The 57,324-nt window shown below is 72.4% G+C and carries 46 protein-coding genes and 1 pseudogene (1 of these 47 only partly in view); 16 read left to right on the plus strand and 31 right to left on the minus strand.

Annotated features, from left to right (window positions below):
• Positions 1–140: 140 nt before the first annotated feature.
• Positions 141–1,250 carry a winged helix DNA-binding domain-containing protein gene (locus ACWC5O_RS22545; RefSeq protein WP_450587926.1) on the minus strand — a complete coding sequence of 370 codons (1,110 nt, stop codon included), beginning with the start codon at positions 1,248–1,250 and terminating at the stop codon, positions 141–143.
• A gap of 156 nt (positions 1,251–1,406) precedes the next feature.
• Between ACWC5O_RS22545 and ACWC5O_RS22550 the strand changes: the two genes are divergently transcribed.
• The 4 genes from ACWC5O_RS22550 to ACWC5O_RS22565 all read left to right on the plus strand — a co-directional run bounded on the left by ACWC5O_RS22550 (position 1,407) and on the right by ACWC5O_RS22565 (position 4,981).
• On the plus strand, positions 1,407–2,549 hold the full coding sequence (locus ACWC5O_RS22550; RefSeq protein ID WP_450587924.1) for a magnesium and cobalt transport protein CorA: 1,143 nt from the start codon (positions 1,407–1,409) through the stop codon (positions 2,547–2,549).
• A 94-nt stretch (positions 2,550–2,643) separates the two neighbouring features.
• Positions 2,644–3,417 (plus strand): SDR family NAD(P)-dependent oxidoreductase, encoded by a 774-nt coding sequence (locus tag ACWC5O_RS22555; protein WP_450587923.1) that lies wholly within the window; start codon positions 2,644–2,646, stop codon positions 3,415–3,417.
• An 8-nt stretch (positions 3,418–3,425) separates the two neighbouring features.
• A complete protein-coding gene (locus tag ACWC5O_RS22560; RefSeq protein WP_450587921.1) occupies positions 3,426–4,400 on the plus strand; it encodes an RNA polymerase sigma-70 factor in 975 nt (324 codons plus the stop codon).
• Complete coding sequence (locus ACWC5O_RS22565) at positions 4,397–4,981, plus strand: NADPH-dependent FMN reductase (RefSeq protein WP_450587919.1); 585 nt, start codon at positions 4,397–4,399, stop codon at positions 4,979–4,981. The genes ACWC5O_RS22560 and ACWC5O_RS22565 overlap by 4 nt, the downstream gene beginning before the upstream one ends.
• A gap of 21 nt (positions 4,982–5,002) precedes the next feature.
• Here ACWC5O_RS22565 and ACWC5O_RS22570 read toward each other — a convergent pair whose 3' ends face one another.
• Positions 5,003–5,920 carry a TIGR03854 family LLM class F420-dependent oxidoreductase gene (locus tag ACWC5O_RS22570; RefSeq protein ID WP_450587917.1) on the minus strand — a complete coding sequence of 306 codons (918 nt, stop codon included), beginning with the start codon at positions 5,918–5,920 and terminating at the stop codon, positions 5,003–5,005.
• Positions 5,921–6,088: 168 nt separating this feature from the next.
• Between ACWC5O_RS22570 and ACWC5O_RS22575 the strand changes: the two genes are divergently transcribed.
• Positions 6,089–6,958, plus strand: a complete 870-nt coding sequence (locus ACWC5O_RS22575) for a LysR family transcriptional regulator (RefSeq protein ID WP_450587915.1) — start codon at positions 6,089–6,091, stop codon at positions 6,956–6,958.
• A gap of 28 nt (positions 6,959–6,986) precedes the next feature.
• On the opposite strand, the gene ACWC5O_RS22580 is transcribed toward ACWC5O_RS22575, so the two are convergent.
• From ACWC5O_RS22580 to ACWC5O_RS22620, 9 genes are all read right to left on the minus strand, one after another.
• Positions 6,987–8,294, minus strand: a complete 1,308-nt coding sequence (locus tag ACWC5O_RS22580) for an extracellular solute-binding protein (protein ID WP_450587913.1) — start codon at positions 8,292–8,294, stop codon at positions 6,987–6,989.
• Positions 8,291–9,325, minus strand: coding sequence for a hypothetical protein (locus ACWC5O_RS22585; RefSeq protein WP_450587912.1), 1,035 nt, complete (start codon positions 9,323–9,325; stop codon positions 8,291–8,293). The genes ACWC5O_RS22580 and ACWC5O_RS22585 overlap by 4 nt, the downstream gene beginning before the upstream one ends.
• Positions 9,322–10,854, minus strand: coding sequence for a VWA domain-containing protein (locus tag ACWC5O_RS22590; protein ID WP_450587910.1), 1,533 nt, complete (start codon positions 10,852–10,854; stop codon positions 9,322–9,324). Before ACWC5O_RS22590 ends, ACWC5O_RS22585 begins: the two co-directional genes overlap by 4 nt.
• A 39-nt stretch (positions 10,855–10,893) precedes the next feature.
• Positions 10,894–13,167, minus strand: a complete 2,274-nt coding sequence (locus ACWC5O_RS22595; RefSeq protein WP_450587909.1) for a tetratricopeptide repeat protein — start codon at positions 13,165–13,167, stop codon at positions 10,894–10,896.
• Entirely contained in the window at positions 13,164–14,804 is a 1,641-nt protein-coding gene (locus ACWC5O_RS22600) for a trypsin-like serine peptidase (protein WP_450587907.1), read from the minus strand. Before ACWC5O_RS22600 ends, ACWC5O_RS22595 begins: the two co-directional genes overlap by 4 nt.
• Before the next feature lie 162 nt (positions 14,805–14,966).
• Complete coding sequence (locus ACWC5O_RS22605; RefSeq protein WP_450587905.1) at positions 14,967–15,425, minus strand: TIGR03668 family PPOX class F420-dependent oxidoreductase; 459 nt, start codon at positions 15,423–15,425, stop codon at positions 14,967–14,969.
• A 16-nt stretch (positions 15,426–15,441) separates the two neighbouring features.
• On the minus strand, positions 15,442–16,092 hold the full coding sequence (locus ACWC5O_RS22610; protein ID WP_450587903.1) for a phosphoribosyltransferase: 651 nt from the start codon (positions 16,090–16,092) through the stop codon (positions 15,442–15,444).
• A gap of 119 nt (positions 16,093–16,211) precedes the next feature.
• Complete coding sequence (locus ACWC5O_RS22615; protein ID WP_450587902.1) at positions 16,212–17,102, minus strand: alpha/beta fold hydrolase; 891 nt, start codon at positions 17,100–17,102, stop codon at positions 16,212–16,214.
• Positions 17,103–17,211: 109 nt separating this feature from the next.
• Positions 17,212–18,027 (minus strand): hypothetical protein, encoded by an 816-nt coding sequence (locus ACWC5O_RS22620; protein WP_450587900.1) that lies wholly within the window; start codon positions 18,025–18,027, stop codon positions 17,212–17,214.
• Positions 18,028–18,167: 140 nt separating this feature from the next.
• Between ACWC5O_RS22620 and ACWC5O_RS22625 the strand changes: the two genes are divergently transcribed.
• Positions 18,168–18,626, plus strand: a complete 459-nt coding sequence (locus tag ACWC5O_RS22625; protein WP_450587898.1) for an SRPBCC family protein — start codon at positions 18,168–18,170, stop codon at positions 18,624–18,626.
• 62 nt (positions 18,627–18,688) lie between these two features.
• Here the strand turns inward: ACWC5O_RS22625 and ACWC5O_RS22630 are convergent, their stop codons facing one another.
• Positions 18,689–19,330 carry a hypothetical protein gene (locus ACWC5O_RS22630; protein WP_450587896.1) on the minus strand — a complete coding sequence of 214 codons (642 nt, stop codon included), beginning with the start codon at positions 19,328–19,330 and terminating at the stop codon, positions 18,689–18,691.
• Between the two features lie 165 nt (positions 19,331–19,495).
• Here ACWC5O_RS22630 and ACWC5O_RS22635 point away from each other — a divergent pair, with 165 nt between their 5' ends.
• Positions 19,496–22,270: a P-loop NTPase gene (locus tag ACWC5O_RS22635; protein WP_450587894.1), complete on the plus strand. Its 2,775-nt coding sequence runs from the start codon at positions 19,496–19,498 to the stop codon at positions 22,268–22,270.
• A 38-nt stretch (positions 22,271–22,308) separates the two neighbouring features.
• Here the strand turns inward: ACWC5O_RS22635 and ACWC5O_RS22640 are convergent, their stop codons facing one another.
• The 5 genes from ACWC5O_RS22640 to ACWC5O_RS22660 form a co-directional block, all read right to left on the minus strand.
• Entirely contained in the window at positions 22,309–23,460 is a 1,152-nt protein-coding gene (locus tag ACWC5O_RS22640) for an XdhC family protein (RefSeq protein ID WP_450587892.1), read from the minus strand.
• 49 nt (positions 23,461–23,509) lie between these two features.
• Positions 23,510–24,970, minus strand: a complete 1,461-nt coding sequence (locus ACWC5O_RS22645; RefSeq protein WP_450587891.1) for an NCS2 family permease — start codon at positions 24,968–24,970, stop codon at positions 23,510–23,512.
• Positions 24,971–25,130: 160 nt separating this feature from the next.
• On the minus strand, positions 25,131–27,512 hold the full coding sequence (locus ACWC5O_RS22650) for a xanthine dehydrogenase family protein molybdopterin-binding subunit (protein WP_450587889.1): 2,382 nt from the start codon (positions 27,510–27,512) through the stop codon (positions 25,131–25,133).
• A gap of 1 nt (position 27,513) precedes the next feature.
• On the minus strand, positions 27,514–28,095 hold the full coding sequence (locus tag ACWC5O_RS22655; RefSeq protein WP_450587887.1) for a (2Fe-2S)-binding protein: 582 nt from the start codon (positions 28,093–28,095) through the stop codon (positions 27,514–27,516).
• Entirely contained in the window at positions 28,095–28,988 is an 894-nt protein-coding gene (locus tag ACWC5O_RS22660; protein ID WP_450587885.1) for an FAD binding domain-containing protein, read from the minus strand. The genes ACWC5O_RS22655 and ACWC5O_RS22660 overlap by 1 nt, the downstream gene beginning before the upstream one ends.
• Positions 28,989–29,330: 342 nt before the next feature.
• Between ACWC5O_RS22660 and ACWC5O_RS22665 the strand changes: the two genes are divergently transcribed.
• Together ACWC5O_RS22665 and ACWC5O_RS22670 are read left to right on the plus strand one after the other, a co-directional pair.
• Positions 29,331–31,004 (plus strand): PucR family transcriptional regulator, encoded by a 1,674-nt coding sequence (locus tag ACWC5O_RS22665; protein WP_450587883.1) that lies wholly within the window; start codon positions 29,331–29,333, stop codon positions 31,002–31,004.
• A gap of 166 nt (positions 31,005–31,170) precedes the next feature.
• Positions 31,171–31,938, plus strand: a complete 768-nt coding sequence (locus tag ACWC5O_RS22670) for a hypothetical protein (RefSeq protein WP_450587882.1) — start codon at positions 31,171–31,173, stop codon at positions 31,936–31,938.
• 98 nt (positions 31,939–32,036) lie between these two features.
• Here ACWC5O_RS22670 and ACWC5O_RS22675 read toward each other — a convergent pair whose 3' ends face one another.
• Entirely contained in the window at positions 32,037–32,798 is a 762-nt protein-coding gene (locus ACWC5O_RS22675; RefSeq protein ID WP_450587880.1) for a GntR family transcriptional regulator, read from the minus strand.
• A gap of 159 nt (positions 32,799–32,957) precedes the next feature.
• Between ACWC5O_RS22675 and ACWC5O_RS22680 the strand changes: the two are divergent.
• Both ACWC5O_RS22680 and ACWC5O_RS22685 read left to right on the plus strand, forming a co-directional pair.
• Positions 32,958–33,068 (plus strand): annotated as a pseudogene (locus ACWC5O_RS22680) (iron-sulfur protein); the annotation flags it as partial.
• Positions 33,069–33,408: 340 nt separating this feature from the next.
• Entirely contained in the window at positions 33,409–34,452 is a 1,044-nt protein-coding gene (locus ACWC5O_RS22685) for a DUF2637 domain-containing protein (RefSeq protein WP_450587878.1), read from the plus strand.
• An 83-nt stretch (positions 34,453–34,535) separates the two neighbouring features.
• Here the strand turns inward: ACWC5O_RS22685 and ACWC5O_RS22690 are convergent, their stop codons facing one another.
• A complete protein-coding gene (locus ACWC5O_RS22690) occupies positions 34,536–34,985 on the minus strand; it encodes an ATP-binding protein (protein WP_450587876.1) in 450 nt (149 codons plus the stop codon).
• 741 nt (positions 34,986–35,726) lie between these two features.
• Here ACWC5O_RS22690 and ACWC5O_RS22695 point away from each other — a divergent pair.
• Positions 35,727–36,353 (plus strand): DUF4352 domain-containing protein, encoded by a 627-nt coding sequence (locus ACWC5O_RS22695; RefSeq protein ID WP_450587874.1) that lies wholly within the window; start codon positions 35,727–35,729, stop codon positions 36,351–36,353.
• Between the two features lie 698 nt (positions 36,354–37,051).
• Here the strand turns inward: ACWC5O_RS22695 and ACWC5O_RS22700 are convergent.
• The gene (locus tag ACWC5O_RS22700; protein ID WP_450587872.1) at positions 37,052–38,074 is read right to left on the minus strand and encodes a protein phosphatase 2C domain-containing protein; all 1,023 of its coding nucleotides are present in this window, start codon (positions 38,072–38,074) and stop codon (positions 37,052–37,054) included.
• 1,236 nt (positions 38,075–39,310) lie between these two features.
• Between ACWC5O_RS22700 and ACWC5O_RS22705 the strand changes: the two genes are divergently transcribed.
• Both ACWC5O_RS22705 and ACWC5O_RS22710 read left to right on the plus strand, forming a co-directional pair.
• Positions 39,311–40,300, plus strand: coding sequence for a helix-turn-helix domain-containing protein (locus tag ACWC5O_RS22705; protein ID WP_450587870.1), 990 nt, complete (start codon positions 39,311–39,313; stop codon positions 40,298–40,300).
• Between the two features lie 36 nt (positions 40,301–40,336).
• Positions 40,337–40,819, plus strand: a complete 483-nt coding sequence (locus tag ACWC5O_RS22710) for a DUF456 domain-containing protein (RefSeq protein WP_450587868.1) — start codon at positions 40,337–40,339, stop codon at positions 40,817–40,819.
• Between the two features lie 4 nt (positions 40,820–40,823).
• On the opposite strand, the gene ACWC5O_RS22715 is transcribed toward ACWC5O_RS22710, so the two are convergent.
• From ACWC5O_RS22715 to ACWC5O_RS22740, 6 genes are all read right to left on the minus strand, one after another.
• The gene (locus ACWC5O_RS22715) at positions 40,824–42,026 is read right to left on the minus strand and encodes a GDSL-type esterase/lipase family protein (protein WP_450587866.1); all 1,203 of its coding nucleotides are present in this window, start codon (positions 42,024–42,026) and stop codon (positions 40,824–40,826) included.
• Positions 42,027–42,149: 123 nt separating this feature from the next.
• A complete protein-coding gene (locus ACWC5O_RS22720) occupies positions 42,150–42,284 on the minus strand; it encodes a hypothetical protein (RefSeq protein WP_450587865.1) in 135 nt (44 codons plus the stop codon).
• 226 nt (positions 42,285–42,510) lie between these two features.
• Positions 42,511–43,002, minus strand: a complete 492-nt coding sequence (locus ACWC5O_RS22725) for a methylated-DNA--[protein]-cysteine S-methyltransferase (protein WP_450587863.1) — start codon at positions 43,000–43,002, stop codon at positions 42,511–42,513.
• Positions 43,002–44,396 carry an AlkA N-terminal domain-containing protein gene (locus ACWC5O_RS22730; RefSeq protein ID WP_450587967.1) on the minus strand — a complete coding sequence of 465 codons (1,395 nt, stop codon included), beginning with the start codon at positions 44,394–44,396 and terminating at the stop codon, positions 43,002–43,004. The genes ACWC5O_RS22725 and ACWC5O_RS22730 overlap by 1 nt, the downstream gene beginning before the upstream one ends.
• A 299-nt stretch (positions 44,397–44,695) precedes the next feature.
• The gene (gene rsgA, locus ACWC5O_RS22735; RefSeq protein WP_450587861.1) at positions 44,696–45,856 is read right to left on the minus strand and encodes a ribosome small subunit-dependent GTPase A; all 1,161 of its coding nucleotides are present in this window, start codon (positions 45,854–45,856) and stop codon (positions 44,696–44,698) included.
• 248 nt (positions 45,857–46,104) lie between these two features.
• On the minus strand, positions 46,105–47,787 hold the full coding sequence (locus tag ACWC5O_RS22740) for an SWIM zinc finger family protein (RefSeq protein ID WP_450587859.1): 1,683 nt from the start codon (positions 47,785–47,787) through the stop codon (positions 46,105–46,107).
• Between the two features lie 371 nt (positions 47,788–48,158).
• Here ACWC5O_RS22740 and ACWC5O_RS22745 point away from each other — a divergent pair, with 371 nt between their 5' ends.
• Positions 48,159–50,297: a SpoIIE family protein phosphatase gene (locus ACWC5O_RS22745; RefSeq protein WP_450587857.1), complete on the plus strand. Its 2,139-nt coding sequence runs from the start codon at positions 48,159–48,161 to the stop codon at positions 50,295–50,297.
• 183 nt (positions 50,298–50,480) lie between these two features.
• On the opposite strand, the gene ACWC5O_RS22750 is transcribed toward ACWC5O_RS22745, so the two are convergent.
• The 5 genes from ACWC5O_RS22750 to ACWC5O_RS22770 all read right to left on the minus strand — a co-directional run bounded on the left by ACWC5O_RS22750 (position 50,481) and on the right by ACWC5O_RS22770 (position 56,485).
• Positions 50,481–51,965 (minus strand): cellulose binding domain-containing protein, encoded by a 1,485-nt coding sequence (locus ACWC5O_RS22750; RefSeq protein WP_450587855.1) that lies wholly within the window; start codon positions 51,963–51,965, stop codon positions 50,481–50,483.
• A gap of 236 nt (positions 51,966–52,201) precedes the next feature.
• Complete coding sequence (locus ACWC5O_RS22755) at positions 52,202–53,530, minus strand: radical SAM protein (RefSeq protein ID WP_450587853.1); 1,329 nt, start codon at positions 53,528–53,530, stop codon at positions 52,202–52,204.
• A gap of 57 nt (positions 53,531–53,587) precedes the next feature.
• Positions 53,588–54,262 (minus strand): pyridoxamine 5'-phosphate oxidase family protein, encoded by a 675-nt coding sequence (locus tag ACWC5O_RS22760; RefSeq protein ID WP_450587852.1) that lies wholly within the window; start codon positions 54,260–54,262, stop codon positions 53,588–53,590.
• Positions 54,263–54,361: 99 nt separating this feature from the next.
• Positions 54,362–55,423 carry a LacI family DNA-binding transcriptional regulator gene (locus tag ACWC5O_RS22765; protein WP_450587850.1) on the minus strand — a complete coding sequence of 354 codons (1,062 nt, stop codon included), beginning with the start codon at positions 55,421–55,423 and terminating at the stop codon, positions 54,362–54,364.
• Between the two features lie 54 nt (positions 55,424–55,477).
• Positions 55,478–56,485 (minus strand): hydroxyacid dehydrogenase, encoded by a 1,008-nt coding sequence (locus tag ACWC5O_RS22770; protein WP_450587848.1) that lies wholly within the window; start codon positions 56,483–56,485, stop codon positions 55,478–55,480.
• A gap of 109 nt (positions 56,486–56,594) precedes the next feature.
• Here ACWC5O_RS22770 and ACWC5O_RS22775 point away from each other — a divergent pair, with 109 nt between their 5' ends.
• Positions 56,595–57,324, plus strand: the 5' portion of a protein-coding gene (locus ACWC5O_RS22775; protein ID WP_450587846.1) for an FAD-binding protein. 524 nt of this gene lie beyond the right edge of the window; only the first 730 of its 1,254 coding nucleotides appear in the window; the start codon lies at positions 56,595–56,597; the stop codon falls past the right edge of the window.

Below are 57,324 nucleotides of genomic sequence, written 5' to 3' on the forward strand. Positions count from 1 at the left end.
GCCATGGACGGCGGTGTGCACTGCTACGACCCGGACGGCACGCTTCTCGGCCGCCTGCTGGTCCCCGACGTCGCCACCACGAGCGGCCCGCAACGCCCCCTCTCCACGCGCGTACGGCGCTGAGACGTCCGGGGGGCGGCTCAGCGCCGTACGACGGCGCCGAACCGGATGTCGTACGACGTCCCGGGATGCAACGTCGCCAGCATCCTGGCGCCTTCCGCGGTCACGTCCTCCCGCTGGGCCTTCGTCAGCTCCCCGAAGGGCTCGATGACCAGGGCGTCGCCGTCCAGCTTCCACAGGCCGGCCAGGAAGCCGTCGACGAGGAGGGTGCGGTGGGCCTGGTTGCCCTGCCAGCTGCGGCCCCAATGTTCGGGGGGTATGACGCGGGTGCGGTCGGCGTGGGAGAGGAGCAGGTTGTCGAACTCGGGGAGGAAGCGGGGCGGGGCCGGGGTGTCGGAGTCGGGGCGGGACGCGTCCGGCAGGTCGAACAGTTCGACTCCGTTCGGGTCCCGGAAGGTGAGCAGCCGCGGGCGCAGGCGTTCGAAGGCGTCCTTGAGCCGGGTGAGTCCGGCCCAGGTCTGCATGTCCTTGACGGAGGCGGGACCGAACGCGGCGAGGTAGCGCAGGACCACGGCATCCGGCGTGGGAGCCGGTTCGGCGGGGCGGCCCAGCCAGTGCTCGGCGGTGGTGAGAGTGACCTGTCCGCTGCGGCCCCACAGGCCGCGCGGGGTCACCTGGACCAGGGGCAGCCGGCAGCGGGCGGCGACGCCGAGGGACTGCGGGTCGGCGTCCGGCCACTCGGTGCCGAGCGCCTCGCGCAGCTGGGCCATGGTCCGTGGCTCGGCCTCGACCAGCTCCCGGGCGAGCGCGGCCAGCCGGTCGAGGTCGACTCCGGCGAGGCCCTTGCGGAAGTTCGTCAGCTCCCGGTCCCGGGCGGGCTGGACGAGCGGCCGGAGGGTCAGGCAGTCCTCGGCGGTGTGGGTGTGGATGGTGGAGCGCAGGGTGACGATCCGGACGGCCTCGCGGCCGGCCAGGAGCGCGGACAGCTGCTCGGGGGCGAAGCCCTCGAGGCGGGCGGCGAGGGCGTAGTACGGGGGCCTGACGTTCTGTGCCTGCAGACCGAGGAGGTGCCGTACGGCGTCCGCGGCGGACAGCGGGGAGCGGCGCAGCAGGAGCTGCCGGTCGAGGGTGGCACGGTTCAGGGCACGGGTGTCCAGGAGGGGAGCCCGCGCCGCGCTGCTCTTCGTCATGCCCGCACGCTAGCGCCGCTTGCGGACACCTTCTGTCCGTAACTCTCACCGAACCCTGGACCGATTCCGGGCGCCCGGAGCCGGAGACCGCGGCTATCCTGCACGTATACCGCTTCGTGATCACGCCGTACGCAGGCTCGACGGAGAGGCCGGCCGATGTCCGAGCGCCCCAACGGCAAGAACGGCGGCCGCAGGTCCGTCTGGCGCCGTGCCGTCACCGCAGCCCCCTCCGCCGAGACCACCACGGCCGCCCCGGAGCCCACGGAACCGGCCGAGCCGGTCAGTGTCGTCCAGGCGGCGCTGTACCGGGACGGCGTCCGCGTCTCCGCCCCCGCCACGCTCGCCGAGACCTTCCGTGAGCTGCGCGAGCAGCCCTCGGGCATGGCCTGGATCGGCCTCGCCCGGCCCACGGCGGACGAACTCCTCTCCCTGGCCGCCGAGTTCGATCTGCACCCCCTCGCCGTCGAGGACGCGATGGAGGCCCACCAGCGGCCGAAGCTGGAGCGCTACGGCGACACGCTCTTCGTCGTCCTGCGTGCCGCCCGCTACCTGGACGCGCCGGAGGAGGTCGATTTCGGCGAGCTGCACGTCTTCGTCGGTCACGACTTCGTCATCACCGTCCGGCACGGCGCGGCCCCCGACCTGTCCGCGGTCCGCCGCCGTATGGAGGACTCCCCCGAGCTGCTGAAGCTGGGCCCCGAGGCGGTCCTGTACGCGATCCTCGACGCGGTGGTCGACGGCTACGCCCCGGTCGTCTCCGGCGTCCAGAACGACATCGACGAGATCGAGACGGAGGTCTTCCGCGGCGACCCCGAGGTCTCCCGCCGTATCTACGAACTCTCCCGCGAGATGGTCGAGTTCCAGCGCGCCACCCGCCCGCTGGTCGGCATGCTGCACGGTCTGATGGCGGGTTTCGCCAAGTACGAGACCGACGAGGAACTCCAGCGCTACCTCCGTGACGTCGCCGACCACGTCACCCACACCAGCGAACGCGTCGACGGCTTCCGCCAGGCCCTCACCGAGATCCTCACCGTCAACACGACCCTGGTCACCCAGCAGCAGAACGCGGAGATGCGGGCCCTGGCGGAGGCGGGGTTCGAGCAGAACGAGGAGATCAAGAAGATCTCGTCCTGGGCGGCGATCCTGTTCGCGCCGACGCTGGTCGGGACGATCTACGGGATGAACTTCCACGACATGCCGGAGCTGGACTGGGGCTTCGGATACCCCTTCGCGATCGGGTTGATGGGGGTCGTCTGCGTCAGCCTGTACGTCATCTTCAAGCGGCGCGACTGGCTCTAGAGCCCTCGGTCCCCGCTCGGCACGGTCCGCCATGTCACAGACGGCCCGGCTGTCTCGTCTTGGGTAGCGAACACAGTCTCACCCGGACAGGAGCTTGATCGTGAACGAGCCCACCACAGACCAGAAGGTGGCACTGATCACCGGGGCGAACAAGGGGATCGGCCGTGCGGTCGCCGAGCAGCTCGCCGCGCTGGGCATGAGGGTCCTGATCGGCGCCAGAGACCCGCGGCGCGGCGAGGAGGCCGCCGCCGAGGTGTGCGCGGCGGGCGGCTACGCGCACGCGGTCACCCTGGACGTGACCGACGCGACGACCATCCGGGAGGCCGCGCGGAAGATCGAGGAGCGCTTCGGCCACCTCGACGTGCTGGTCAACAACGCGGGCATCACCGGCTCGGGGCAGGTCTCGCCCGAGGACGCCCGCGATCAGATCCCCAGCACCGTCGACCTGGACATGGTCCGATCGGTGTTCGAGACCAACGTCTTCGGGGTGATCGCGGTGACCAACGCCATGCTCCCGCTGCTGCGGAAGTCACCGGCGCCACGCATCGTCAACGTCAGCAGCGCCGCCGCGTCGCTGACCATCACCAGTGAGCCGGACGGCCCGCTGGCGGGGCTGCCGACATCGGCCGCGTACATGCCCTCCAAGACCGCGCTGAACGCACTGACCGTGCAGTACGCCCAGGAGTTGCGCAAGGACGGCTTCCTGATCAACGCCGCCGACCCCGGCTACGTCGACACGGACATCAACAACCACCGCGGGTACCTCACCCCCGCGCAGGGGGCCGAGGTCGTGGTGCGGCTGGCCACGCTCGCGACCGACGGGCCGACCGCCTGGTTCTTCAACGCGGACGGACCGCTGCCCTGGTAGCGGACGCGATGGCTGCATTGGGCACAGGTGCCGCCGAGGAGTTCGAGGAACTGCGGCCGCTGCTGTTCTCGATCTCCTACCGGATCCTCGGCAGCGTCGGCGAGGCCGAGGACGCGGTCCAGGAGGCCTGGCTGCGCTACGAGGCCTCCCCGGTCCGCCCCGAGTCGGCGAAGGCCTTCCTCTCGGCGGTGGTGACCCGCATCTCGATCGACGTACTGCGCTCGGCCCGGGTCCGGCGCGAGGAGTATGTCGGGCCGTGGTTCCCGGAGCCGCTGCTCACCGACCCCTACCAGGACCCGGAGCGCTCGGCGGAGCTGGCCGACTCGCTGTCGATGGCGGCCCTGTTGCTGCTCGAACGGCTCAGCCCGCTGGAGCGCGCGGTCTTCGTGCTGCGGGAGGTGTTCGGCTTCGGCTTTCCCGAGGTCGCGTCTGCCGTCGGGCGGTCGGAGGCGGCGTGCCGTCAGCTCGCGGTGCGGGCGCGCCGTCACATGGACGCGGGGCGCCCGCGGTTCGAGGCCGACCGGCGCGAGCGCGAGGAACTCGCCCGACGGTTCCTCGACGCCTTCCGGGAAGGGGACGTCGACGGGCTGCGGGAGCTGCTCGCCGCCGACGTGTCCATGGTCGGCGACAGCGGCGGCAAGGCCCCGCAGTGGAAGCCCGCCTTCCGCGGTGCCGGGGACGTGGCCCAGGTGCTGGCCGTGTTCGTCCGGTCGTACGCCCGGATCGGCGGCGTCATGGAGCCGCACGAGGTGAACGGACAGCCCGGCGCGATCTTCCGCGACCGGGAGGGCCGGGTCATCAACACCTGGGCGCTCGACGTCGTCGACGGGCGGATCCAGACGATCCGCTCGGTGCTCAACCCGGACAAGCTCGGGCACGTGGGCCCGGTGGCGGACGCCTGGGCGATCCTCCGCGAGGCGAACCAGGGACCGGGCCGCCACACCTTCGGCACACCAGAACCAGAACAGGAGAATCGGACATGATCAGGACCGGCGTCATCATCGGCAGCACCCGCCCCGGCCGCAACGGCGAGCAGGTGGCCCGGTGGATACGCGACACTGCGGCCGAACACGCGGGCGACGCCGCGGACTTCGAGCTCGTGGACCTGAAGGACCACGCGCTGCCGCTGCTCGACGAGACCGTCCCGGCGCGCAGGGCGCCGGGGCAGCGGCCGCACACCCGGCGATGGGCCGAGCGGATCGGCTCGTTCGAGGCCTTCATCGTCGTCACGCCCGAGTACAACACCGCCCCGCCCGCCGCCCTGACCAACGCCATCGACTACCTCTACGACGAATGGGGCGGCAAGCCGGTCGGCTATGTGGGTTACGGTCTCTTCGGCGCGGTCATGGCGGTGCAGAAGCTGCGCGCGCAGGCGGGGCCGCTGCGGATGGCGGACATCGGGCCGCAGGTGGCGCTGTCGCTGCGCGAGGACTTCGTGAACTTCGCCGAGTTCAAGCCGCAGGAGCCGCGGGTGGCGGAAGTGCACGCACTGGTGGACGAGTTGCTGGCGTGGGCGGGGGTGCTCGGCCCGCTGCGCACAGCCGTCTCCCCGGCCGCTGTCTGAAGCCCGGCGGGCGGCGGCACGTCAGCGGTTCTCCAGGGGCATCAGCTCGGCCGTGAACGCCTCGACGAAGGCGCGGCGCGAGGTCACCGGGCCCGCCGGGCGCACCACGAACTTCGACAGGCCGGCGTCGGTGAGCCGGCGCAGGTGGTCGCGGGCGTCGGCCCAGCCCCAGCACAGCAGGGTGCGCGGGTCGGCCACGTCGGGGCGGTCCTGGCGCAGCCGGGTCAGCAGGGCGTCCACGGCGTGCTCGTCGGCGTCGTCCTGGACGATCGTCAGGTAGGTGCCGTAGTGGTCCTCCTCGATCGTCCGGTCCGCGCGGTCGGCGGCGCTCACGATCCGGGCACGGCAGCCTTCGGCCTCGGCCGGGGTGATGTTGCTGCCGAGCCAGCCGTCGCCGAGCCGTCCGACCCGGTCCAGGGCGGCCGGGACCCGGCCGCTGAGCCACAGGTCCAGGGGCCGCGCGGGCAGCGGGGCGACCGAGGCCTCGTCCAGGTGGAAGAACCGGCCGTGGTGGGTGACGACCGGCTCGCTCAGCAGGGCCCGCACCACGCCCAGTGCCTCTTCGAACACCTCGGCGCGCCGCCCGTCCGGCACGGGGAACACCGTCCGGTCGGCGCGGCGGGCGGGGCGGACGCCGAAGACGGGCAGTACGCGGCGCGGGGCGAGCGCGGCGAGGCTCGCCAACTGCGCCGCGAGCACCGCCGGGTTGCGGCCGGGCAGGACCACCACGCTCATGCCCAGCTTCAGCCGCTCGGTGAGACCCGCGGCGTAGGCGACGCCGACCAGCGGATCGGCCACGCCCGGCGTCGAGACCAGGTCGGACAGCCACACCGAGTCGACCCCGTGCGTCTCCAGCTCGGTCACCAGACGGGCCAGATCGGGATCGCCGGGCGGTGTACCGCGTTCGGGCACGTTCCCCACGCCGATGCGAATCTTCATACCGGTATCAGCAATCCGCACGGGTGCAATCCTTCCTCCGGGGGGCGGGTTTGGCAGTCCCGCGGTGCCGCATGCCCTCGATCATCGGCCCTCCCGCGCCCACCGCCCCCATAAGCGGAGTCGATGGCCATAAGCGATGGCAGGGAGGGTGCCGGTTATGCTCCGGAGGTGCCCACGACGCTTGCCATGCTGCGTGCCTTCGCCGCCGTCGCTCGCACGGGTTCGTTCCAGCGGGCGGCCGACGCCCTCAAGGTGCGGCAGCCTGCGGTGAGCGACGCGATCCGCCGCCTGGAGTCCGAGGCCGGCCGGCCGCTCCTGAGCCGCACCCGCGACGGCGTTCATCTCACCGACTTCGGGCGGCAGTTGCTCGGTGACGCCCTCGCGGCCGTGGACGCGGCCGACCAGGTCGACGCACTGCTCGCGGACCGCGGGCCGCGTCTCACGATCGGTTTCATGGGGGAAGCGGCCGGCCGCCGCACCTCGTGGCTCATGAAACTCGTCAGGGAAGAGACGAACGCCGACATCGCCCTGCGCCGCTACGACTACGCCGACCCGAGCTGCGGTCTGACGTCCGGTCACTCCGACCTCGCCATCGTGTGGCCGCCACTGGACGACCCCACGATCCGGAGCCTGACCGTGGCCAGTGACCGCCGGGCGGTCGCCCTCCCCCTGGACGATCCCCTGGCCGGCCGTGACCGCGTCGAACCGTCCGAACTCACCGGACGCACCTGGGTCGTTCCGCTCTCCGAGGACCGGGCCTGGGCCGAGTTCCGCACCCCGCAGGCCGTGGGCGTCACCGACCTGCGGGACATGGTGGTGTCACGGTCCGTCGAGGAGACCCTCGAACTCGTCTCCGTCGGCCGCGGTGTCGCACTGGTCTCGGAGAGCACCGACGAGCACTACGCCCGAGCCAACGTCGTCATCGTGCCCCTGTCCGGGAACATCCACTGCTCGACCGCGCTCGCCTGGCGCAGCGCCGACCGAAGGACCGTGGTACGGCGGGTCGCCCAGGCGGCGCTCGACGCCACCGAGCCCTGAGGGTGGTGCACCAAGCCCTGGGAGTCGTTCATGGTCCCCTCGTCCGGGTGCGGTCGCATACGGATGTCAGCCAGCTCAGGCTCTCCGCGCTGCCGAGGCTGTCCAGGTTCTTCAGCAGGTCGTCCAACTGGTGCGGATCGGCCAGGAAGTCGATGGTCGCCTGGGCGAAGGCGTCGCGCACCTGGGGCGGCATGGCGTCGGAGGCGTCGAAGCAGTGGACCGCCCCGGGGTCGAGGAGGGTCCGGGCCAGGGAGCGGCGCCAGGAGGGTGTGGAGTCGCCGGCCGTGGGCTGTGCGTGGGCGTTGACGGAGAGGCCGGCCTCCTTGGCGCTCCACGCCCGCTGGGTCCCGGCGGCGGCGAGGTGACGGATCAGCTCCTGCGCCTGCGGGGTGGCGTGCAACAGGGCGACCAGGTCGCCGGAGACCTCCCACGCTTTGTCCGCGGTGGCGCCGGGGATGAGGCGGGCCGAGCGCTCGTAGCGGCCGCGCGCCTTCTTCCACGGATCCAGGTTGCGGATGAAGGAGGCCTGGTGCTCCAGGGTGCACTGGGGCGGGTTCATCGTGACCAGCTCGGACGCCTTCTGGTACTCGGTCTGCAGTGCGCGCAGGACGAGGTCCCTGGATCCTCCGGCGCCCACCATGTTCCCCCAGGTGATCCACGCCCCCTTCACCTCCTTGGACTGCCAGGGCAGCTGGCCGCGCGCCCACCGGTCGTAGACGCCGGGGCCGTACCGCTGCAGCAGGATGTCCTCGATCCAGTCGGTGCCGGGCCAGCCGCTGGTGGCGCCCGAGCCCATGCCGAGGCACCACTGGTCCGGCCGTTTCGCGGCCGTCCGGCGCTGCTGCGCGCTGATCCCCGGCCGGTACCAGACCATGCTCTTGAGGTCGGCCTTGAGCGGGAACCAGTACACGTGCCCGTTCCTGGGCGTTACCCAGGACTTGCTGAAGTTGCCCTGCGGGATGAGCTCCTCGAGCGGATGCAGCTGCCTCTGGTCCGCGTAGGCGGCGAGTTCGCCGGGGCCGGTGAGCACCACCACGTCGGGCGGTGTGCCGGCCTCGACGTCGGCGCTGAGCACCTGGCTCTCCGCGGAGCTGCCCTGGTAGTCGACGTGGACGTGGTACTTGCGCTCGAAGGGATCGATGACCGCCTCCCGGAAGTACTGCTCGTCCTTGCCCGTCCAGTTGGCCAGCAGGGTGACGGTCGGTTCCTGTCCGAGCGCGCGTACGCCCAGCACGACTGCCGCCGCCAGCACGGCCAGGCAGCTGACCAGCACGGTGACCGTGCGCACCAGGCGGCGCCGGGTGGCGGCCGCGGGGCCGCTGCCGGGGGCGCTCACCGGGGCCTGAAACGGTAGTCGTTGATGTGCTGCCGCAGACCCGTCTCGGTCAGCGCCATGAGCACGATGCCTCCCAACACGATCCACGCCGAGGCCGCCGCGCGGAAGCCGGTGTGCGCCAGGTACGCGGCGGTGTGCGGCCCCGCGTCCGTGACGGCCTGCCCGGACACCAGCCGGTCGAGCAGACCGCGGGTGTCCGTCATGCCCTGGCGCGTCCACACCGTGAACAGCACAAGGGTCGTGAACCCTCCGGCCAGCAGGGCGCAGGCGACGATGAGTTGACGGTTGAACCTGCGCCGGAAGCGGCGGCGCAGGAAGAGCTGGGTCTCCACCAGGGCCGCGCCCAGGGCGAGGACGAGCAGCGCGGTCAGGCTCCAGCCGATCCACAGCGCCCACCCGAAGGAGGTCTGCCGCCCGACCACGGCCCGCTGTTCGTCCTGCAGCCGTCTGAGCCGGTCCTCGATGCCGGTCTTCGCGGTCTTCAGCATGCTGGTCGCGTAGCTCAGGTAGGCGTCCCGCAACACGCTTCCCTGGGGCTCCAGTTGGGCCTTCTCGACCATACCGGTGTACCCGATGATCAGTCCGGCGACCGTCTGCAGGGCCTGCCGGCCGCCCGGGCCGCCCATGTCGTCGGTGGCGGTCAGGGCGAGGCTCTGCGCGGCCACCGAGATCTGCTTCTGGAACTCGCTGGTCGACGGGGTCCCCCCGGTCGCGTCCGCCTGCGCCTCGCCGAGCGCGTAGAGCGCGGTGTCGATGGCGACGACGGCGGGGGCGCTGGAGGTGCGCAGCGGGTTGGCGTCCGCGTGCACACCCTCGTAGGACAGGAACAGGGACAGGGTCAGCAGGGCCGTCAGGGCCAGCAGCAGACGCCGGCGCACGCCGAGTTCGTACGCGGTCGTGCTGCCCGGGTCCGGCGGTCGCCGCCCGGCGCCGAGGAGGCGGCCGAGGTGGCGGGGCAGCTGGGCCCGGTCGCGGGGGCCCGCGGCTGCGTGCACGCCCCTGCCCGGTCCGGTGCGGGCGTCGACGCTCATATGGCTCCCCTCAGCAGGCGTCCGCATCTGCCGCAGTACACCGAGTCCGCCGGGCCGAGCCAGGTGCAGTCCGGGCACTCGGTCAGGTCGTCGGCACCTGTCGGGGCCTGTGGACCGGCGGCCGGCGCACCTGCCGCGGGCGGACCCGCGGCGGCCTGTTCCGGTGGGGTGGTCATGGCGCTGGAGAGGATCAGGTGCTGCCAGTCGACGTCCTTGAGACCGTCGCGAACCCGGCCCGTGCCCGGCTCGGCCTCGATCCGGCGCAGGGCGCCCAGCAGTTGGGCGTCGCCCAGTTCCCCGGCCAGGGCCAGCGCCCGGGCGAGATCCCGGTCCGCCTCCGCTCTGCCCTCCGAGCGGCGCAGCCAGGCCCGGTAGGCCCGGGCCACGGCGGCGCTCGCCTGCTGGTACAGCTCGTGGCGGCGGACCCCGGGATGCTGCCGGGACGCGTCGAGCGGGTTGTCGGTCCAGCGCACCAGGACAGGCTGCGGCGCGGGCAGCCGCACGGCGGGCCCGAAGTCGGGTACGACCACCTCCACGGCGGCGAGCTGGAGGTCCTCGTCGATCTCACGGCCGGTCGGGTCGGCGGTCAGCACGACCTGGAAGTGCCGGGTCTCCTCGCCCCAGGCGCGGGTGACGTACTCGGCGCCGCGCGCGCCCAACTCGGCTCCGGTGGCAAGGAGTTCCTGCTCGTTCGGCACGACCTGCTTGACCTGGCGGATCACGGTGCCGGGCGTCGGGGTGATCTTGATGCGCAGCTCGGGGACGGCCGTGCCGAGCAGCCCGTTCACCAACTCCTCGTACGCGGTGGGCAGTTCGGACTCGCGGCGGACCGCTCCGGCCCGGCCGTGCAGCCGCCGGGTGATGCCCAGCAGGAGATCGGCGTCCCAGTCGTCGCCGATGCCCCACGCGTCGCAGACGAACCGGCCGTCACAGGCCTCCAGGGCGGTGTCCAGACGCATACTGGCGCGGTGGTCGTGCTCGTTGCGCCCGTCGGTGAGCAGCAGGACGTGTTTGACGGGCGCGGACTGTTTGCTCAGCAGCCGCCGGGCCAGGTCGAGCCAGTGGCCGATGGCGGTGCCGCCGTTCGCGTCCAGGATCCGTACGGCGCGCTCGGCGGCCTCCCGCTCGGCGGGCCCGGCGACGGCCATGACCTCACGGTCCGGGCCGGGGTGCACCACGGTGGCGTCGAACCGGCCGGAGAGCACGGCGAACGCGGTGCCCTCCGGCAGCAGCCGCAGGGCGGCGACCGTGGCGTCCTTGGCGGCGCGCAGTTTGGCGTCCGGGTGGAGCATGGAGCGGGAGGTGTCGACGATCAGCACCTCGGCGAGGGCGGGCCCGGACCCACGAGCGCCCCCGGTGACGATGCCCGGGGCACCGTTGTTCCTGACCCCGATCTCCAGGATGGCGTGCATCTCCCGGTCGCGGAACCGCCCGGCCGCGGTCGGCACGACGGGCAGTTCCTTCTCCTGGCCGACCGCGAGGGTCACCGTGATGTCCTCGGTGCTCTCGCCTCTCCCGGCCACGCTCATGGCCTCGTCCCCCTCGCTTCCCCGATGTCGTCCGCGTTCTCAGAACCTGCTCATCGGCCGCACGGCATGGGCCAGGTCGAGCAGCCGGCCGTGTTCGCCCGCGGTGCGCGCCTGCGCGGCCAGCTGCCGGAAGGACTGCTCCAGCAGCGTGCGCAGGGTGTCCTCCGCACCGGGTCCGAGCAGGTCGCCGGCCGGGAACTGCGGCCCCCAGCCCGGCTTCGGGCGGCAGTGCAGGACGTTCTCGCGGACCTCGGCGACCAGCCGGGCCCGCGACTCGCCGCCGGCGGCGCCGCCGTCCAGGTGCAGCTCGGGCAATCGGCGGTCCGCGTCCCTCAGGTCGGCCACGGACGGGGCGCGGCCGTGCAGGACGCCGGCGCGGACGCGGACGGCCGCGATGCGGGCGGCGTCATGGTGGCGGGAGGTGGCGGGGACGTCGTCGAGGACGCGTACGGCCGCGTCCCGGTCCCCCGTGGCCAGGTGGCCCCGGGCCAGGCCGAACGCGGCGGCGGTGTGCGCGAAGTCCCGGGCCCACACGGCCTCGTAGAACCGCATGGCACGGGTCGTACGGTGCTCACCGCCGTGTTCGGCGCAGTACCCGAGGGCCAGTTTGGGCACGTACTCGCCGGGCAGCGCCCGGTAGACGGCCTCGAAGCAGCTGCCGGCCTGCCGCACCTCGGCCTTGCTCAGGTGGAGCACGCCCCGGTGCCATGCGACGCGCCAGTCGTAGGCGGCGGCGCGCTCGCCGAGCAGGGTCTCGGCCTCGGCCAGCCAGCTCTGGGCCTCGCCCTGCGCGCCCTGTCTCAGGTAGGCGCGGCACAGCCACAGCGCGGTCTCGGGGGTGCCGAGGCGGGATTCGCGGGGCCACTGCCGGGCGACGCGGTCGGGGGCGTCGGGCGGGAAGGTGTCGAGCAGCAGGGCGGCGCCGTCGTCGGGGTCGGGGACCGGTTCCGGCAGGGCGCCGGCGACCTCGGCGGCCGCGGGCGGGGAGACGTCCAGCTCGGCGGGGTGCTGGCCGGGGCGGGCGGTCCAGTGGTCCAGGGTGGGGATCGCGCCGAGTCCGGCGTCGAGGCTGGCCTCGGTGGCGCGGAACCGGGTGCTGCTCTCGGGCAGTTGCTCGCCGAACTGCAGCGAGCGGAACTCGCGCAGGACCTCCCAGAGCTGGCGGGACATCTCGGCGGCCGAGCGGAACCGGGCGCGGGGTTCGGCGTGGGTGGCGCGGTCGATGAGGCGGCGGAAGGAGTCGGGGGCGAGACCGCGGGCCGGTTCGGTGCCCCGGGCCAGGGCCTGGAGGGTCATGCCGACGGTGTAGAGGTCGCTGTCGACGTGCCAGCCGCGGCTGTCGACCTCCTCCTTGGGCGGCGCGAAGCTCGCGGTGTAGACGTAGGCGGAGCCGCGGTCGCCGATCGCACGGACCGCGCCGAGGTCGATGACCTTGATCGCCCGCCCGAAGTGGATGACGTTGGCGGGCTTCATGTCGCAGTAGAGCAGCCCGCGTTCGTGCATGTACTGCAGGGCGCCGAGGATCTTGCAGCCGTAGGTGAGGACGTGGTCGAGGCGGGGACGGCCCTGGAAGACGCGCTCGGCGTCGTCGGCGTCGAAGAGCTGCTGCAGGGAGCGGCCGCCGATGTAGTCCATGACCAGGTAGCCGGTGGGCGAGCGGCCGGGGGCCCGGTGTTCGACGTAGGTGATGATGCGGACGATGTCCGGGTGGTGCAGACCGGTGAGCGAGCGGCGCTCCTCGACGGCGTTGCGGCGGGCGAGCGCGTCGTGGACGTCGATCAGCCCTTTGAGGACGACGCGGTGGCCGTCGGCACTGGTGTCCTCGGCGAGGTGGATCCAGCCGAGGCCGCCGCGCGCCAGGCAGCCGAGGATCCGGTAGTGGCCGGCGACCAGGTCGCCCTTGTCCAGCTGGGGCAGGAAGGAGTAGGGGGTGCCGCAGCGGGGACATCGGCCCTTGACCGGGGCGGGCTGGCCGCCGTATCCGATGCCGACGATCATCGTGCAGCCGTTCGCGCCGCAGCGGCGGCCGCCGGTGGGCGGCCGGGGGTCCTCGACGAGCCCGCCCTGCGGGGCGGGGACGTCGGGCAGCAGGACCAGTCCGTGCTGGTCGAGTTCGCCGACTCCGGCGACGGCGTGGACGGGCTGTGGGCCGGGCGGTTCCTCGGCGCCGGGGCCGGGCGGCGGGGGCGGTGGCTCGGACCGCGACCCGGAGCCCGGCTCGGTCCGTGGCTCCAGGTGCCGGTGTCCGCAGGTGTCGCAGTAGCCGGTGGCCATGATGTGGCCCGCGCAGCCGGGCCGGATGCACGAGGTCATGAGGTGCCCTCCCGTCCGGGTGCCGTGCCGGAGCAGAAGCCGACGAACCGCCGGGCCGCGGTCTCCGCCTCGTCCACGTCGCAGGGGCTCTGCCGCAGCAGCGACAGAGCGAGTTCGTAGAGCCGGTAGGCCTCCATGACCCGGTCGCCACCCTGGGCCGCGGCGCGTTCCCGGCACAGCGGCCACTCGGCGGTGACCCGGCCGAGGAGTTCCTCGCGGCGGCGCAGCCGGTCGTCGAGGACCGAGATCGCCTGTTCCAGGCGCTGGCGGCGGCGCTCGGCGGCGTCCTCGAAGGTGAACAGCAGGTCGGCGTGGCGGGGTTCGCGCTCCCGCTCGGGGGTGTGGGTGACCCAGGCGAGCAGCATCCGGGTGCGCCGTACGCCGGCCTCGGCCTGGTCCAGCAGCTGTCGCGTGGCGGGGTCGGCCGCCACGCGGTCCCGGCGTTCGTCGAGCGCGGGCCCCAACTCGTCGACGATGTGGTCGAGTTCGCGGTGCAGCCGGGTCCAGCGGTGGCGCAGCGGACGCCGGACGAAGGATTCGGCAGCCTGGGCCGCGCGGCCGCCCCGGCGGCGGAAGACCAGGAGCAGCCGGGCCCCCTGCTGGGCCAGCCGGTCCAGCAGGGCGAGCAGGGCGTCGGGTTCGGCTGCCTGGTCGACCCCGACCAGGACGGCGGCGAGCGGGACGCGCAGGGCGCCGAGCCGTTCGGGTCTCGGGTCGCCGCGGATGCCCAGCCGTTCGGCGATCCGGTCCATGACCTGACTGACCGTCATGTCCTTGACGTCCAGGGCGAGATCATGGCCGCCGGCCGGTGGTACGGTCTCGGGCGGGTCGTGGCTGAAGGCGCTGGTGTTCTGCTGGGTGCGCAGCTCCCGGTCGGCCAGGGTGACGGCGCGGGTGAGGGTCCAGGCGCGAGGGCTGCGGGCGGGGACGACGGTGACGAGCGCCGGCCAGCCCTCGCCCCGGAACCAGGAGGCGAGTTCGGTGGCGAACGGCACGTCGAGCTTGCCGGTGGCGCCCTTCGCGCCGGTGCGCAGGGACGGGTCGACGGCTTCGGCGCCGTCGCTCCAGGCGGCGGCCTGCGGCAGATGGCTGAGGATGGTCTCGGTGGGGCTCATGTAGCTGAAGACGGAGCCCGGGCCCTCGTCGACGCTGAGGACGATCCCGATGACCTCGTCGGTCTCGTGGTCGACCACTCCCCCGCCGCTGAAGCCCGGGGCGGCCAGCTCGCCCTGGGTCTGCGGGCGCAGCTGCACCTGGTGGTCCCGGCCGCGGGCGGCGACCAGGGTGGCGCCGTGCCAGCGGCCGCCGTCGTCGCCGGCCGGGAAGCCGTACATGCTCACCGGCCCGTGCGGCGAGGCCAGCCGGTAGAGCCGGGTGGTGTGCTCGGCGGGCAGCGGGTCCGCCAGCCGCAGCAGGGCCAGGTCGCCGATGCGGTCCCCGAAGGCGTCCTCCCGCTGCGGGACATGCTCGTCCGCCCGGACCGTGGCGGCCACGCCCGGTACGTCGGGCACCCCGACGAAGTGGACGACGTAGGTCCGGCCGGGCCGGACCACATGGGCCGCGGTGAGCACCCGGTCGGGGGCGAGGAGCACCCCCGCGCCGAGCACCTGTCCGTCCTGCTCTTCGATGCGAGCCACCCAAGGTGGCGTCCTTAACCGTGACTTGACGGCTCGCTCCCCCGTGCGCGTCATGTCACGAGAGGTTACTCCGCGTGCCCTTCCGGTACCACTGGTGTGCACGGGGTTGTCGCGGACGGGGGGATGCGGGCGTCGGCACCGGACGCCTCGCCGGGTCCGGCGTCACCGGGCGCGGGCCTCCCACCCGGTCCAACTCCGCACGGTGACGGCGATCACCGGCCCGTCCGGCGGGTGGTCCCGGTACTGCGGGTACTTCTCGCGCAGCAGCCGTACGGCGGTCGCGTGGGCGTCGCGGACGGCCGGGTCGGCCGCGTCGGGCGGCAGGACGCGGGCCTCGCCGTCGGCGCGGACCCACCACAGGTGGTCCCAGTTCTCGTCATAGGCGTCCGCGAGCAGGCACACGGCCGGGTGTGCGGCGATGTTGCGCAGCCGCTTGAGACGGGCGGTGGTCTTGGGCTTGTGGTCGACGGCGGTCACGAGCCGGTCGGCGCCGTCGAGGGTGTACCGGGCGAAGACCACCGGCACCTGGTGCGGGCGGCCCGCCGCGTCGACCGTGGCCAGCCGGGCGACCCGGGCGGCGGTGAACCGGCGCCGCGCCTCCGCCGTGGCCAGTGCGGGCATCCTCGATCCCCGGCGTTCAGCGCGCGTGCAGTGCGTCGAGCACGTCGAGCACGTCCGCGTCGGTCAGCTGCCCGAAGTCGTCGTACCACTGACCGACGGCGCTGAACCCGGCCGGCCGGAGCGGGCACACGATCATGTCGGCCTCGTCCGCGAGCAGGTCGAGGGAGTCCGGGGCGCCGACGGGGACGGCCAGCACGACCCGGGCCGGGCCCCGGCGCCATACGTGGCGCAGGGCGGCGCGGGCGGTGGCACCGGTGGCCAGGCCGTCGTCGGCGATGATCACGGTACGGCCCTTCAGCTCCGGGGGCGGGCGGCCGCCGCGGTACCGGTGCTCCCGCCGGGCCAGCTCGGTCCGTTCCCGCTCGACGGCCGGGGCGAGGCGCTCCTCGGTCAGGCCCAGGCGGTCGAGGGTGTCCGAGTCGAAGAGGGGCGGGTCGTCGGCGGCGAGGGCGCCGACGGCGAACTCCTCGTGGTGCGGGGCGCCGATCTTGCGTACGACGAGCACGTCGAGCGGGGCGTCGAGAGCACGGGCGACGGGCGCGGCGACCGCGATCCCGCCGCGGGGCAGGGCCAGGACGACGGGGTCGGGAAGTTCACCCCTGTCGCGCAGGTCTCTCAGCAGGCCGGCGAGTCTCCGTCCGGCCTCGGCGCGGTCCCGGTAGTACATGGGCCCGTCCTCTCGCCGGGGTCCTCTTCTCCCCCGTAGCACCATGGTGCGTACCTCCATGGTGCTACGGCGGCCGGAGCTGCCGTCGGAACACCCCGGGGATCCGAGGTCGAGGCGGTTCAGGCGGCACGGGCAGCCGCGAGGCGCTCGCCCTCCGCGTCCGCGCGGCGCGCGGTGGCCTGCGCGTCGACGAACCCCCGCAGGTCCGCGGTGAGCTGCTGCGCGTGGGTGGCGAACAGGCCGTGACCACCGTTCTCGTACACCTTCAGCGTGGCGTGCGGCAGCAGCCGCGCGGCGCGTTCCCCGGTGAGCGCGAGGGGTGCCGAGGTGTCGTGGGTGCCGTGCACGACGAGTACGGGGACCCGCACACCGGGCAGCTCGTCGGTGAGGTCGAGCGCGGCCACCACGGCCCGCACCCCGTTCGCGGCGCGGGGCGTGGCGGCCAGGCAGCGGTCGACGAGGTGGCGCACATAGGCGGCGGACAGCTCGTTGCCGGGCCGGCCCGCGGCGAAGAAGTCATCCGCCGAGGCGGTGAAGTACCCCGCGCGGTCGCGCCGGAAGATCTCGTCGTCGGCGCGCACGACCGCCGGGTCCACGCCCTGGGGAAGCCCCGGCGAACGGACGACTCCCGGTGCGACGCCGGCGACGAGCACGGCCCGTGCCACCCGGTCGGCGCCGTGCCGGGTCAGACAGCGCACCACCTCGGCGGTGCCGACGGAGTGCCCGACCAGCGTCACCTCCCGCAGGTCGAGGTGGTCGAGCAGACCGTGCACGTCGTCGGCGAGGGTGTCGAGGTCGTAGCCGAGCCAGGCGTCGTCGGAACGTCCGTGGCCGCGCCGGTCGAGACCGACGCACCGGTAGCCGGCCTCGGCGAGCGGCAGCATCTGGTACTCCCACAGTTCGTGTCCCAGGTACGCGCTGCTGACGAAGACGACGACAGGGCCGCGGGCGGGGCCGTGGTCGACGTAGTGCAGCCGGGTGCCGTCGACGGGGCTCTCGTAGTACGGCATGGGGCCTCCTCGGGATGGTCCGGACGGGTTCGGACGGAACGGGGCGTCCCGCCGTGCTGTCGATCCCGATCCTTCCGGGAGCCGGTCCCCGGGTCGATTACCTGCCACGTCAAGCGCTCGGAGCCGGGCCGGTTCCGGGCCGGCGCAACGCCTTCGTGAGCAGCGTGCCGGCCACGATGAGGGCCGCGCCCAGCCACCACATGTTGTCGAAGATCAGGACGGCGATCCCGATCGGGACCAGCAGGCCGGCCAGCGGCAGCAGCAGATCGGCCACCGGGGGCGGGTCCGGGCCGGGCCGGCCGCTGTCGCGCCGGGCGCGGGCCCGGACCACCTCGGGGTACCACTCGGTGAAGCGGAGAGCCGCGACGATGGCCAGGATCTGGATGATCCAGCCGGTCCAGAGGTTGTCCGGGTTGTGCAGGACGAGGTCTCCGTAGCCGCCCGCGAGCGCCGCCACCAGGAAGGCGAGCCCCCACACCCCGGTGATGGCGTAGTTGGTGCGCAGGAACGCGGGCGTGTCCCACAGGGCCGGGTCGACCTGTTCGCGGGCGTACTGCAGGGTGAACGGCACCCGGACGGCCATCGAGCCGAAGGCGATCAGCACCAGCGCGATGTTGGACACCTCCCCGGCGTACGTCTCCAGCCAGCGCAGCGTGCCTTCGCTCGCCAGGACGCCGACGACGGCCATGCCGGCGAAGAAGACCACGTCGCAGAGTTCGAGGAGCTTCCAGGAGCCGCCCCGGTGTGCCAGCCTGCCGAGGAGGACCAGGGCGACCGCGCAGGCCAGCGCGAGCGCGACCGAGATCTCGAACCGGCCCGGTCCGACCAGCAGGGAGAAGATGATCCACGGAGCCATGCCGACGACGGGGCTCTCCAGGAACCCTCTCCAGCCGGAGGCCGCCGCGGTGCCACCCGCGGTGCTCACCCTTCCAGGGTGGACACCTTGCGCCCCATCGGCCACTCGTGGGCACACACGTTCGCCGGCGGCCGCCCCGCCGCTGCGCCAGGCAGGTGACCCGGGGCCGAACTCGCAGGTGGCCGACGGCGATTCCCTACGATCGTGCCGTGCCCTTCTTCTCCTTCGAACGCACCGTGCCGCTCTCCCTCGACGAGGCGTGGCGCCGGCTCACGCAGTGGCCCCGCCACGCCGACGTGGTCCCGCTGACCCGGATCACCGTGGTCACGGCCGAGCCGACCCGCGAGGGCACCCGCTTCGTGGCCCGATCGGGCCTCGGCCCGCTCGCCTTCGACGACCCGATGGAGGTCACGCTCTGGCATCCTCCGGCCGACGGCGAGCCCGGCCTGTGCCGTCTGGAGAAGCAGGGCCGGATCATCCTGGGCTGGGCCGAGATCGAGGTCCGGCCGGGGCCCGGCGGCCGTACCCGCGTGGTGTGGCGGGAGGAGCTGCGGATCCGCTTCCTGCCGCGCCTCTTCGACGGCGTGGTGGAGCGAACGTCCCGCACGGTGTTCGGACGGGCGGCGAACCGGCTGCTCAGGCGGGGAGGCGCGGCACCGGGGCACTGAACCGGCGGGCCGGCTCCGAAATCCCGGCACGACGGGCCCCGGCCGCCGCTCCGTCCGGGCGGTCAGTGGGTCGCGGTGCCGGGCTCGTCGAGTTTGTCCCTGCGTTCGCGGTCACCGTCGCTGCTGGTGCTCAGGATCGTGTCGCAGACCTCGCGCAGCTTGTCCGTCGCCTGCTTGGAGAACAGGCCGCACAGACCGGCGATGCCCGCGAAGCCGTACGGATTCGTCGCCCCGGCGCCCGAGCCACCTGCGAACAGGCCGCCGCGTAGCAGGAAGTACACCAGCAGCGCGAGCGCGACCCCGATGCCGGCGCGCAGCAGGTACCACCACAGCCAACTCGCGTACAGGCGCCGGTTTCCCACATAGGTCGCGAAGGACGTGGCCGCGTGGACGAAGCTGCCCAGCGCACTCGCGCAGATCACCGCGAGCAGCATCGCGGTGTCGGCGGTCAGTGCCCATTCCCCCAGGCCGAACGGCGACCACCCCGCTGTGGCGCCGCTCTCGGCATCCGCCCGCACGGTGTCGAGCAGCGCGGGCCACAGACTCAGCAGCACCCCGCAGAGCACGACGACGTCTGCCAGCAGGAAGACTCCGAGTACGGCTGTGGCCCAGGGCGACAGCCGGCGCAGGGGCGGGCTGCCGGTGGGGCCGTCGTCCGCCTCGTCCGGTCCGGCACCGCCTCGCCCGTCGTGCGCCCCGCCCACACGTCCCCCTGTCCACATGTCCGGCGGCGCCGTGGAGGCGGCCGCGACCGGCTGTCCACCTTGCAGCTCAAGGCCCTGCCGTCGCAAGTCCGTTGACCGCCCGGGCGGCTCCGCACGGCTAGAATCGGGATGCTCTGGCAATGCGGACGACGGGGAGTCGGCTCGGTGGACAACGGGGTGGAGAACGTCAAAGAGGACCGTCTGATCTCCCGTCTGACGCACACGCTGACGGAGGGCAGCAGGAAGGTCGCCTTCATCACGGGCTCGGGCGTCAGTGTCGGAGCGGTCCCGGGCGTCGACGGGATCGTGGCCCACATGCACGCCGTGCCCTCCTCCTTCAACGACCAGCTCCAGTTCAAGAGGGCGCTCAAGGGGCTGTCCGGTGGCGAGAAGTACCAGCAGGCGGCCGACGTCCTGAAGGAACTCCGGGGACAGGACGGCCTCAATCTGGCGATCCGGCGTGCCGTCCTGGACGCGTGCACGGGACTCGGGGCACCGGAGCGGTCCGTGCTGGCCCGGCGCGGAGACCCGGAAGAGCTGAAGCAGACCGAACACGACACCGGCCTGTGGACGCTCACGCCGGCCGTGGAGAGCCTGGGGGCGTTGCTGCGGGCGCTGCCCGCACACCGGCGGGGGCCGGTGATCACCACCAACTTCGACCCGCTGCTGGAGATCGCCGTACGGAAGGCCGGCGGCCGGCCCAACCCGCAGGCCCTGGACTTCGACGGCAAGCTGGAGCAGCGTGAGGACGACGACGCCGTCAACATCGTCCATGTGCACGGCTACTGGCGCATCGGTGACACGCTCCACACGATCAGCCAGCTGACCCGGGACCGGACCGAACTGCTCGGGAGCCTGCGCAGCACCCTGACCGATCACACCGTCGTGGTGGTCGGCTACAGCGGTTGGGAGGACGCATTCTCCCGCTCCCTGCAGGAACGGGTGCGGGAGAAGAACCTCTACGGCCTCGACCTGATCTGGTGTTCCTACGACGAACTGGCCGTGGCCGTCGAGGCGTCACCGCTGCTGAGCGAATTCCAGCAGGCACCGCGCTGGACGTTCTACGACAGGATCAACGCCCACCGGCTGTTCCCCCGGCTGTACGAGTCGTACATGCGCACCGTCCAGTGCCCGCCCGGCTGGACGCGGCTCGACCGTGCCCTGCTCGACGCCCTGACGGAGGAGGAGATGCCGGCCGCTGACGTCAAGCGGTTCTTCGACGGTGCGGAACCCCGCTGGGAGACCGCGCTCGATCCGCGCGTACCCCGGCTGTCCCTGGTCGACAGGCTCACCGGCGACCTGGCCGGCTGTCTCTCGGGAACACTGGACAAGCGCATCGTCGCGGCCGTGGGGCCCATGGGCGAGGGCAAGTCGATCGCGCTGCGGCAGGCGGCGGTGGACCTCGTCCGCGGGCGCGGAGACGTGACGGTCCTGTGGCGGGAACACGGGACCAGGATCGACCCCAAGGTCATCCTGTCCATGCCAGAACAGCCGGGACAGCACATCGTGCTCGTCACCGACCAGGGCGCGCAGCACATCGACGAACTGCGGCAGATCATGGCGGCCGGTCGCGGTGACATCCACGTGCTGCTTGCCGGGCAGCAGCGCGAGTGGCGCTCGGCGGGCGGCTACCAGAAGCTCGCGTCGTTCACCAAGGTCGTCGGCAATCTCGGTCTTCAGGACGAGGACGGCACGCTTCTGGTGCAGGCCTGGGAGAGGCTCGACGCGCTGGAGGAGCTGGCCAGGACCCCCCGGAAGGATCGCGCGGGCCGACTGGTGGAGATGTCCCGGGCCACCTACGGGAAACGGGACAGCTCCCTCGTGGGCGCCATGCTCGAACTGCGCTACGGGACGCTCCTGCGCGACCACGTGGGCAAGCTGCTGGACCGACTGGCCGGCCATCCGGCGGTGGAGGGCACCTCACTGGTGCACTGCTTCCTGATGATCGCTCTGCTCCACGTCGCCCACGACCCGGCGCGGCGACAGGCCAGCCCGCTGTCGCCACGGATCCTCGCAAGGGTCGTCGGGCTGGAGGACGACTATCTGGTGGAGGACGCCATCACCGTCCCGCTGGGCAGGGAAGCCGCGGCGACCGGTCACGACAGCGGCCTGTGGATCCGTCACCAGACCATCGCCGAGGCCGCCCTCGCCATCAGCAACGAGCGCAGCGCGGACGAACTCGCCGACCTCGCCCGGCGACTGGTCACGGCCGCGATCCAGCTCTCCCGGGAAACCGGCACCTTCGGCAACGACCTCCACGCAGCGGCCTACTTGTCCAGGGGCCTGTCCCAGCGCAACAGGCGCCTGAAGCTGGACAAGGAGGCCCTGGTCGCCGCCAGGACCGCGGCCTCGGCCGCCCCTCACCGGCTCAGTTTCCGTACCGCCCTGATGACGACCCTGCGGGTGACCGGCCACATCGACGAGGCGTTGAAGGTTGCCGCGGAGACGTGCCGGGAGCTGGGGTCGATGACCGACCCCGAGTCGAGGATCACGTTCATCCAGGAGTGGGGCACGGCGGCCGGGAAGGCCGGGGAGTACGGCATGAACACCCTGCTCCACGGAGTCGCGCTACGAGGGGCCCGCGACAATCAGGCCGTCGTCGGAAGCCTCCTCAGCATGGGAGTGCCGCTCACGGAACTGCACCGCGGATCGGACGACCCTGTCGTCCTCGACGCGTTGCGGGCGGTGGTGGGACTGGCCGCCCACAAGATCGCCTCCAGCAGCTTCCCGGTCCGGCGCGACGCTCATGACTATCAGGGCTACGTGGACAATCACATGGAGTACATCAAGGGCGCGGGCGCCGAGCCGCTCGCGGGAGCCGAGGCCTGGGTCGCGGTGCAGACCGCCGTCGACCGGCTGCTGCCCGGGGCACCCGCGGCCCTCGCCCCCCTGCTCAGCAAAGGCACTCTGTCGGTGCTTCCCTCACCCGATCTCCGCTGACCCGGCGCCTGTCACCCGCGTGAGCCGCTGCCGACGGCTCAGGCCACCGACCCGATCCGCCCCGCCGGCAGCGACGCCGTGTCGTGGTGGATCGGGGTGTGCGCGCCGGTCAGCGAGATCCCGCTGCCTCCGCGCCGGTCGGCGACGATCTCCGCGGCGATGGAGAGTGCCGTCTCCTCGGGCGTACGGGCGCCGAGGTCGAGGCCGATCGGGGAGCGCAGGCGGGCCAGTTCGAGTTCGGTGACGCCGGCCTCGCGCAGGCGCTCGTTGCGGTCGAGGTGGGTGCGGCGGGAGCCCATCGCGCCGACGTAGGCGACCGGCAGGCGCAGGGCCCGTTCGAGCAGCGGTACGTCGAACTTGGCGTCGTGGGTGAGGACGCACAGGACGGTACGGCCGTCGACCTCGGTGCGCTCCAGGTACGTGTGGGGCCACTCGACGACGATCTCGTCGGCCTCCGGGAAGCGGGTGCGGGTGGCGAACACCGGGCGGGCGTCGCACACCGTGACGTGGTAGTTCAGGAACTTGCCGACGCGGACCAGAGCGGAGGCGAAGTCGATGGCGCCGAAGACGATCATGCGGGGTGCGGGGACCGACGACTCGACCAGGAGCGTGAGCGGGGCGCCGCAGCGGGAGCCCCGTTCGCCGATCTCCAGGGTGCCGGTGCGGCCCGCGTCCAGGAAGGCACCGGCCTCGGCGGCGACCGTGCGGTCCAGTTCGGGGTGGGCTCCGAAGCCGCCGTCGTAGGAGCCGTCGGGACGCACGAGGAGAGCCCGGCCCAGCAGTTCGGCCGGCCCCTGGACGACACGCGCGACCGCCGCCGCCTCCCCGAGGGCGGCGGCGGCCAGCGCGGCCGCGAGCACCGGCCGGGCGGGACCGTCCGCCCGGACCGGTGTGACGAGGATGTCGATGATGCCGCCACAGGTCAGGCCGACGGCGAAGGCGTCCTCGTCGCTGTACCCGAAGCGCTCCAGCACGGTCTCCCCGTCCTCGAGCGCCTGTCGGCACAGGTCGTACACGGCGCCCTCCACGCACCCGCCGGAGACCGAACCGATGGCCGTGCCGTCGGCGTCCACCGCGAGGGCGGCGCCGGGCTGGCGAGGGGCGCTGCCGCCGACGGCCACCACGGTGGCGACGGCGAAGTCACGGCCCTGCTCGACCCACCGGTTCAGCTCCTCGGCGATGTCCAGCATCTCTCGGTCTCCTTAACGGGGTTGCGTGGAAAGGGCGTTGACGGGCCGGCTAGTGCACGCCGAGCCAGCCCTCGATGGGGTGCAGTGCGAAGTACACCAGGAAGACGACCGTCAGACCCCACATGAAGGCACCGATCTCGCGGGCCTTGCCCTGGGCGGTCTTGATGGCCACGTAGGAGATGACGCCCGCGGCGACACCGGTGGTGATGGTGTACGTGAACGGCATCAGCACGACGGTCAGGAAGACCGGGATCGCGGTGGCGCGGTCGGCCCAGTCCACGTGCCGGGCGTTCATCAGCATCATGGCGCCGATGACGACCAGGGCGGCGGAGGCGACCTCCTGCGGGACGATCGCGGTGACCGGGGTGAAGAAGAGACAGGCCGCGAAGAACAGGCCCGTGACGACGGAGGCCAGACCCGTACGGGCGCCCTCGCCGACGCCGGTCGCCGATTCGATGAAGACCGTCTGGCCGGAGCCGCCCGCCACACCGCCGATCGCACCGCCGGCGCCGTCGATGAACAGCGCCTTGGACAGGCCCGGCATACGGCCCTTGTCGTCGGCCAGCTCGGCCTCGGTACCGACGCCGATGATGGTGGCCATCGCGTCGAAGAACCCGGCGAGCACGAGCGTGAAGACGATCATGCCGACGGTCATCGCGCCGACCTTGCCCCAGCCGCCGAACTCGACGTGTCCGAAGAGCGAGAAGTCGGGCATCGAGACCGCGCTGCCGTGCAGTTCGGGGGCGGCGCCGTTCGCCCACTGCTTGGGGCCGATGACGCCGGCGGCGTTGAGGACCGCGGCGACGATCGTGCCGGAGATGATGCCGATGAGGATGGCGCCAGGGATGTTCCGGGCCTGCAGCATGAAGATCAGCAGCAGGGTGCCGGCGAAGAGCAGCACGGGCCAGCCGGCGAGTTCACCCGCGGGGCCGAGGGTGACCGGGGTGTGCGCGCCCTGGTGCACGAAGCCGGCCTTGTAGAAGCCGATGAGGGCGATGAACAGGCCGATACCCATCGTGATGCCGTGCTTGAGGGCGAGCGGGATCGCGTTCATGATCAGCTCGCGCAGGCCGGTGACGACCAGCAGCATGATGACGACGCCGTACATCACGCACATGCCCATGGCCTGCGGCCAGGTCATCTCGGGGGCGACCTGCGAGGACAGGACGCCGGAGACGGAGAGGCCGGCGGCGAGGGCGAGCGGCACCTTGCCGACGAATCCCATCAGCAGCGTGGTGAGGGCCGCCGCGAACGCGGTCGCGGTGATCAGCGCCTTCTGGCCGAGCGTGTCCCCAGCCGCGTCCTTGCCGGACAGGATGAGGGGGTTGAGCAGGAGGATGTAGGCCATCGCCATGAAGGTGGTGACGCCGCCGCGGACCTCTCGCGAGACCGTGGACCCTCTCTTGGATATGTGGAAGTACCGGTCGAGCCAGGAACGCCCGGCCGGGACGCGGCTGCCATCGCCCGCGTCGTCGGCTGCGGTCCTGGGCTCCACTGACTGCTGGGTCATGGTGCCATCTCCCAAGGTTCACAGGGGCACCCGTGCGTGCGCCTTCGGCAACTCACGGGATTTGGGGGAATGGACGACCCGGGGGACGGCCCGAGACGAACATGGGGGCCTGGGGGGACGAAGTCCCCCCAGATGAATCACCTGCTGAAACCCCGTAGGGTCATGTCCCCGTCAGGTGCTCGGGCCGCACCGGAGTGCGGTTGAGCTCCAGCCCGGTCGCGTTCCGGATCGCCGCGAGGACGGCCGGGGTGGACGACAGGGTCGGGGCTTCACCGATGCCGCGCAGCCCGTACGGGGCGTGGTCGTCGGCGAGTTCGAGGACGTCGACCGGGATGGTCGGCGTGTCGAGGATGGTCGGGATCAGATAGTCCGTGAAGGAGGGGTTCCTGACCTTCGCCGTCTTCGGGTCGACGATGATCTCCTCCATCACCGCCACGCCCAGGCCCTGGGTGGTGCCACCCTGGATCTGGCCGATGACGGAGAGCGGGTTGAGGGCCTTGCCGACGTCCTGGGCGCAGGCCAGTTCGATGACCTTGACCAGGCCGAGTTCGGTGTCGACCTCGACGACCGCGCGGTGCGCGGCGAAGGAGTACTGGACGTGTCCGTTGCCCTGGCCGGTGCGCAGGTCGAAGGCCTCGGTCGGCCGGTGCCGCCACTCCGCCTCGATCTCGACGGTCTCGTCCTCCAGGACATCGACCAGGTCGCCGAGGACCTCGCCGCCGTCGGTGACGACCTTGCCGCCCTCCAGCAGGAGTTCGGCGGTGGCCCAGGCGGGGTGGTAGGTGCCGAATTTGCGGCGGCCGATCTCCAGGACCTTCTCGCGGACCAGCTCGCAGGCGTTCTTCACGGCGCCGCCGGTGACGTACGTCTGCCGGGAGGCCGAGGTCGAACCGGCGCTGCCCACCTGGGTGTCGGCCGGGTGGATGGTCACCTGGGCGACGCCCAGCTCGGTGCGGGCGATCTGCGCGTGGACGGTGACTCCGCCCTGGCCGACCTCCGCCATCGCGGTGTGCACGGTCGCGACCGGCTCGCCGCCGATGACCTCCATGCGCACCTTGGCGGTGGAGTAGTCGTCGAAGCCCTCGGAGAAGCCGACGTTCTTGATGCCGACCGCGTAGCCGACCCCGCGTACGACGCCCTCGCCGTGCGTGGTGTTGGACAGACCGCCGGGCAGCTGCCGTACGTCGGCGCCCTCGCTGGACTCCCACTGGCGCTCGGGCGGCATGGGCATCGCCTTGACGCGGCGCAGCAGTTCGGCGACCGGGGCCGGGGAGTCGACCGGCTGCCCGGTCGGCATGATGGTCCCCTGCTCCATGGCGTTCAGCTGCCGGAACTCCACCGGGTCCATGCCGAGCTTCTTCGCCAGCTTGTCCATCTGCGCCTCGTAGGCGAAGCACGCCTGGACCGCGCCGAAGCCGCGCATGGCGCCGCAGGGCGGGTTGTTGGTGTAGAGGGCGATGGCCTCGATGTCGACGTCGTCGATGACGTACGGGCCGACGGAGAGGGAGGAGGCGTTGCCGACGACCGCCGGGGAGGCGGAGGCGTAGGCGCCGCCGTCCAGGACGATCCTGCACTTCATGTGCGTGAGCTTGCCGTCCTTGGTGGCGCCGTGCTCGTAGTAGAGCTTCGCCGGGTGCCGGTGGACGTGTCCGAAGAAGGACTCGAACCGGTTGTAGACGATCTTGACGGGCTTGCCGGTGCGCAGCGCCAGAAGGCAGGCGTGGATCTGCATCGACAGGTCCTCGCGGCCGCCGAACGCGCCGCCGACGCCGGCCAGCGTCATGCGCACCTTGTCCTCGGGCAGGCCGAGGACGGGCGCGATCTGGCGCAGGTCGGAGTGGAGCCACTGGGTGGCGATGTAGAGGTGGACGCCGCCGTCCTCCTCGGGCACGGCGAGGCCGGACTCGGGGCCGAGGAAGGCCTGGTCCTGCATGCCGAAGGTGTACTCGCCCTCGACGATCACGTCGGCCCGCTCGCGGGCCTCCTCCACGTTGCCGCGGATGATCGGCTGGCGGTGCACGATGTTCGGGTGCGGGACATGGCCGATGTGGTGGTCGTCGCGGTTCTCGTGGATGAGGATCGCGTCCGGGGCGGTCGCGGTGGCCTCGTCGGTGATGACCGGGAGTTCCCGGTACTCGACCTTGATCTTGGCGGCGGCGCGGCGGGCCGTCTCCGGGTGGTCGGCGGCGACGATCGCGACCGGCTCGCCGTGGTGGCGTACCTTGCCGTGGGCGAGGACCGGGGTGTCCTGGATCTCCAGGCCGTAGTTCTTCACCTCGGTGGGCAGGTCGTCGTAGGTCAGGACCGCGTAGACGCCCGGCGTGGCGAGGGCCTCACCGGTGTCGATCGACACGATCTCGGCGTGGGCGACGGTGGAGCGCAGGATCTGGCCCCACAGCATGTCCTCGTGCCACATGTCGGACGAGTACGCGAACTCGCCGGTGACCTTGAGGGTGCCGTCCGGGCGGAGCGTGGACTCGCCGATGCCGCCCTTGGTCCGGGTGCCCTGCGTGATCTTCGTAGGAGCGCCGTTGGTCGGCATGTCAGACCCCCTCGGACTGGCGGGCAGCCGCCAGACGGACCGCGTCCATGATCTTCTCGTAGCCCGTGCAGCGGCACAGGTTGCCCGACAGCGCCTCGCGGATGTCCGCGTCGGACGGGTTCGGGTTGTTCTCCAGCATCTCGTCGGCGGCGACCAGCAGACCCGGGGTGCAGAAGCCGCACTGGACGGCGCCGGCGTCGATGAACGCCTGCTGGATGGGGCTCAGTTCGGTGCCCTCGCCGGTCTGCGAGTCGGTGCCCTTGGCCTGCCACTGCTGGGCGTCCTGGAGGTTCGTGCCGCAGGCGCCGGTCGCGCAGCCGCCCTCGGCGCGCTGCTTGGCGTAGTCCGCGAGGCCCTCGACGGTCACGACCTCGCGGCCCTCGACCTGGCCGGCCGCGACCAGGCAGGAACAGACCGGCACGCCGTCCAGGCGCACGGTGCAGGAGCCGCACTCGCCCTGCTCGCAGGCGTTCTTGGAGCCGGGCAGGCCCAGGCGCTCACGCAGGACGTACAGCAGGGACTCGCCCTCCCAGACGTCGTCGGCTTCCTGCGGACGTCCGTTGACGGTGAAGTTGACGCGCATTACGCAGCTCCCTCCGAGGCGCGGCGGGCGCCGCGGTACGACTCCCAGGTCCAGGTGAGCGTCCGGCGGGCCATGACGCCGACCGCGTGGCGGCGGTAGCTCGCGGTGCCCCGGACGTCGTCGATCGGGTTGCAGGCGGCCGAGCACAGGTCCGCGAACTGCTTGGCGACCGACGGGGTGATGATCTTTCCGTTGTCCCAGAAGCCGCCCTCTTCGAGAGCCGCGTTCAGGAAGTCCTCGGCGGCCCTGGCCCGCACGGGGGTCGGGGCGGCGGAGCCGATGCCGGTCCGGACCGTGCGGGTCTCGGGGTGCAGGGCGAGACCGAAGGCGCACACCGCGATGACCATGGCGTTGCGGGTGCCGACCTTGGAGTACTGCTGCGGGCCGTCCGCCTTCTTGATGTGGACGGCGCGGATCAGCTCGTCGGGCTGGAGCGCGTTGCGCTTGACGCCGGTGTAGAACTCGTCGATCGGAATCAGGCGGGTGCCGCGGGCCGCCGACTCCACCTCGACCTCGGCACCGGCCGCGAGGAGGGCGGGGTGCGCGTCACCGGCGGGCGAGGCCGTGCCGAGGTTGCCGCCGACGCCGCCGCGGTTGCGGATCTGCGGGGAGGCGACCGTGTGCGAGGCGAGCGCCAGGCCGGGCAGCTCGGCACGGAGATTCTGCATGATCCTGGTGTACGGGACGGAGGCCCCCAGCCGCACGGTGTCCTCGCCGGCCTCCCACTCGGTGAGGTCGCCGATGCGGTTCAGGTCGAGCAGGTACTCGGGCCGGCGGTGGTCGAAGTTGATCTCGACCATCACATCGGTGCCACCCGCAATCGGCACAGCGGTGGGGTGCTCGGCCTTCGCGGCGAGCGCCTCCTCCCAGCTGGCGGGGCGAAGGAAGTCCATGACCGGCTCTCTTCTTCGTCTCGTGGGTCGTACAGATTGAGCCAATCCGTGTGCGGCGGGCCCGGCTCGTTCATGTCCTGTTAACGCGGAGTGGACTCAGTACACCGCCCCGTACTCCGACCCGGTCAGTCACCGAAACCATGAAGGAGTTGGCTGGCCATGGCGGGCATCTTGTAGATTCGTATGAACGGCGGCCATCGGTAACCTCTCCGTTTTCCTCGGGAAACGCAGGACACAGCCCGACGACCCCGGAGAACGGCCTGCGCGCCCCGCGTCGGGTCCCTCCCCGTCACCCATCCAAGATTCATCGTAGGTTTCGAGACAAAGAACGGCGGCGACGAGATGCGGCTGCGCGCACTTCTGGACACCGATGCGCTGGGCCTGCGGCTGCTCGGTGGCGAGGACGAGCTGGACCGCTCGGTACGCGGGGTCATGACCACCGACCTGCGCGACCCGAGCCGCTACCTCTCCGGCGGCGAGCTGGTGCTGACGGGACTGGCCTGGCGTCGGGACGCCGACGACTCCGAACCCTTCGTACGCATCCTGGTACAGGCAGGGGTGGCGGCCCTCGCGGCCGGGGAGGCCGAGCTGGGCGATGTGCCGGACGACCTGGTGCTGGCCTGCGCCCGGCACCGGCTGCCGCTGTTCGCGGTGCACGAGTCGGTGGCGTTCGCGACCATCACCGAGCACGTCGTACGGCAGGTCTCCGGCGAGCGGGCCGGGGATCTGGCGGCCGTGGTCGACCGGCACCGCCGGATGATGACCTCGGGCCCGGCGGGCGGCGGCCCGGACGTGGTCCTCGACCTGCTCGGCTCCGACCTGGACCTGCGCGCCTGGGTGCTCTCCCCCGCCGGCCGGCTGATCGCGGGCTCGAAGGTCTCGGGCCCGGAGCTGCCGCCGGAGACCTGCGCCAAGCTCGCCGCCGAGCACCTGGCCGCCGCCCGCACCGGCCGCCGCGGACCGCACCGGCTGCTGCTGGGCGGCGTCCGCTACTCCCTGTTCCCGATCCGCTCCTCCGGGCGTTCCCCGCAGGCCGCCCGCGACGTGCGCGAGACGGTCCTGTCGGACTGGCTGCTGGCCGTCGAGGCGGACGCCGGGGACTGGCCGGAAGAGCGCCTCGACCTGCTCCAGGGAGTCACCCAGCTGATCGCCGTCGAACGGGACCGCAGGGACGCGGCACGCACGGTACGGCGCCGGCTCGCCCAGGAGGTGCTGGAGCTGGTGCAGACGGGCGCCCCACCGGCCGAGATCGCCGCGCGCCTGCGGGTCGCGGCACCCGTGCTGCTGCCCGGGCTCGGGGCGGCCCCGCACTGGCAGGTCGTGGTGGCCCGCGTGGAGTGGGAGGGCGACGGGGTCGAGGGCGGCCCGGTCGCCCAGTCGCTGCTGGAGGAGGTCCTGGTCGACCCCATGGCCGCGGGCCCGGAGCCCTCGGACCGCATCGCCGTCGCACACACCGGCGACGAGGCGATCGCCCTGGTCCCCCTCCCGGCGGTCTCCACCGAGCACGACGGCTCGGAGACCGGTCTGCTCGCCGACGCGCTGCTGCAGACGGTGCGGGAGCCGCTGTCGGCGGGCCTGAACGACGACGGGCGGCTCACACTCGGCGTCAGCGCCGCCGTGCACTCGGCGGAGGGGCTGCGCGGCGCCCTGGAGGAGGCCCGTCACGCCCGCCGGGTGGCCGCGGCCCGCCCCGGCCGGGTCTGCGCGGCCGGCCACCAGGAACTGGCCTCCCACGTCCTCCTCCTGCCCTTCGTCCCGGACGACGTCCGCCGCGCCTTCACGGCGCGCCTGCTGGACCCCCTGAAGGACTACGACCGCCGCCACCGCGCCGAACTGATCCCGACCCTGGAGGCGTTCCTGGAGTGCGACGGCTCCTGGACCCGCTGCGCCACCCGGCTCCACCTGCACGTCAACACGCTGCGCTACCGGGTGGGCCGCATCGAGCAGTTGACGGGACGGGACCTCTCGCGCCTCGAGGACAAGCTGGACTTCTTCCTGGCGCTGCGCATGAGCTGAGGTCACACGGGCGCGGGGCGGCCAAACCAACTCACGCCAATGCCCCGCCACTTTGTGAAAACTTTCACCCACCCTCTTGGCCCGGCCCCGCCATTGGTGCTGGAATGCCGCCACCACTCAACAGCTCGATGGCGTGCTCGGGGAGGGCAACGTGGCGCATTCCGCCATGTCTGGTAACGGAACGACCGCCGGTGACGATCCGCTCCAGACCGCGGTATGGCGGTTGCGCTCGCGCGCCTGCTGGGCCGATGCGGCGGCGCTGCTCCCGGCGGACACCCCGGCCACGACCCTCCAGCGGGCCGCGCTGCTGGTCGAACGGTGCCTGTACACCGAGCGGGGCTGGGAGGAGGCGGAGGACGCCCTCCGCACGGCCGAGGCACAGGCGCACACCGACGAGGAGCGGGGGGCGGCCGCCTGCGAACGCGGCCAGCTCGCCTACGCGGCCACGCTGCACGGGGTACGGGACCGGGCGGACGAGGCACGGGCCGCGCTGGGACGGGCGGCCGCGCTGATCCCTCCGGGGGCCGCGGGCCGGGCCCTGCTGGACTTCCGCCGGGGCCTGCTGGCCGAGAACCTCGCCCGCTCCCCGCAGGCGGCCCGCGCCGCGTACCGCCGGGCCCACGCGGGCGCGACGGCACACGCCGACCCGCTGCTCCTGTCCTTCACCTGGCGCCACCTGGCCGGACTCGCACTGCGGGAGGGAGAGTTGGCGGAGGCCCGGCACGGCTTCGCCGAATCACTGCGCATCCGTGAGGAGTTGGGCTACCTGGTGGGTACGGCACCTGCGCTGGCGTCGCTGGCGGACGCGGAGTCCGAACCGGAGGCGTCACGGCTACGGGAGGAGGCCCGGCGACTGTTCCGGCTGCTCGGGGGTGTACCCACATGGCTGGCCCGCCAGCTGACTCCGCCGACGCCGGGTGCTGCCACGGCTTAGCGCCGACGGGTGCGGGTCGTCTGCCGGGTGCGGGCCGGTGGGGGCTGATCGCGCAGTTCCCCGCGCCCGGCAAAGGCCCCCCGACGGCGAGACCCCGCTCAGCTCGCGCCCGCGAAGTGCTCCCCCACCAGCGTCCGTACGACATCGAGGTCCCGCGCGATCAACGCGTCCAGCAGAGCAGCGTGTTGCGCCGCGTCCGCCACCAGGTCCGCCCTGCCGTGGTGCACCTGGGACCGCCGGTGCAGGTCCTCCGCGACCTGGACCAGCTGCTCGTTGCCCGCCAGGGACAGCACCGCCCGGTGAAAGGCCCGGTCGGACTCCGCGTACGTCGCCACGCAGCCGGAGGACGCCGCGCGTACCGTCTCCTCCGCGAGGGGGCGGAGTTCGGCCCACCGCTCGGCGGGGACGGCGCGGGCCAGCCGCAGCATCACCGGTACCTCGATCAACGCCCGCACCTCGGCCAGCTCGGCCAGCTCCCGCGCACCCCGTTCGACGACCCGGAAGCCGCGGTTGGGCACGACCTCGACGGCACCCTCCAGCGCGAGCTGCTGCATGGCCTCCCGCACGGGTGTCGCCGACACCCCGAAGTGTTCGCCGAGGACCGGCGCCGAGTAGACCTCGCCGGGCTTCAGCTCGCCCGCCACCAGCGCCGTACGCAGCGCGTCCAGGATCTGCCCGCGCACCGAGGAGCGCTGCACGACGGCCCTCGGCTGCGGGATCGGCCGCTCGCAGTGCGTGTGCTCGCCCCGCGCGCCCGGCAGGGCGGCGTCCCGTTCCCGGGCCACGTCCACGTCCACGTCCACGTCCACCGCACGCTGCTGCGCAGGCACCCGGGGGGAGCCCTGCACGCCCTGCTTCACGGGGTCCTCCTCCGGCTGGTCGGCACCTGGGTCATTTAACGGCGGGTTGTTACTTGTCCGTCAAGCACCTTAGGCGCACAAGGCGACAGTTCAAACTTCCCGAAGGGCGGGTAAGGTTAGCCTTACCTTTCCAGCCGGATCCGCCCCGGAGGACCGAGTCCGCCCTGTCCGCTGATCACCGTCCCCTGGTTCCTGCACCGGCGGGTACCCCGGCTGCCCGTGACGCAGATCTCGTACGACCGCACCGCCGGCCGGACGGCCGTACGCCGACCGCATCCCCGAACTCACGACAGCAGCAGCCGCCTGAGGGTTCCTCAGGTCCGGAGCAGCCCCCCGGGTCCACTAGGATCACCGCAGTCGGACCACCCACCTCCGGACAGGTAATTCACAACTCCCTCACTCGTCTCGGGAACTTTCCGAGGAACCATCCGTACGGGTAGTCTTATTCGAACTCAACTCCCGCCCCTCAAGCGGCAGTTCGAGCAGAACGCTGCCCTGGGCATCCCCTTGCACTTCCTTGGCGGCCTCTTGCCCCGAAACCCCCTGAGGGCCGTCGGGAGTGGGCCACTATGGCGGGCGTTACGCCCTATCCCAATGCAAGGGACCCCTGATGAGACTGACCGACATATCGCTGAACTGGTTGCTTCCGGGCGCCGTACTGCTCCTGGGCATGCTGGCGGCGGTGGCGGTGCTCGCGCGCGGCAAGCGCTCCTCCGGGGAGAACGCGAGCGCGGACGACTCGTGGGAGCGCAGCGAGGAGCGCCGCAGGCGCAAGGAGGCCATCTACGGCACGGCCTCCTACGTGCTTCTTTTCTGCTGTGCGGCGGTCGCGGCCGCACTTTCCTTCCACGGCCTGGTCGGCTTCGGCGAGCAGAACCTCGGGCTGACCGGCGGCTGGCAGTACCTGGTGCCGTTCGGCCTGGACGGCGCGGCGATGTTCTGCTCCGTCCTCGCGGTGCGCGAGGCCAGCCACGGTGACGCGGCGCTCGGCTCCCGGATACTCGTATGGATGTTCGCCGCGGCGGCGGCCTGGTTCAACTGGGTGCACGCGCCCCGGGGTGTGGGGCACGACGGCGCGCCGCAGTTCTTCTCCGGCATGTCGCTGTCCGCGGCCGTCCTGTTCGACCGCGCGCTGAAGCAGACCCGCCGGGCCGCGCTGCGCGAGCAGGGCCTGGTGCCGCGTCCGCTGCCGCAGATCCGCATCGTGCGCTGGCTGCGGGCCCCCCGCGAGACCTACAAGGCCTGGTCGCTGATGCTGCTCGAAGGCGTGCGCAGTCTTGACGAGGCCGTCGAGGAGGTCCGCGAGGACACCCGGCAGAAGGAGCAGGCACGGCAGCGCCGGCGCGACCAGCAGCGGGTGGAGCGCGCCCAGCTCAAGGCGATCAGCCGGGGCCACCGCGGCTTCGTCGGCCGCACCGCCGGCCGGCAGGTCGAGATCCAGGCGCTGGAGCGCGAGCCCGCGTCGGCGACCGCGGAGCCTGCCATATCGACGCCGGAGCAGCTGCCCGTGCCCTCTCGGCCGTCCCTTCAGCCGGTTCGCAAGGCCACTGAGTCACTCACGGTGGACCTCACGGCGGAGGACGACACCATGGCCCTGCCGCGCCTGGACTCGCTCGAGCGCAAGCTGAAGGACCTCGAACAGCAGTTCGGCTAGAAGGCCAGGACTTCGGCTCATCACGGGACGGGGGCGTGACCGCGCGGGTCACGCCCCCGTCCCGTTCCCGTCTCCGGTCCCTCTCACGCGGCCTCGGCGCCGAGTTCGAACCACACCGACTTGCCCACCCCGTGCGGCCGTACGCCCCAGGCGTCCGCGAGGGACTGCACCAGCACCAGCCCCCGGCCGTGGGTGTCGTTCCGGGTGTCCGGCGTGCGCAGGTGCGGCCTGCGGGCCACGAAGTCCCGTACCTCCACGCGCAGTCCACGCGGTGAGACGACGGCGGTCAGGACGGCGTCGTCTTCGGTGTGCACGAGCGCGTTGGTGACGAGTTCACTGGTCAGCAGTTCCGCTATCTCCGAGCGGCCCGGCCTGCCCCAGTGCCGCAGCAGTTCGCGCAGCTCCCGTCGGGCCTCGGGCACCGCCCTGAGGTCCGCCCGCCCCAGTCTGCGCCTGAGCTGGGGCCGGTGCGCCCGTTCCGTGATGGTGTCGGTCTCTTCCCCCGCCTTCGCCGAGGAGGCCCCGATGGCCACGGGGCCGCCTCCTCGTGCCTGCCTCTTCATGACCCCCGCCTGCACGTTGCCGGACCTGCCCCTCCTGATCGAACACGCACACGGGAATCCATGCCCAACGGCCCTGCGGGCACGCATGGTGGTGCACCGACGGCCGTCTGTTCGGCCACCCCCGTACGGCCGCCCTGCCGGCCCTCCGGCACCCCCGCACCCGCGCCGGACCCGCCAAGCCCGCCGTACGACGTCACGGGCGCCCCATCACGGCAGGGCTCGGCCGTCCGCCAGCGGAGGTCGACGGGCCGTCACACGGCACGAAACTGGCCGGAAACCATCGCTCCGGTCGGCCCCTTCAGGGCCTGGGGACGTTCCGCAGATGGGAGCGGGCCATCTGGGGCATGCGGCCGACCCCGCCGTCGAGCACGGTCTTCGAGGTGGAGAGGGTCGAATCCGGTGACCATCTCGGCGCTGATCCTCGGGAGACGGACTCGGTGTGCGCGGACACAGCTTGGGATTGCAGGCAGCCGCCTGCGTCGTCGGGGTGCTGACCAGTGATGGGTGGGCCTCGTACCGTCGCTCATGGCCCACTCACGGACGCGGTCCCTGCGGATGATGCGCCGGCGTATGCGGGGCCAGTCCTTCGGTAGGCGCGCTCTACGCGTGCTGCCTTGCCACGTCATTGCGCCTTCGTCTCCTGCGCCCGTGTCTTACGCTGTCGTCTCTTTGTGGCCGGGGAGGGCCACTGTTCATGGGGGGGGTTGCGCTATGCGCACGCACATCCGCCGTGCCCTGGTGCCGGCCGCACTGCTATCCGCCGTCCTGCTGACGGGGTGTTCGTCAGGGGGAGACGACAAGGCCGATCATTCGAAGACTGCCGTCGTCGACGACACGCAGGAGAGGTCCACCGTCAAGCCTTCGCCGTCGCCTTCGCCGTCCTCGTCCACCCACGTGCCGGTGCTGAGCGTCGGCCAGACGGGCAGCTATGACGTCGGTGAGACCGACGACGTGGGCGAGAACTACAAGGTGACGACGAAGATGTCCGTGACCGTCGTCAGCGCGAAGTACGTGACGCCGGCGGAGGTCGGCACGACCAACAAGCCGAAGGGGCAGTACGTCGAGCTGACGCTCACGATGAAGAACACGGGCACGGCGCCGACGCGAGTGATGACCTACGGCAACATGCAGTGGGAGGACTCGTCGACGGCCGCGCAGGACGCGACCACGTTCGAAGGCGTCGGCGATGGGCCGACCCTCGACACGGTGTACAAGCCGGGCCAGGGAGTCACAGCGAAGCTCGTCCTCGACGTCGCCCGGAAGGGCGGGTTCGTGAGCTACACCTACACCGAGAACCCGGACGGGGAGGCCCCGTTCATGGTGAAGCTGCCGAAGTAGGCCGCAACGTCGTACAGCCCCGTCGCGGAACTCTCCTCCGCTGCGGGGCTGTGTCGCACCGTGGGTAGTGGACTATCAGGGCGCAGAATCGATATACGCAGGGCTCCGCATCACCAGCCCCTCAGGCGGGGAGGTACACAGATGCCACAGACAGCGCGTATCAGGCCCTACTTCGAACTTCGCATCGGCGGCTTCCGCGTCACTTCCAATCGGATCCCCGTGCGGTGCGTAGCGTTCCTGTCCAGCGCAGTGACCGGCGTCGCTGCGTTCCTATGGAGACGCTGATCGGTCGGGACGGGAGGATTCGATCCTCCGACTCCCCGCTCTCAAAGCGCGTGCTCTGACCGCTGAACTACGGCCCGAAGTAGCGGAGTTCAGGCATACTGGGCCCCAAGCCATCTCCGCGGGTTCGCGGGTCCCGCCAGCAATGCCGGTGGGACCTACGAGAGGAGGTGGGACGTGGAGACAGTAGCCTTCGCGTTGGTAGTCGTACTGGCAATCATCCTGTCGGTACGGCAGTAACCCGCTGGTGTGGGCGGCCCAACCCGAGAGCGAGGGCCGCCCGCACTCCGTACGCCGGCGCGGACGAGGATGTCGACGAACTGCTCGGCGACGTTCTGCTTGGCCATGGCTCTCGTCAGCCCCTTCGATGTCCCGGGATCCGCCCCTCCCGTTCCATCGATCCACAGGGGCCGCGGTCACGCCTCCCAAACGGCCGCCGCCGTGCGGTCGTCGGAGTAGCCCTTCACCCGCACCTGGGTGTCCGCCAGGAACGCGGCGAGGCCGGGCGGGGTGCGGCCGGACCAGCGGCGGGCCAGGTAGGCGCAGAGGGCGGGCTCGCCGCGCAGCGGGTCTGCGAGCCCGCCGGTGCCCATCACCAGCACGTCACCCGGGCGGGCCACCGAGGCGCGGAACCGGAAGGGTTCGCGCGGCGGCTCGGGCGCCGGCTCGTAGGGGCTCGGCGGGGTCGGGATGCCGAGGTCCATGGTGAGGCGGTCGCCCTCGGGGGTCTCGGCGGGCGGGGAGCCGAAGCCGAGGACGGGTTCGCCGGTGGTGTCGGCGGGTGACACCCGCGGCTCGATGTCCTGCCACTCGCCGTCCCGCAGCCGGAACAGGCCCCCTTCGCCGACACCGAAGAAGACCCGGGTACGGCAGTGGGGGTCGGCGGGCAGCAGCAGACAGCGCAGGCTCGCCGAGTACTCCTCGGGGTCCAGGTCCTGCTCGACGGCGCTGGCGCGCAGCTTGCCGAGGCTGCGGTCGGTCAGCCGGTGCAGCCCCGACTTCAGGTCGCCGCGGCGGGCGGCCCGGATGTCCTCGACCAGCCCCTGATGGCTGCGGCCCACGGCCCGACCGATCAGCCAGCACGCCTCGGCCGCCGCCAGGTGCGCACCCGGCGTGGCCCGCGCCCCGGTCGCCATCGCGACCAGCACCAGCGCCTGCTCCCCCACCCCGAACCGCGCGGTGAGCAACGCGTCCCGCCGCGGCTCCCCCCGGTACCGGGCCGAGTCCCCACGCAACGACACGGCCCGCAACGTGCAGGCCCCGTACCGGGCACCGTCCAGCACGGTGTCGGCGACCAGGTCACCGAGTTCGTCGGGATCTGCGGCGGGCAGCGCGGTGGGCTCGGGGTCGTAGGTGGGGGGTCCGGAGCCGACGTAGTCGAGGGAGGAGAGGGGTGGGGGTGGAGCGGCCATGGCGGGGACGTCGATCCGGGTGGCCACGGGAGGGGGGCTCGCGGAGGCGCCGGCCGGCGACCGGGAGCCCTCGGGCCGCTCGGACGCGTCGGGGGCGGCGGCACGCTCGGGCGGCAGGGCGGAGTGGGCGCCGGAGGCCGGTGCGGGTGCGGGTGCCGGCGTTTTCTCCGCTCGTCCGTCTGCTCGGCCCAACCCGGGTGACGCGGCCTCGGGCGCCTCAGGCCCGGCGCCCGGGGCCGATGTGCGGGCCGTCTCCGCTCGCCCGTCTGCTCTGCCCGGCGCGGGCGGCCAAGCCCCGGGTGCCTCGCGATCGGCGTTCTGGGCCGGCGTGCGCGCCGTCTCCGCCCGATCCCCGGTAGCGCCCGACACGGGGGGCCAGGCCCCGGCCACCTCGGACCCGACCTGCCGGGCCGATGGGGGCGCCGTCCCCTCCCGGCCCCCGGCGCCGCCCGCCACCGGCGGGAGGGTCACCGGTGCCGCGGGTTCGGGGGGCGGGGGTGGCGCGGAGGTCTGCCCAGGCGGAGTCGGTGAGGTGGGAGCGGGCGGTGGTGACGCGGCTCGTTGTGGTGGTACCGCGGGCTCCCGCGGCGGCTCCTGACTCGGTGTCCGAGGTGTCGTGCTCCCGGTGTGCCCCGTCGTCCCGCCCGGACGCCCCGCCACCGTGTCCTTCGCCGAGGCGAAGCGGTCGTCCAGGGAATCGGGTGCGGCCGTGGGGCCCGTGTCCTCGGTGGAGTCGTCGTACAGCTGCCCCCACCAGTCGTCCTCGTGACGGGCGGGCCTACCCCCCTGCTGGCTCATGCCCCTAATTGTCCACCGCGCGGGCCGGATGAAAACGGGGCATCAGGAAAATCCGGCGCACGTGGCCGTCTCGAACGACGTATCGAGGGACGAGGCGAACGGCCGTACGAGGAACGGCGGTTGATGGCCGCCGGGCGGCCCCACCCCCCACGGGAGGGCCACCCGGCGACATCGGAAGTGACCCGGCCCCGCATCCCCTCGTGCGCTGGCGCACGCGCGGGCCCGGGTCACCGTCCACCCGACCGGGTCGCGGAGGGCGCGCCGGTCGATTGGCCTGATTGTGGCTTGGTCTCCTGGGACGCAGCTGTGAACCGTGCGCACGGCCCCGCGTCCTTCGGTGCCCCCACCTTGGCAGAGTCACCTGAGGTACGGCGATGATGAGCGGCGGCGGGTTTGCGCCGTGGCCGTTTTCCGCCAGACCGTACGGCGTCGGACGGCTGGTTCTCAGGGGAGGGACGTAGGTCGATGCTGGCAGCGATAGGCCTGGACGAGACGCACGAGTCGGCGTACCGGGCGCTGGTGTCCGTGGGCGCCGCCGAAGTGGCCGATCTGGCGCGGCGCCTGTCGCTGGCCGAGCCGGACACCGAGCGTGCGCTGCGCCGGCTGGAGCGGCAGGGCCTGGCGGCCCAGTCCCCGGCGCGGCCGGGCCGCTGGGTGGCGGCCCCGCCCGGGGTGGCGCTGGGGGCGCTGCTCACCCAGCAGCGGCACGAGCTGGAGAAGGCGGAGCTGGCGGCGGCGCTGCTGGCCGAGGAGTACCGGGCGACGGCGGCCGAGCCGGAGGTGCACGACCTGGTGGAGGTGGTGACCGGTGCCTCGGCGGTCGCCCAGCGCTTCCTGCAGCTCCAGCTGGGCGCCGCCGAGGAGGTGTGCGCGCTGGTCACCGGCAATCCGGTGGTGGTCTCCGGTTCGGAGAACGACGCGGAGGAGCAGGCGGCCGGGCGCGGCGTCCGCTACCGGGTGGTGGTGGAGCGTGCGGTGCTGGACCTGCCGCACGGGCTCACCGAGCTGACGGCCGCGCTCGGGCGGGACGAGCAGGTGCGGGTGGTGGACCGGGTGCCGACCAAGCTGGTGATCGCCGACCGCTCCCTCGCCATGGTGCCGCTGACCTCCCGGACGGCCGGGCCGGCCGCGCTGGTGGTGCACGCGAGCGGTCTGCTGGAGCTGCTGGCCGGGCTGTTCGAGTCGGTGTGGCGCGAGGCGCTGCCGCTCAGGCTGGGCGCCTCCGGGGTGACCGAGCAGCAGCCGGACGGCCCGGACGCCACCGACCTGGAGGTGCTGTCGCTGCTGCTGGCCGGGCTGACCGACGCGAGCGTGGCCAAGCAGCTCGACCTGGGCCTGAGGACCGTACAGCGCCGGGTGAAGCGGCTGATGGAGCTGACCGGGGTGACGACCCGGCTGCAGCTGGGCTGGCAGGCCTACGAGCGGGGCTGGGTGTCCCGCGAAGGCTCCCGGTGACCTGCGGGTTCTTGCGTCCTCCGGCACTCTGGGCAGATGGGAGCGTGGGAACTCCTGCTGGTCGGCGTGGTGCTGGTGCTCGGCCTGTGCGGAGTGCTGGTGCCCGGGGTGCCGGGGTCGTGGCTGGTGTGGGCCGCGGTGCTGTGGTGGGCGCTGCAGGACCCGCAGCCGGTGGCCTGGGGCGTTCTGGTGGGGGCCACCGGGGTGCTGCTGCTGTCGCTGGTGGTGCGCTGGGCGCTGCCGCCGCGCCGGTTGCGGGCGAGCGGCGCCACACCCCGCATGGCGGTGTACGCCGGAGTCGGCACGTTCCTGGGCTTCTTCCTGATCCCGGTGGTGGGCGCGCTGCCGGGCTTCATGGCCGGGGTCTACCTGCACGAGCGGCTGCGGCTGGGCCGGCACGGCGAGGCGATGGCCGCGCTGCGCACGACGATGCGGTCGGGCGGCTCCAGCGTGCTCGCCGAGCTCTTCGCGTGTCTGCTGATCACAGGGGCATGGCTCGGTGCGGTGCTGTGGGGCTGACCGGTCAGCCGGCGACGGCCGCGGCGCTGCCGGCCAGGGCGCCGACCACGGTGTCGGCGACCGCGCTCATGCCCGCGTCGTTGAAGTGCAGGTGGTCGCCGGGGTCGTAGCCGGGCAGGAGGCGCTCGGGGGCGGCCGGGTCGCGTACGGCGGCGTCGGCGTCGGCGACCGCGTCGAAGGCGCCGCCGGTGCGGATGAACGCGTTGACCTGCTGCCGTACCGCCTCGCGGGCCGGGGTGTACGCGGGGTAGCCCTCCCACGGGGTGAGGGTGACGCCGACGACCCGGATGCCGCGGGCGTGGGCGCGGGCGACGAGGGTGCTGAACGCGGCGGCGAAGGCGGCGGGGTCGCTCGCCTCGGGGGTGCCCTTGATGTCGTTGATTCCCTCGAACACGATCAGGGCCCGTACCCCGGCCCGGTCCAGGGCGTCGGCGTCCAGGCGGGCCAGGGCGCTCGGACCGACGCCGTCGCGCAGCAGGCGGTTGCCGGCGAGGCCGGCGTTGAGGACGCCGATCCGCAGGCCGCTCAGGTGCCGGGCGAGCCCGTCGGGCCAGCGCTGGTTGGTGTCGGCGGTGGAGCCGGTGCCGTCGGTCAGGGAGTCACCGAAGGCGACGACGCTTCCGGCGCCGGTGCCGAGGACGTCGACGCCGGTGACGTAGTACCAGTAGCCGATGGCCGTGGTGTACGCGGAGCCGTCCTCGTCGGCCGCGTGACCGGCGCCTGCGGGGGCGAGGTAGCTGGTCTGCAGGGCGGTGCGGTGGTAGGTGGCCGGCCCGGAGTCGACCGGGGTGAGCACGGTGACCAGCAGGTCGGCGGCATCCGGTACGGGCAGCAGGACCGGGTCGGTGACCAGGTCCTGTCCCACCGGGACGACGGCCGTCGGGGCGCCGCCGAAGGTGGCGGTGCGCAGGGTGCCGCGCACCGCGTCCGGGCCGCCGCCCCCGCGCAGCGCTACCGTGACCGCGCCGAGCTGCAGGGGCACGGTGCCGAGCCGGTTGCTGAGCCGGATCCGCACGGCCATGCCGCCGACGCTGAGGTGGACGACGTTGCGGACGGCGGCCCCGGACAGCGCCGCTGCGGTGCCGGAGGGGGCCGTCTCCCAACTGCCCGTCCACACCGGCGTCGTGGGCCGGGCAACGGCCGTTGTCGTGGTGCCCGGCAGCACCGCGAGCAGAAGCGACACGAGGACCCGTCCGACCTTGCTCATGCCTGCGCCCGCCCTTCCCCCGTGCCCGTCGCAGGCGACCGTCCCATACGCCCGCCTCAGGGCGCCGGAACATCCGCACCAGTCCACCCGCTCGGCGTAGGGCGTCAGGCACGGGTCGGCGCCTCAGGGCCGCCAGCGCGGTGCCTGGTCGTCCGGGGTGTCGGGGCTCGCGAAGTGGAAGGGGACCGAGAGATGGGCGGCCAGGGCCGTACCCGCCCGGGTGGACGCCGCCGAGGGACGCCGCGGGCCGGGATCCACGAGCTCTCCGAAGTGCCTTACGGCCGTGCCCGGTAGATGGTGGCCAGCCGATGCTCGCCGGTGGGGTCGGCGATGACGGCCACCAGTTCCGCGAACCAGTCGTGCGTGGTGTCGCGGGTAGCGGTCGGCCTGGTCGCGGATCCCGGCCGGCAGCAGATTCCGCCACTCGGTCGTGGCCGTGTCGGTCATCCAGAGCCCCCGTCTTCCCTGCTCCGAACGGGAAACCCTATGCCGACAGCGCGCCCTCCAGGGTCAGCAGCCACACCTTGCGCTCGAGTCCGCCCGCGTACCCCGTCAGCGAGCCGTCCGCGCCGATCACCCGGTGGCAAGGGCGCACGATGAGCAGGGGGTTGGCGCCGATCGCTCCGCCGACGGCGCGGACGGCGGCGCGCGGGGCGCCGATGCGGGCGGCGATCTCGCCGTAGGTGGTGGTGCCGCCGTACGGTACCGAGTCGAGCGCGGCCCAGACCCGTTCGCGGAACTCGGTGCCGTGGGTGTGCAACGGCAGGTGGAACTCCTTGAGTTCGCCCGCGAAGTAGGCCGTGAGCTGTTCCTCGGCCGCGCGGAAGGGGCCGGGGTCGTGTCGCCAGCCGTCCTGGACGGTGCGTCCGCCCTTCTGGCCCGGCAGGGACAGTGCGGTGAGTGCCCCGTCCGGGTCGGCGGTGAGCAGGAGCCGGCCGAGCGGTGTGTCGATGCCCGTCCAGTAGGTCGCTTCCATCAGTCTCTCAACTCTCCTGTGATGCACAGATGTTGGGCGGCGTAGGAACGCCACGGCCGCCAGCTGTCGGGTACGTCCGCTCCGGGCGGGGCCACGTCGGGGTCGCCGAGGGCGCGGACGCGCAGGGTGGCGACGACGGACGGGGCCAGGCCGGGCAGGGCGAGCAGCGCCTCCTGGGCCGCGTCGCGGTCGGCGCCGGGGTCCAGGCGCACGGTGCCGTCGGCGAGGGCGGCGGCCAGCGCGCCCAGCGGTCCGCCCAGGTCGGCCTCGGCGAGGGCGGCGGCCTCCGGGAAGAGGTGGGTGAGAGGGCCGCAGGGGGCGTCGAGTGCCTTGCCGTACCGGCGGACCAGGTCCTCCGCTCCGGCCACCCCCACCAGCGCCCGTACGGCGGGCTCCAGCGGGTCGACGGCGCCGGGTGAGCGCAGTCCGGGCCGGGCGGCGACCAGCGGGGCTAGCCGCGGGTCGGCGCCGAGCCGTTCGTCCACCGCGTACGGATCGGCGTCCAGGTCGAACAGCCGCCGCAGCCGCTGCACGGCCGTGGTCAGGTCCCGTGGGTCGGTCAGGTGCAGGCGCGCGTCGAGCCAGCCGCCCGGATGCGTGCCGCCGCCCGCCCTCGGCCCCCCGGTGCGCTCCTCGACGGCGACGAGCGCGGTGCCGTACGGCAGTCGCAGGGTGCGCCGGTAGGTGCGGCCGCCGGGGGCGCCGCTCACCTCCTCGACGCCGGGTACGGCCTCCCGGGCCAGCTGGTCGAAGACCGCGGCGGCCTGGTAGGGGCCGCGGTGGGCGAGCCGGAGGGGGATGCCCGCGCCCGGGGTGGCCCGGCGGGCGCCCCTGCCGCGGGGTGCCGCGGCCCGTACCTCGGTCGGCGTGGAGTCGTACACCTCGCGGACGGTGTCGTTGAACTGCCGCACGCTGGCGAACCCGGACGCGAACGCGATCTCGGTGATCGGCAGCTCGGTGGTCTGCAGCAGCACCCGGGCGGTGTGCGCCCGCTGGGCGCGGGCGAGCGCCACGGGTCCGGCGCCGAGTTCGGCGGTGAGCTGCCGCTGCACCTGCCGGGCGCTGTAGCCGAGCCGGGAGGCGAGGCCCGCGACGCCCTCGCGGTCCACGACCCCGTCGGCGATCAGGCGCACGGCCCGGCCGACGGCGTCCGCGCGGACGTTCCACTCGGCGGACCCGGGCACGGCGTCCGGCCGGCACCGCCGGCAGGCCCGGAAGCCGGAGCCCTGCGCGGCGGCGGCCGTCGGGAAGAACCGCACGTTGCGCCGCTTCGGGGTGACCGCCGGGCAGCTGGGCCGGCAGTAGATCCCGGTCGTCTCGACGGCGAAGAAGAACGCCCCGTCGAACCGCCCGTCCCGGCTGCGCACCGCCTCGTACCTGGTGTCCTCGTCCATCACGTGTTCCAGTGTGGGGCCTGGCGGCAGGTCGGGCTGGCGGAAATCGGACGCACAGCCGGGCGGTGGCCGTCGGGGCTGGAGGGCGGAGTCGTCGCCCCACCGGTCCAGGAGGTCGTCGGCCGTCTGCGCGGGCTCGTGCGGGATCGTCCCGCACCGCGAACAGGCCGAAACGCCTCTCCATGGTCTATTTCCATATCGGCGACGGAAACGGACGCGCTGCTCGCGCTGAAGCGCAGCGGCTCCCGGCGGGCGCCGAAGCCACCCGCCGGGAACGCGCCCTCACGCTCCGTCCCCTACTACTTCCACCGGCCCCGCTTGGCCTCCATCGCCGCCTTGCCCTCCGCCCCCTTCCGCTTCCAGTCCTTGCGGATCTCGGAGCGGAGCCGGGCGTCCGTCTTGGCGACGATCCACTGGTTCTCCCGCATCAGCTTGCGGTAGCTGTCCAGGCGGCGGACCGGCAGGACACCGCTGTCCACCGCGGCGCGGACCGCGCAGCCGGGCTCGGTCTCGTGGGCGCAGTCGTGGAAGCGGCACTGCCCGGCCAGCTCCTCGATCTCGGAGAACACCTGCCCGACCCCGCTCCCGGCGTCGAACAGGCCGACGCCCCGCAGCCCGGGGGTGTCGATGAGCACGCCCCCGGAGGGCAGCGGCAGCAGGTTGCGGGTGGTCGTGGTGTGCCGCCCCTTGCCGTCCACGTCCCGGGCTGCCTGCACGTCCATGACGTCCTCGCCGACGAGGGCGTTGGCGAGCGTGGACTTGCCCGCGCCGGACTGCCCGAGCAGCACGGACGTGCCCGAGCCGACGAGGGAGACGAGCACGTCGAGGCCGTCGCCGTGCAGGGCGCTGACGGTGAGCACGGGCACACCGGGCGCGGTCGTCTCGACGTCCTGGACGAGGTGGGCCAGGGTCACCGGGTCCGGCACGAGGTCGGCCTTGGTGAGCACGACCACGGGCTGTGCGCCGGACTCCCAGGAGAGTGCCGACTCGTGCAGCAGTGCCTCACCACTCGAACAGGACATGGCGAGCGCCAGGAACCGCTCGATCCGCCCGAGGTCCAGTTCGGCCGCGAGCGACACACAGATGACGACGTGATCGATGTTGGTGGCCAGCACCTGGCCATCGGAACGCTTGGACGAGGTCGAGCGCACGAAGGCGGTACGGCGTGGCAGCAGCGTCCGTACGTACCGCGGGTCGCCGCCTTCCGGGTCGACGGCGACCCAGTCCCCCGTGCACACCACCTTCATAGGATCCCGGGGCACGACGAACTCGGTGTCAGCCCGGACGATGCCGGGCGGGGTGACGACGTCGCACTGGCCGCGGTCGACCCGCACGACACGGCCGGGCAGGAAGCCCTGCTCGGCATAGGGAGCGAACTCCGCTTCCCATCCCTCGTCCCAGCCGTAGGGGGCCAGAGGGTGCGATGAAGCGGAAGAAGCCGAAAGAGACGAGAGATTCAAGGGAAACCCTTCACAGGGCGGCCCCGGCCGCGCGCTCACAGGCGCGAAGAAGGCAGGAAAGATCAGCCGGAGGCCACGGAGGTGGAGTGGATGAACTTCTGGTTGCGGGCAACGCCCATCACAGAGACAGCCATCGGTCACACCTCCCGTTTCTCACTCGGCCGACGGCAGCGGCCAACAGCCACTGCGTGAAGCGGACCTCACACTAGACGCGGCCGCATTCCGGCGCCACCGATTTTCTGGCAGGGTCACAGGCCGTGCTGGTCGAGGAACCGCATCAGGTTCCGCTTGCGCTTCTGGCCGGCCCGCAGAGCGGCGAGGTACGCGGTGAACTCGTCTTCGGTGCCCAGGCGGTGGTGGCACTCGCGCATGCTCAGCAACAGGACGGTCAGCTGCTCGTAGACGGCATTGCCCGTCTGTTTCATGAGCGGTTCGGCCAGCCGCAGGTAGACCCCGAGCGCGTCGGCAGGACGGATGGCGCGGGCCTGGTCGGCGAGGGCGAGCCACTGCCGGTCATGCGCATGCGTTTGGGCCGCGGCCCGCCAGGCGGCGTCGGCGTCGCCGTCGTCGAGCAGGGCATCGACCAGGACCGGGCCGCCGTACCAGGACTGCTGTCGCCGCCCGGCGTCGGCGCGCAGCAGCACGAGCGCCTGTGCCCGCTCGGCCTGCCAGCAGCCGGCCGCCTGTGCCGCCGTACGCAACTGCTGGTACGCGGCCAGGGAGCGGCGGGTGGCGAACTGGACGCGACGCAGGGCGACGGCGTCAAGGAGCCGGTCGGCGCGGGTGTAGCGGTCGCAGAGGTAGTCGATCAGGGGGTGGTCGGGGGTGACGTCATCGGGTGCTTCCTCAATGCCGCGTTCCGCCCACCGCAGGGCCTCGTCCGGGCGGCCGACGGCGTCCAGTTCGCGGGCGACGCTCAGGTGGGTGCTGCCGTCCGGGGCGAGATCGGCCGCGTGCACGGCGACCCATCCGTCCACGTCCCCTTCCGCCTTGGCCAGCCGTTCCATCAGGTACTTCTCCGCCCAGCCGGTGCGGTTGCGGCGCCAGGCCGCAGCCGCCACTTCCTTTACCCGGGCCATCCCTTGCGCGCCGAGGACATCCTCGTAGTCGAGGGGGTCGATGCCGGTGAGACCGTCCAGGTCGCTGAGCAGATGGGCGACCAGCCACCGGGCTGTCTCGTCCGGGTCGGGGCATGCCGCGCGGCACGCGCCGAGGTGGGCTTCGGCAAGCTCAGCCCCGATTCCACCCAGGTGACCGTCGGAGTCATCGATCGCGTCCTGCGCCTCGCTCAGCAGCTGCATCGCCTCCCGGGACAGGGAGATCGCGTCTGCGGGCCGCCCGGCGGCGGTCAGCGCGGCGATCGCGGACACCGCCTGAGAGGCCTGTTCGCCATAGGCGTGGGCATCGGCGTACTCGACGTAGCCGTACCGTGCGAAGGGGGCGGTGTCGAGGAGTTCCCGGATCCGGGCGCTGACCTCGACCAAGTCTCCGCGGGCACTCGCCGCCCGCAGCTCCAGTCGACGCGCCAACTGCCGGTCCTCGGCGACCTGTTCACGGACCAGAGCGAGCAGCTCATCCCTGGAGAGCGTAGCCAGCCACGCATCCAGCTCCTGGGCACGAGTCCTGGCCCGGCCGCGCTGCCGCGGCACCGCCTCCGGCTCGGCGAGCGCGGTCAGGCCCAGAGCGACCAGGTGCTTGCAGAAGTTGCCCTCCATGCCGTGGGGGCAGTCGCACTCCCCGGCAAGGCCGTCGGGCCCGTCCAGGGTCAGCTCCGCCTCGTAGGCGTCCGTCCCGTGGACGGTGGCCGTGATCCAGCCGTCGCCGACCTCCACGGCGGTCACCGCGGCCAGATACCCTCGGCCCCGCTCGAAGGAGCGTGGCCCTGCCAGCGCCCGCAGGTCGTCCTCGTCGAAGTCCAAGTCCTTTGCCACAGAGGCATTCAACCGGAGGACCGGAGCAACGGCTCTGCAGTACCCGTATCGCTGGTCGACCGCTTGGTGCAGCGGTTCCTGCCGACCGCATGGTGCGCTCGTGGACCCGTCCGCAGGAGCGGTGACCACCATGGAGGCGGCGACCGCCGTCGGACACCTGTCGCTCGGCCAGGATGACCGGGGACGACTCAACGATCATGTCCTCGCTGATCACCAGCTCGATGCGCGTCTGCTGAAGTTGTTCATGGCGGTGGACGTCGCGCTCGGCCCCCGGTCGGCCTGGGAACAGCACAGACGTGTGGCAGAGTGGAGAAGTGAGACAGGAGAGGGCGCCTGTCATGTCTGCACATTTCGAACCTCGCAGTTCGGCCATGACCCACTCCGTCCCCGTCAACCGACGGAGCGAGGAGTACGCGGGCCTGTTCGACCAAGCCCCGGTGATCTTCGCTGCGCTCAGTGGTCCCAGACACCTGCTGGAGGCGGCGAACTCGGCGTTCTTCGAGACCGTCGGATGCGACCGCGGCCGCATCGGCGAGCCGATCGCGGAGGTGGTTCCGGAGCTGGCTCCGCAGGGCGTCCTCGACCGGCTCGATGAGGTCTACCGCACGGGCGTCGCGTACCGGGCCCGAGACGGGCGGCTCCTGCTGGGCGGGCCGGGCAGGCAGCGGGAAGGGTTCTTCGACTTCACCTACGAGCCCCGCCGGGACCCGGTCGGCCGGACGGACGGGGTCGTGGTGATCGCGGTCGAGACCACCGCGTACCACCACGCACATCTCCTGGCCGCCGAGCAACGCGTGCTGCTGGAGCAGATCGCACGCGACGCCCCGCTGGACGAGGTCCTTTTCGGCATGGCCACGGCAATCGAGGCGCTCTCCCCGGACCTGATCGTCTCGGTACTGCTCGTCGACGCCGACGGACAACGCCTGCGGCACGGCACCGCACCGCGCCTGCCCGACTTCTACAACGAGGCGGTCGACGGGACGCCCATCGCTGAGGGCGCCGGCTCGTGCGGCACGGCCGCCTACCGGCGCCAGCCTGTGATCGTCACCGACATCGCCACCGATCCCCTGTGGCAGGACTACCGCGAATTGGCGTCGCGAGCCGGGGTCGCGGCGTGCTGGTCCACTCCGATCCAGGACGCGGACGGCCGGCTGCTGGGCACCTTCGCGATGTACCACCGCACACCCAAGGTTCCCGCGGACAAGGACGTGGCGCTCAGCGTGGCGTTCGCCCGCATCGCCGCGCTGGCCGTCGAACGCCACTCCGTGGTGGAGGCGAGCCGCGCCGCCCAGGAGCACGAGAGGGCAGCCCGCGAGGATCTCGCCTTCCTGTTGGAAGCCAGCACCGCTATCGCGCGCGAGACACACTACTCCGACAGCCTGCAGCGCATGGCGCGACTGACCGTTCCGGCCCTGGCGCCGCTGTGTTGCGTCCATGTGGTCGAGCGCGGCCAGGCGCAGCGCATCGCCATCGCCGCGTCGACCCGGGACGGGGAAGAGCTCCTCTCTTCCCGCGCACTGCGTGACGAGGTGGACGCCGCAGTCGCCCGCGTGCTGGCCTCCGGCACCACCGAGGCTGTCCACACCGACGGCCGCTGCGCGCAGCTCGGCGTCACGAGTCACGTGTGCGTGCCACTGACGACCCGGGGCCACGCCTTCGGTGTGCTGACTCTCCTGACCACCGACCTGCCCCTGGGCGACCGCACGATCGCCCTGGCGCAGGAACTCGCCCGCCGGGCTGCGTCGAGTGCCGACAACGCCCGCCAGTTCACCGACCGCGTCCGGCTGGCACGCGATCTGCAGGCAGGCCTGCTGCCCCCCGAGTTGCCCAGGATTCCCGGCGCCACGCTGACATCCTCGTACCATCCGGCAGGTGAAGGACTCGACGTCGGCGGCGACTTCTACGACGTCTTCCCGCTGCCCGACGACCGCTGGGCTCTCATGATCGGCGATGTGTCCGGGCGCGGCGCGCTGGCCGCCACGACCACCGGAATCGTCCGCCACACCGCACGCGCGGCCGCCCGTCTCCTGAACGACCCGGCGGCGGTGGTCGCCGCCATCAACGACGCGTTGGTGTGGAGCACCGCCGATGAGGACCAGTTCGTTTCGCTCGTCTACGGTGAGCTGCGGCACACCGCGTCCCACCTCGCGCTGAATCTGATCCGAGCAGGCCACGTCCCGCCGCTCGTGCGCCGCGCCGACGGCTCGGTCGTGGAAATCACCGAACCGGGCCTGCTGCTGGGCATCGGTCCCGACCCCGGCTTCTGTCCGTGCGGCATCGAACTGCACCCCGGGGACAGCCTGGTCCTGGTCACCGACGGCATTACCGAGGCTCGTTCGGCCGACGGGGAGTTCTTCGGCGAGGACCGCTTGGCCGACGCGCTTGCCGCCGTCCGGACCACCACGCCCACCGCCGCCGCCCTCACCGAGTCCGTCACCACCGCAGTCACCGCGTTCGCAGGCAATGCCACCGTCGACGACCAGGCCATACTGGTTGTCACCGCCACCTGATGGTCCGTCGACGTCCAGGGCGACAGCGACGAGCCGTCCGTCTCCCTTGCCGTTGCTCAGGGCGGTGACCCGACGGGCCCCGAAGGCCGATCAAGGACGTCGCGATCGGGACTGGTACGGGGTGAACGCGTCGGCCCAGGCGTCGTCCCAGCCGTGGAGACGCGGACACGTCGGCATCCGCCGTCAGTTCGCCGCGCAGGCAGCCCCGTTGAGGGCGAAGTCGTACGGCACCCGGTTCTTCCCCTGCCAGGACGCAAGGAACCCGAACGTCAGCGTCCCGTGCGCGGACACGGACTTGTTGTAGTCGGCGGCGGAGGCGATGACGCGGGAGCCGTCCTGGTGGACCGTCGCGTCCCACATCTGGCCGACCTGCTGGCCGTCGCGGAAGCGCCAGGCGACCTGCCAGCCGGAGAGGGCCTTGTCGGTGGTGACGGTGACGGTGGCCTGGAAGCCGTCGGTCCACTGGCTGTCCAGGTTGTAGTCGACCCGGCAGGTGGCCGCGGGGGCGGTCGTACGGGTCGGGCCGCTGGTGGTGGCGGCGGAGGTGCCCTGGGGTTCGGGGTCGGGGTTCTTCCGGCCGGACTTGGTCCTGGAGGCAGCCGGGGAAGGGGTCGTGGAGGGTGTGCGGGAGGGGGTCGGGTGGGTGGTGGTGTCGGGGACGGCGGGGTCGGCGACCGGCTGCCGGTCGTCGTGGGCGCCGGCCGCCCTGTCGTCGCCGGAGCCGCCCGAGCCGCCGAACGGCATCATCGACACGCCGAGGGCCAGGACCGACAGCAGGACGGCGGCGGCGAGCAGGCCGTTGCGCAGGACGCGGCTGCGGCCCTCCTTCTCCTCGCAGTCGCCGCCGTCGGCCTCGGCGGCGCCCGGTCGGCCCACGCCGAGCCGGACCTCGGCGGCGCGGCGCCGGCGCTCCAGATAGGCGAGGCCGCCCCAGCCGATGACCCCGCCCGCCAGCGCGGCGGGCAGCCCGCCCCCGTGCAGCCGCAGACAGGCGGCGGCCTCGGCGCACCGGACGCAGGTGGCGAGGTGCCGGGAGAGGTCGCCCGGTGTGTCGGCGGCCGGCGAGCGGGTGACCGCGTCCAGCAGGCGGGCGTAGCTGCGGCACTGCGCGTCCATCGGGGTGTCGAGGTGCGCGCGGTGGCAGCGGTCCCGGAACAGGCCGCGTACCTGGTCGAGTTCCTCGGCGACGGAGGCCGGATCGAGACCGAGCCGGCGGGCCACGGTCGGCAGCGGCAGCGCCTCCACCTCGGCGAGCCACAGCAGCGAGGCGTCCGCCTCCTGCATGTCCTTGAGACCGCGCAGCGCGACCGGGCGCTGCAGCGGCGGGCCGGTGTAGCGGGCGGCCTGGCCGGAGTTGAGCCACAGCCTCAGGTCGGGGTCCAGCTTGTGCCCCTCACCGTCGGCCTCCCAGCTCGCGGCCGTGTTGCGTACGGCGGTCAGCAGCTCCGGGATCGTCGGCAGCCGGCCGGCGCGCCGGCCGGGGCCGCGCGCGGGCACGGTGCCGGCGGCGCGCACCTCGCGCATGCCGAGGGTGAACGCCTCGGTCGCCAGCTGATGTGCCGTCAGGGAGCCGGAAGTGCACAGGTCGGCGTACGAGAGCACCGCGTCCCAGCACTCCGAGAACAGCGCGGCCTCGGTGGCGTCCTGGGGGGTCGGCAGGTCGGGCATGGGACTCCTGCATCCACGTGCGAGGTCAACTCGGCATAGGAAAAAATGGAGTTGGGGAGAACCTCGCGGCGGCAGGAGCCTTTCACGTCTTCGCCACAACTGACAAGCGCCGTATTCGAATTCGGTGACCAAGAGGTCGCGTGACGTGACCGCATCCGCGCAGGACCGCAACTCCGGCCCCTGATACGGATGCGGGCGCCGATCGACTCACCGTCCCGCCGGTTTTTCGGAGCGGATCACACCTCCGCCGGCTCGGCGGCGGGCAGACTGTCCATGAAGGAGCTGACGGAGAACACCGCGCGGCCGGGTCCGGGCGGGCCGTAGCCGGGGGGCGAGGAGAGGCCGAAGTCGTCCATGGTGGCCCGGTAGGCCTCCAGCAGCCGGATGTGGTACTCCAGGGGCGCGCCCTGCGGGTTGGCCTTGCCGAGCGGGGTGGTGGGCTCCGGGCACCAGGTGGTGAAGCGGGGCGTGATGCCGTGTGACATGAAGAAGCGCAGGCCCTCGGTGGTGGAGGCGATGGCCTCGTCGACAGTGGTGAAGCCGAACGGCTCGGCCATCTCCACGCCCGCCACGAAGTTGGGGATCACGTTGCGGGCGCCGAAGATCTCCGCCGAGTCCAGGATCCGCTTGTGCCACTCGTCCCGGCCGACGTACCGCTCCTTGCCGGGGCAGTACAGCTCGAACAGCCGGCGGTCCCACACCTCGAAGTTGGGGTGGTAGATCTGCACGCCGTAGTCCTTGAACCGCTGCACGTCGTCACGGGGCAGCGCCTGCGCGACCACCTTGCCGATCCACCGCCCGGGGAAGCGCTCCTCGATGGCCTTGGCGTAGTGCCCGTAGAAGTCGGCCTCGTCGCGCCCGGCGACCGTCTTGGTGATCGCGCCGCCGGTGAGGGTGTAGGCGGTGGACGCCTTCTGGGTGTCGTACCGGTCGATGATCTCGAGGGCCTCCAGGACCTCCTCGACGTCCTTGACCCCGGTGTACGGCCGCCCGGCCGCCTTGTGCTGGCGCCAGTTGTGGTTGATGTCGCAGTACTGGCACTCCTCCTTGGCGCCGAAGTACTGGCAGACCCGGAAGACGGTGAGGTAGATCAGGTAGCCCCACTGGATGGTGGGGGCCACCTCCATCACGGACTTCCCGTTGGACAGGGTGTGCCGGTAGTACTCGGGCATCGGCGGCACGCCCACGTCGGCGATCCGCTTCCCGTCCAGGTACAGCCCGAGCAGCCCCTCGTCGTCGGCGGCGACCCGGTACGGCGAGGCCGGGTTCACCCGTACGGAGACCACCGTACGGCGCAGGTCGTACGGGCCGCCGGTGAGGATGATCTCCTCCGGGGGCCGGCGCAGCGCGGCCTCGCCGAGCTCGGGCAGGGTGCCGTGGTCGAAGGAGAAGATGAAGTACGACTTCGGCTTGACCTCGCCGGCCGCCTCGTTGGCGGTATCACTGAGTGCGGATGGGTCGAAGGCGACGCCACCCCGAAGCAGGTCCTCCTTGAAGACGGCCTCCCGCGGTACATGCGGGAACCTCTCCATCAGATCCTCGACCAGCGCGGTACGGCTGCCCATCCGTCATCTCCTCCCGGCTCAGGCGTTCGCCTCTCACCGTATGCCCCTGCCCCCGGGTCAGCCGTGCCGGGTCCCCGCACGGCGCGCGATGTGTCCCGGTACGGCGGTGCCGGACGGCAGCGCCGGGTCGGAGACGGGCTCGCCCCAGACGGAGGTGAGCGGCAGGACCCCGGCCCACAGGCCGAGTTCCGCGTCGGGTCCGTCGCCGTCGTCGGGAGCGCCGCTCCGTATCTTGACGGAGGCCTCTTCGAGGGACAGCGCGAGGAGCGTGGTGGCGGCGAGTTCCTTCCGGTTCGGCCGCCGGGCGTACGACCACTGCCCCGGCGTCGCGTGCTCGGTGAGCCGGCGCAGCCCCTCCAGCTTCTCCTCGGGGTCGGTGACCTTGCGGGCGGTGCCGTGGATCACGGCGCTGCGGTAGTTCACCCCGTGCTCGAAGACCGACCGGGCGAGCACGAGCCCGTCGACGTGCGTGACGGTCACACAGACCGGGAGATCACCGGCCAGACTGCGACTGGCCACGGACCCGTGGACGTACAGCTCCCGCTCGTCCCGCCCGTACACGGTCGGCACGACCAGTGGCCGCCCCTCGACGACCACACCCAGGTGACAGACGAAACCGGCATCCAGAATCGCCTCCAGCTCGGCCCGCTCCAGGCTGCCCTGGTCGCGGAGGCGGCGGTGGCGGGTGAGGTCGGTTTCGGGGAGCCGGGGAGGCAGCGGTTTCGGAGCCATGGATCAAACGTTACCGATATCGCACATCCAAGGCTAGATATATTGCGATTCCATCGCCACAGACACCGAGAACGACGATATCCGCAGCACATGCGGCGGTCAGTCGCCCCGGCGCGTCGAGTCCCGCAGCACCACATGCGTACCCAGCACCAGATGCTGGCTGTCGGCCATCTCGTCGCGGTGGAGGGCCAGACGGACGGCGGTGCGGCCCAGTTCCTCCTGGGGGACGTGCACGGTGGTGAGGGACGGGTAGACGTCGCGGGCCACGGGGATGTCGTCGTAGCCCGCGACGGCGATGTCGTCGGGGATGCTCCGCCCCGCCTCGCGCAGGGCCTGGATCACGCCCGTGGCGATCATGTCGGTGGCGGCGAAGACCGCGGTGAAATCCGGTCCGGAGGCGAGGAGTTCGCGGGTGGACTGGTAGCCGTACGAGCGGGAGAAGGTGCCGTCGACGATCAGCCGGGGGTCGGGGGTGAGGCCGAGGAGTTCGTGGGCCCGGGTGAAGCCGCTGATGCGCTGGGCGCTGGTGGACAGGCCGGGGACGCGGCCGAGGTAGGCGATGCGGCGGTGGCCGGCGGAGAGCAGGTGGGTGGTCAGGGCGAAGGCGCCGCCCTCGTTGTCGTAGTCGACGACCGTGGCGGGGACTCCGGGGCCGAGCGGCGGGCGGCCGACGAGGACCAGCCGGGATCCGGCCCGGTCCAGGGCGTGCGCGAAGTGGGTCATGCGGTCCTGGTAGGCCTCGTCCTCCCAGGCGCCGCCCACCACGATCACCGCGTCGGCGCGCTGTTCGCGCATGGTCTCGACGACGGCGAGGATGCGCTTCGGGTCGCCGTGCGTGGTGCACAGCATGCACAGCCGGCCCTCCGCCGAGGCCTGCTCCTCCACCCCGCGGGCGATGTGCGCGTAGAAGGGGCCGGTGACGTCGTCCACCACGAAGGCGACCGTGTTGTTGGTCGCGCCGCCGAGCGCCCGGGCGTGCGCGTTGACCACGTAGTCCAGCTCGCGCATCGCCTTGAGCACCTTGGCGCGGGTCGTCGCGGCCACCGGGTAGGTGCCGCCCAGCACCCGTGAGACGGTCGACGCGGACACCCCGGCCCGCGCGGCGACGTCCCGCACGGTCGAGGCGTCCCCGCTCGGTGCGGGCTGTGTCCGCTTGACCACCGCTCGGCCCCCCTTCCTCGCGTCTTCAGGTCACCTTACGAGGCGGGCGCCCCGTCACGCCGCCCGCTCCAGCGCCGTGTGGTCGATGGCGTAGGCCAACTCGCCCCCGGACCACAGTCGTTCGGCCTCCTCCACGACGGTCAGGCCGAGCCGGGCCACCTCGTTGCCCTGCGAGCCCGCGAGATGCGGGGTGATGAAGGCGTTGGGCAGGTCGAAGAGGGGCGAGTCGGCGGGCAGCGGCTCGGGGTCGGTGACGTCGAGGACGGCGTTCAGACGTCCGGTGCGCAGTTCCCCGGCCAGGGCGTCGTGGTCGACGAGAGCGCCACGCGCGGTGTTGATCAGCACCGATCCGGTGGGCATCAGGGCCAGTTCGCGGGGACCGACGAGGTGCCGGGTCTCCGGAGTCTGCGGGGCGTGCAGGGTGACGATGTCCGAGGTGCGCAGCAGGTCGTCGAGGGACAGCAGGGGTACGCCGAGCCGCGCGGCCTCCGCCGCGTCCACGTACGGGTCGGCGAGGCTGACCCGGAGGTCGTAGGGCTGGAGCAGTTCGATGAGGCGGCGGCCGATGCGCGAGGCGCCGACGACGCCCACGCGGCGGCCGTGGTTGCCGATGCCGGGGACGATGTCGCCGTAGGGGAAGGTGCGGCGGGCGCGCAGCAGGTCGCGGAAGGCGAAGACGTCCTTCCCGGCGAGCAGGATCATCGCGAGGGTGTACTCGGCGACGGGCAGCGCGTTGGCGGCGGCCGCCGAGGAGACGACGATGCCGCGCTGCCACACCTCGGGGGTGGTGAACCCCTTGACCGAGCCGGCCGCGTGCAGCACCGCGCGGAGCTTGGGGGCGGCGTCCAGGGCGGCCGCGTCGAGGCGGGGGCAGCCCCAGCCGGTGACGAGGACCTCGGTGCGGGCGAGCGTCTCCCGGACCCGTGGCTCGGTGAAGTCGTGCGCCACCAGAGTGGGATCGATTTCTACGCATGCACGCAGCCGTGCGAGCACCTCCGGCGGAAAGATGTGCGGCACGTTCTGGGCGGTCATGGCGAACAGTGCCTGGGGACGCTCGGGCAAGGAAGTGACCTTCCGGCTCGGTGACGCACGGATAGCAACCGGTCTCTACGGTAGGTCGCCGCGAATGAGAGGGTCAATGGACACGCACTCACCCGGAGGGACGACAGGGATGACCGGAACGGCCGGCACGGTGACCAACTGGGCGCGCAACATCACCTATGCGGCGAAGGAGTTCCACCGCCCGCGCTCGCTCGACGCGCTCCGGGCCCTGGTGGCCGGGAGCCCGAAGGTGCGGGTGCTGGGCAGCGGCCACTCCTTCAACGAGATCGCCGACCCGGGCACCGACGGCGTCCTGCTGTCGATCGCCGACCTGCCACCGGTGATCGAGGTGGACACCACGGCCCGTACGGTACGGGTCTCGGGCGGCGTCCGGTACGCCGAGCTGGCCCGCACGGTCCACGCCCACGGTCTCGCGCTGCCCAACATGGCCTCCCTGCCGCACATCTCGGTGGCCGGCTCGGTGGCGACCGGCACCCATGGCTCGGGGGTGGGCAACGGACCGCTCGCGGCCGCGGTGCGGGAGGTCGAGCTGGTGACCGCGGACGGCGCGACGGTCTCGATCGCCCGCGGGGACGCCCGCTTCGACGGTGCCGTGACCTCCCTCGGCGCGCTCGGTGTGGTCACCGCGCTCACGCTCGACCTGGAGCCGTCGTACCAGGTGGAGCAGTACGCGTTCACCGAACTTCCGCTTGCGGGAATGGACTTCGGGGCGGTGGCCGGGGCGGCGTACAGCGTGAGCCTGTTCACCGACTGGCGGGAGCCGGGCTTCAGGCAGGTGTGGGTCAAGCGCCGCACCGATCAGGCGCCGGTGGACTTCCCGTGGGCCGCGCCCGCGACCG

The organism is Streptomyces sp. NPDC001450, assembly GCF_053597295.1.

What these genes read in the sequence shown, in the direction of transcription:
- ACWC5O_RS22585 (WP_450587912.1), bottom strand. Translation starts at nt 9,325, where the DNA reads ATGAGCGTCGACGCCCGCACCGGACCGGGCAGGGGCGTGCACGCAGCC.
- ACWC5O_RS22745 (WP_450587857.1), top strand. Translation starts at nt 48,159, where the DNA reads ATGACCCACTCCGTCCCCGTCAACCGACGGAGCGAGGAGTACGCGGGC.
- ACWC5O_RS22715 (WP_450587866.1), bottom strand. Translation starts at nt 42,026, where the DNA reads ATGAGCAAGGTCGGACGGGTCCTCGTGTCGCTTCTGCTCGCGGTGCTG.
- ACWC5O_RS22705 (WP_450587870.1), top strand. Translation starts at nt 39,311, where the DNA reads ATGCTGGCAGCGATAGGCCTGGACGAGACGCACGAGTCGGCGTACCGG.
- ACWC5O_RS22545 (WP_450587926.1), bottom strand. Translation starts at nt 1,250, where the DNA reads ATGACGAAGAGCAGCGCGGCGCGGGCTCCCCTCCTGGACACCCGTGCC.
- ACWC5O_RS22710 (WP_450587868.1), top strand. Translation starts at nt 40,337, where the DNA reads ATGGGAGCGTGGGAACTCCTGCTGGTCGGCGTGGTGCTGGTGCTCGGC.
- ACWC5O_RS22730 (WP_450587967.1), bottom strand. Translation starts at nt 44,396, where the DNA reads ATGGACGAGGACACCAGGTACGAGGCGGTGCGCAGCCGGGACGGGCGG.
- ACWC5O_RS22650 (WP_450587889.1), bottom strand. Translation starts at nt 27,512, where the DNA reads ATGCCGACCAACGGCGCTCCTACGAAGATCACGCAGGGCACCCGGACC.
- ACWC5O_RS22565 (WP_450587919.1), top strand. Translation starts at nt 4,397, where the DNA reads ATGATCAGGACCGGCGTCATCATCGGCAGCACCCGCCCCGGCCGCAAC.
- ACWC5O_RS22550 (WP_450587924.1), top strand. Translation starts at nt 1,407, where the DNA reads ATGTCCGAGCGCCCCAACGGCAAGAACGGCGGCCGCAGGTCCGTCTGG.
- ACWC5O_RS22590 (WP_450587910.1), bottom strand. Translation starts at nt 10,854, where the DNA reads ATGAGCGTGGCCGGGAGAGGCGAGAGCACCGAGGACATCACGGTGACC.
- ACWC5O_RS22670 (WP_450587882.1), top strand. Translation starts at nt 31,171, where the DNA reads ATGTCTGGTAACGGAACGACCGCCGGTGACGATCCGCTCCAGACCGCG.
- ACWC5O_RS22640 (WP_450587892.1), bottom strand. Translation starts at nt 23,460, where the DNA reads ATGCTGGACATCGCCGAGGAGCTGAACCGGTGGGTCGAGCAGGGCCGT.
- ACWC5O_RS22655 (WP_450587887.1), bottom strand. Translation starts at nt 28,095, where the DNA reads ATGCGCGTCAACTTCACCGTCAACGGACGTCCGCAGGAAGCCGACGAC.
- ACWC5O_RS22665 (WP_450587883.1), top strand. Translation starts at nt 29,331, where the DNA reads ATGCGGCTGCGCGCACTTCTGGACACCGATGCGCTGGGCCTGCGGCTG.
- ACWC5O_RS22685 (WP_450587878.1), top strand. Translation starts at nt 33,409, where the DNA reads ATGAGACTGACCGACATATCGCTGAACTGGTTGCTTCCGGGCGCCGTA.
- ACWC5O_RS22570 (WP_450587917.1), bottom strand. Translation starts at nt 5,920, where the DNA reads ATGAAGATTCGCATCGGCGTGGGGAACGTGCCCGAACGCGGTACACCG.
- ACWC5O_RS22615 (WP_450587902.1), bottom strand. Translation starts at nt 17,102, where the DNA reads ATGCCGTACTACGAGAGCCCCGTCGACGGCACCCGGCTGCACTACGTC.
- ACWC5O_RS22725 (WP_450587863.1), bottom strand. Translation starts at nt 43,002, where the DNA reads ATGGAAGCGACCTACTGGACGGGCATCGACACACCGCTCGGCCGGCTC.
- ACWC5O_RS22605 (WP_450587905.1), bottom strand. Translation starts at nt 15,425, where the DNA reads ATGCCCGCACTGGCCACGGCGGAGGCGCGGCGCCGGTTCACCGCCGCC.
- ACWC5O_RS22595 (WP_450587909.1), bottom strand. Translation starts at nt 13,167, where the DNA reads ATGACCTCGTGCATCCGGCCCGGCTGCGCGGGCCACATCATGGCCACC.
- ACWC5O_RS22695 (WP_450587874.1), top strand. Translation starts at nt 35,727, where the DNA reads ATGCGCACGCACATCCGCCGTGCCCTGGTGCCGGCCGCACTGCTATCC.
- ACWC5O_RS22610 (WP_450587903.1), bottom strand. Translation starts at nt 16,092, where the DNA reads ATGTACTACCGGGACCGCGCCGAGGCCGGACGGAGACTCGCCGGCCTG.
- ACWC5O_RS22645 (WP_450587891.1), bottom strand. Translation starts at nt 24,970, where the DNA reads ATGACCCAGCAGTCAGTGGAGCCCAGGACCGCAGCCGACGACGCGGGC.
- ACWC5O_RS22660 (WP_450587885.1), bottom strand. Translation starts at nt 28,988, where the DNA reads ATGGACTTCCTTCGCCCCGCCAGCTGGGAGGAGGCGCTCGCCGCGAAG.
- ACWC5O_RS22760 (WP_450587852.1), bottom strand. Translation starts at nt 54,262, where the DNA reads ATGGCTCCGAAACCGCTGCCTCCCCGGCTCCCCGAAACCGACCTCACC.
- ACWC5O_RS22750 (WP_450587855.1), bottom strand. Translation starts at nt 51,965, where the DNA reads ATGCCCGACCTGCCGACCCCCCAGGACGCCACCGAGGCCGCGCTGTTC.
- ACWC5O_RS22560 (WP_450587921.1), top strand. Translation starts at nt 3,426, where the DNA reads ATGGCTGCATTGGGCACAGGTGCCGCCGAGGAGTTCGAGGAACTGCGG.
- ACWC5O_RS22755 (WP_450587853.1), bottom strand. Translation starts at nt 53,530, where the DNA reads ATGGGCAGCCGTACCGCGCTGGTCGAGGATCTGATGGAGAGGTTCCCG.